Here is a 56115-nt window from a genome sequence, read left to right as displayed (position 1 = left end):
GTCGACCTGCTCGCCGCGCACCAGCACCACTCGGGTGTCGCCGAGGTGCGCCACGTGCAGCCGGTCCCCGTCGAGCAACGCGGCGGTGAGGGTCGAGCCGGCCTCGCCGTCGGCCGGGACCAGGGCTTCGGCGGCGGCCCAGGCGGTCTCGAGGGCGGCGAGCGGGGTGGCCGACAGCTCGAGTTCGAGCGCTGCTTCGAGCGTCGTCGCGAACGCGGTCAGGATCTGTGGGGCGAGGTCGTCGGCGCTGCCGAAACCGTCCGCGACGGCGAGCAGGGTGCGGCCGCCCGGCAGTGCGCGGACCGTCACGGCGTCCTGTTGGGAGCTGCGCACGAGGCCCTGATGCAGCGCCGAGGCGGTGCGAGGAGCGGTGGTGGAAGTGGTCATGATGTCCTCCGAAGGGAGTTCCCCGAGGTCATGGGCGAGGGAACGGACGGACGCGGCGCGGGAGAGGCTATCGGCCTCCTCCTGACGCCACCAGGAGCGCAGCTCTGCCGCAGCGGCATCACTGTCCAGATCGCACAGCACGCCGATCCGTGCGAGCCCCATCCCCAGGCCCCGCAGGGCGGCGATCAGCCGCGCCCGCTCGACCTGGTCGGTCCCGTAGAAGCGGTAGCCGGTGAACGGGTCGACGCGACGGGGCACCAGCAGCCCCGATTCGGCGTAGAGGCGCAGCGCCTTGGGGCTCAGCCCGCTCGCGGCGGCCAGCTCCCCGATGCTCAGCAGCTCGAGGCTCGACGCTGACTCGTCCATGCGATCCTCCGTCATTCCTCGCCCGGTCTCCCGGGCACCGGGTCTCTCCCGGTGATGACCACGTTCCGGATTGTCCCAGGGGAAGAGTCAAGCGATATCGCGGAAATTCCGTCGACCAGCACCGATCCAGTGTGGTCTGCTCTTCCTATGCAGCTGACGATCCGCCCCCTGGACACCTTCTCCGATCTCGATCTCGACCAATATCTCGCGCTCGAGAAGGCGCTCGATGAGCACACCTATGGCGGCAGCCAGGCTCCCACCCGGGAGCAGCTGCGGGCCCAGGTCAGCGAATCTCCGTACTGGACCGTGCGGCGCTGGGTGGCGATGGCCGAGGTGATCGAGGGCGGCGAGGTGCTCGTCGGTCGTGCCAATGTGTTCATGCCGCTCCAGGAGAACCTCGAGACCATCTCCGTCGGGGTCTCAGTGCATCCCGCCTTCCGAGGCCAGGGGATCGCGACCACGCTCGTCGAGGAAGCACTGCTGCCCGCGATCCGCGAGTCCGGGCGCAGCCTGGTCGAGGGGTACGGCGAAGTCCCGGCCGACGGGGATGCGGACAGCGACGAGCATCCCGTGAACCGGCTCGCCGCGCGACTGGGCATCACCCGCAAGAACCTCGCCGTCTGCCGGGCGCTGCCGTTGCCGCTCGATACCTCACTGCTGGAAGAGCTCCAGGCCGAGGCCGAGGAGAAGCTCGGCGACTACCGGATCGAGCTGTGGGACGGGGAGATCCCCGAGGAGCATCTCGCGGCCTACGGCCTGCTCATGCGGCAGCTCGAGCTCGACGACCCCGATGAGGACGTCGAGCACGAAGCTCCCGAGTACACCCCGGAGCGGATCCGCGAGAGCGAGCGCCGCATGCGCGAGGCGGGGACGCTGCGGATCACCGCGGTCGCCGTCGCGCCCGACGGCAGCTTCGCCGGGAACTCCGAGGTGCATCTCCACGATTCCGCCGCCAGCACCCTGGGCTGGCAGGAGAACACCCTGGTGATGCCCGAGCATCGCGGGCACCGGCTGGGGCTCGCGCTCAAGGTCGCCACCCATCGGCAGCTGCGGGAGAGGGCACCGCAGCTGCGGAGTCTGGTCACCTGGAACTCGCACGTGAATCCCTGGATGATCGAGATCAACGAGAAGCTCGGCTACCGGGCGCTCTACCGCGAGTTGGTGTTGCAGGGCCGCCCCGGGCTCTGAATCCCCGCCCGCTGAACCCCCGACACGCCGTGCCGCCTCCCGCCCGTCGGCGGCCGTCGGGCTAGGTTCGGCCGCATGGGCGGGGACGATCGATGAGCACGCAGGCGAAGCACCGGCGGAAGGTGCGGCGCGGGCGGCCGCATGACCAGTTCACGATCGCCATCGCGATCCTGTCGCTGGTGATGGCCGGCGGCATGGTCGCGGGGCTGGTGACCAGCGCGATGGGGCCCGACGGCGGGCAGTCCGCCGCAGGCTCCGAGCTGCCGCCCGGCGACCCGTCGAACACCACCCGCCTGACCCATCTGGACCGCATCACCGGGGATATCACCCCGAAGTCCGTGGTCGCGAGCCCCGCCGGCACGGTGATCGCGAACAACATGATGTACAGCCACTCCTCCACGCTGTACGACGCCGAGTCCCTCGAGCTCACCAGCACCGTGGCCGACACCGTGGACCTCGCCGAGTTCGGGTTCCCGGAGCGCGCCGGAGCGACGGAGGGCGCGCCTGTCGAGGCGGTGTTCTCGCCCGACGGGAAGTACGCCTACGTCTCCCAGTACCGGCTGCGCGGCCCCGGCGAAGGCGCCACCGCCACCGACGACTGCGCGAACGGCGAGGAGATCGGACGCTCCGCCGTGTTCCGCCTCGACCTCGCCGCCGGGGAGTGGGACCAGGTGATCGAGGTGGGACGGGTCCCGAAGTTCATCTCCCTCTCCGCCGACGGCAGCACCGCGCTGGTCTCGAACTGGTGCGACGAGACCGTCTCCGTGCTCGACCTCGAGGCGGGGGAGGAGGTCCGGGAGATCCCGGTGGACGCCGCCCCGCGCGGCAGCGTGATCCTGCCGGACAACCGCACCGCCTATGTCACCGCGATGTACGCCGACGAGATGTACAAGATCGACCTCGAGACAGGGCAGAGCGAACTGGTGCTCGAGACCGGTCGCAAGCCCCGCCACCTGGTGCTCTCTCCCGACGCGACCCGCATGTACCTCACCGTCTCCGGCAGCGATGAGCTGCTCGAGCTCGACGCCACGACCGGTGAGGTCCTCCGCACCGCGGAAACCGGGCGCGAGCCGCGGACCATGGCGATCTCCCCGGACGGCCTCGCGCTGTACGTCGTGAACTACTACGCGAACACCGTCTCCAAGTTCGACACCGAGACCATGGAGGAGATCCAGACCGTCGAGGTGGGCAAGAACCCGATCGGCATCACCTACGAGCCCACCCAGCGCCGGGTCTGGGTCGCGAACTACGCCGGCTCGATCGACGTCTTCGACGACACCACGGCATCCGATGGCAGGATGGAACCATGAGCCAGGACATCGAAGGCATCGTCACCGCTTCCCGGGAGATCGACGCCCCGGCCGACGCGATCTTCGCGCTGATCGCGGATCCCGCCGAGCAGCCCCGCTGGGACGGCAATGACAACCTCGCCGACGCCGCACCCGGCCAGAGAGTGCGTGCGGTGGGCGATGTGTTCGTGATGACGAACCAGAACGGCGGCGTGCGCGACAACCACATCGTCGCCTTCACCGAGGGGCGCGAGATCGCCTGGCGCCCGGCGCCCCAGGGCGAACAGCCAGCAGGACACCAGTGGGGCTGGCAGCTCGAGCCGCTCGAGGGCGGCCGCACCCGCGTCACCCACACCTACGACTTCACCGCGCTGCCTGCCGAACAGGAGAAGCGCCTGGCCAAGGCCCGCCTGATGACGGCGGACAAGCTGATGGCCTCGATCGACCGCCTCGCCCAGCTCGCCGAGGAGGGCGGGGACTCCTGAGCACGACGCCAGAGGATCCCGGCGACTCAGCGCCTGGCGACCCAGCGCCTGTCGACCCGAGGACCCTCGGGCCGATGATGGCCCCTGACGTCGCACGCGTGGAATCGGCGATTGAGCAGGCCGCGCGACGAGGGGACTTCGACAACCTCCCCGGCGCCGGGAAGCCGCTGGACCTGCCTGCCGCCCACGACCCGGACTGGTGGATCAACCAGCGCCTGGCCAGCGGCGAGATCGACAGCCAGGCTCTGCTCCCCGTCGTCGTGCTCCTGCGCAAGGAGTTCGAGCGGCGCGAGGAGACCCTCGCTGCGCTGCCGGATGAGCGGGCCGTGCGGGAGTACGCCGAGGATTTCACGCAGCGGGTCCATCAGGACCGGCGCGCGAACCCCTTCCAGCGGATGCTCGCTCCGGCCTGGGATCCGGAGGACGCCGTCGCACGGTGGCGGGAGGTGCGCGAGCCCAGGCCGGCGCCGACGGCGGCACCGACGCCGGAGCCGGTGGCGGAATCGCGCCGCCGGCGCTGGTGGCCGTTGCGCCGACGGGGCTGAGGGTCAGTCGCCCAGCACCGACCACCAGCAGCTCAGTGCTGCACCATCGCGGTGCGGAGCCACTCCTCGGGATCAGCGGCCGACGCCGACGCCCCGCTCGCCCGCAGCCAGGTGCAGACGTTCACGCAGTCGCGGCGCAGGAACTCCGTGCCGTTCGGGTTCGCGATCAGGTCGATCACCTGCGGGACGTCGATGATCACCGGGTCGGGCTCGGCCTGCCGGGAATCGGCGAGGATGTTGTAGGGAGAGAGGTCTCCGTGGACCAGGCCCAGGCGGGCGAGGTCCAGCACTGCCCCGCGCAGCAGGCGAGCCCAGCGCTCGATCGTGCGCTGATCCGGCGTGGTCTCCTGCAGGCGCGGGGCGGCCACTGCGCCGTGTTCGTCGTCGGTGCCCACGAACTCCATGCACAGCTCGGTGCCGACGAGCTGCATCGGATAAGGCACTGGCAGGCCGGCCTCCCACAGCTGGCAGAGCATGTCGAACTCGGTGCGGGCCCATTGCGCGGCCGCGACCTGCTTGCCGAAGGCGGAACCTTTGGCCATCGCCCGGGCCTCGCGGCTGTCCTTGATGCGGCGACCGTCGGTGTAGGAGCTGCCGCGGTGGAAGGTGGTGTGATCTGGGGAGCGGTAGCGCTTGGCGACCATCAACACTGCCTCGCCGGGAGCGCCGGTCAGCAACTCCTCGGGTAGGGCGCGCTCGAGCAGGAAGGCATCGGCCTCTTTGCCGGTCTTGAGGATCCCGAGCTCGGTGTCGATCGCCCCGTCGTGCTGGACTACCCAGTCGGGGAAAGGCTGCGGGCCGCGGTCGATGGTGCGGGCGGTCTCGGGCCAGGTGGACCAGCGCTGATCCTCGTCGAGCTCGGCGACGGTGGCGGTGAACATGGCGCGGGCGAAGAAGGCGTCCTGGTCGAAGGACGTAGTCATAGGGGTCTCCTGAGGGAGGACCTGCGAGATGGTCAGCAGGTCGGTGCGGAAGGGAGGACTGCAGGGGTCAGCACGGTGACAACCATCAGCTCCTCCTTCCCTCAGGGCTCCACGCGGAACCGGGGACAGCATATGACGGGGTGGCTGGTGGGCGCGAGGGATTATTGCCCAGGCCGACGCACGTGCATCTGAGCTGGGAGTTGTGGATAACTTCCGGGGGTCTTCCCAGAATGTGATCGGATGCGGACATGCCCGATGCGCGATCACTGAGCCGCCCGACCCGCCGCTCCCTGCTGCTGGCCGGAGCGGTGCTGGCGCCGCTGGGGCTGGCAGGGTGCGACCCGGAGGGAGGGGAGGGGACCGAGGAGGAACCGCCTCCCCGAGCGGCGGTCACGCTGGCTCCGATGGCCACCTCCGAGGCCCTGCTGCCCACCGCGCCCGTACGAGTCGGGACCTGGAACGTCTCACCGTCCTCGGGTCACCCGTGGCCGTGCTGGTGAGCAGAGTCCTCGGCCGGGAACGGGACCTCTGGGTGCTCACCCTCGAGAATCCGGGAGGCGTGCAGGTCCCGATCGCCTCCTCGACCACGAGCGTGACCGTGGATGGGCATGGAAAGGTGGTGCAGGTGCTCGCCGTCGAGCAGGGCGTCCCTCGGGGATACCGGATCGTCGGGGCCAGGTCAGAGGTGCTCGCAGCCGTGCAGTAGACCGAGGGACATCTGCCCGGGCGGTGGTATCAGGACCCTTCAAGCAACGAGTTCTGTGTGCTGCCGGTCGTAGGATCCGGCGTATGACCCATGCGCGGAAGACCACCGGATTCCTGGCCATCCTGCTCGGAGGAGCGGGGGCCCTGCATCTCGTCAGGCCCGAGCCGTTCGACTCGATCGTTCCGTCGGCGCTCCCGGGATCGGCGCGGAACTACACCTACGCCTCCGGCGTCGCAGAGCTCGGGGTAGCCGGGTTGCTCGCCGTGCCGCGCACCCGGCGCCTGGGCGGGATCGCGGCAGCGGTACTGTTCGTGGCGGTGTTCCCCGCGAATGTGCAGATGGCCTACGACTGGCGCCGGGCCCAGCCACGGAAGCGTGCGATTGCGTTCGGACGCCTGCCCCTGCAGGGCCTGCTCATCGCGCAGGCTCTGCACGTGGCGCGTCAGGGCTGAGCGAGCGGTCCTTCCCGGGCAGGAGCAGCCCGGAGATGAGCACCCCGAGCACACCCACCAGCAGCGCTTCCCCCACCCGATCCAGGTGGCCGGCAGCCCGACGAACAGAGCGAACAGGACTGGAACGCCGAGGAGTTCACCCGCGGCTGCTATGGCGGGCGCCGAGACCGCCTCCGTATGGAACGGCTACAAGGATGGTGCCGTGCGCTCAGGTCACCGAGCGGCAGACGAGGCCCTCGACGCACCGTCCTGACCTGCTGCGCGCTGTGCTCCGGTGACGGCGGAGGTGCCCAGGTCACTCTTGGGCAGGGACTCACCGGCGGAGACCGCCTCGGTCCAGGCAGCGGTGGTGGCGACCGCGGCGAAGTTCGAGTGCAGCAGCGCCATGATCGTCTCGTGAACCGTCCGCGCCGGAGCGAAGCCTGCGTAGTTCGCGATGTTGATCGCGCCGGTGGCATCCGAGAGCACCTCGGTGGTGAACCCGAGACCCTCACCCTCGACCGCGGAGGCGATCACGCAGTTGTTGGTCATGTACCCGACCAGGGTGACGGTGTCGACGCCCTGCTCACCGAGCCAGGCGGCGATGTCGGTGTCGGCGTAGACCGAGCCGAACCGCTTCACCGCGCTCTTCCAGCCCTCGGTACGGTGGCCCTCGATCTCAGGGTGGAGAGCGAAGCCTGGCATCGTCGGGTTGAAGACAGGAGCGTCCTCTCCCGCGGTGTGCTGGATGACGGCGATCGGAATGCCTGCCTTGGTGGCGGCGTCGATGGCACCGGTGATCTTCGGCAGGGAGTCGGCGTGAGCGGGGAACTGGATCTCCAGCGGGCCGCTGAAGTACTCGTTCTGCACATCGATGAGGAGGAGGGCGCGGCGGGGAGTGGTCATGGGGTGTCTCCTATGTTGTTCGAGGACGCATATGTTGTTCGAGGACGCAGCCGGTCGGCGGCGCCCGGTCGTGCGATTCAGAGCTGGGGGAGACCGTAGTGGTCGGCGATCAGCTCGACCGTGCGGCGCTGCACCGCGCGGGAGTGGCCCATCGTCACCAGCATGATCTCGTTCGCGCCGGTGAGCTCGTGCAGGTGGTCGAGATGCTCGGCGACCTGGGGGCCGGTGCCGGGGGCGGAGCGCTGGGTGTAGGTGTCCAGGATCTGCCGCTCCTGCAGGGTCGGGGAGTAGGCCTCGACCTCCTCGGGCGTCAGCACCTTGTAGCTCTGCCGCGTGAACATGCGCAGCATCGCCATCGCGCCGGTGCGTGCCTGACGGCGAGCTTCTTCCGCATCGTCATGGGCGACGACGCTCGTGCTGACCATGGTGTAGGGCTCCGCGAGCATCTCCGAAGGCTGGAAGTTCTCGCGGTAGATCCGCATAGCGGAGACCACGTCGGCGTCCCCGAACTGCAGAGCGAAGGCGTACGGGCGGCCGAGCTGGGCCGCCAGCTGCGCCGAGAACGGTGACGAGCCGAGGATCCAGGTGTCCGGGGTTCCCGGGCGCGGCACTCCGTTCTCCTCCGCCTGCCAAGGGCCGGGCACGGCATGCACGTTCTCGTACGGGTGGCCCTTCGGGAAGTCGTCCTCCAGGAAGCCGAGCAGCTCGAGGACCTGCTGCGGGAAGGCGTCATTGGCCTCGCGACCGCGGCGGAGGGCCGAGGCGGTGGGCAGGTCCGTGCCGGGCGCTCGGCCGAGGCCCAGGTCGATCCGGCCGGGGGCGAGGGATTCGAGCATCCCGAACTGCTCCGCGATCACCAGCGGCACGTGGTTGGGGAGCATCACTCCGCCCGCACCGAGGCGGATGCGCTCGGTCTCGCCGGTGAGGCGGGCCAGCATCAGCTGCGGCGAGGAGGTCGCGGCGCCGGGCATGGCGTGGTGCTCGGACATCCAGAACCGCTGGAAGCCGCGGCGGTCCGCGAGCTGGGCGAGCTCGATGATGGCGCTGAAGGTCTCCTGCGCACTCTGGCCGACGCCGGTGTGGGCGTTGTCCAGGACGGACAGGGCGAAGGGGGCGGTGCCGGACGGTGGGGCGGGGAGCATGGAGGACTCGTTTCTCACGGGAAAGACTGCGATTCAACGTGATCGACGATATCAGCACTCTCACGGCAAGGCGCAAGTGATACCGTGAGAAGGTGTCGATGATCCCCCTCCCTCCCGCCCCCGGTGCCGAGGCGCGCACCAGCCTCGCGCTGGTCAACAGTCACGTCTCCCTGCCCGGGGGGCGGTCAGCCGACGAGCTGGACAGTCCTGCCGCGGCGACGCAGTGGCTCATCGAGCGCGACCTGGTCCCCGCAGACGCCGCCCTGCTGGAGTACTGCCAGAGCGAGCTCGCCGGACTTCGGGAGACGCTCCGGGAGCTGTTCGCTGCTCAGGTGGCGGGGGCTGCGCCGTCGGCCGAAGTGCTGGATGGGGTCAATCGTGCGCTCACCCGGGTGCCCAGCGCGCAGCTGCTGCAGCATGACGCGGATCGGGGGCTGCACCGAGCGTCGGCGCACCCGGTGACCCGCCTCGTCGAGCACGCCATGGCGCAGATCGCCGAAGATGCGGCCGCGCTGCTGACCGGGGATGCCGCAGGGTCGATCGCGCGTTGCACCGCGCCGCCCTGCGACCGGTTCCTGCTGCGCACCCATGCCCGCCGGCACTGGTGCTCCACGCGCTGCGGCGATCGGGTGCGGGCCTCCAGGGCCTATGCCCGCAAGCAGGAGAGTGCGCGCGGGCAGGGTGAGTCGCCTGAGGGGACGTCGAGACGGGGCGATGAGGAGTCGAGCGGCGGGATCGACCGTGACTTGCCGAAGTTCCGCTGATATGATATAAACCACGGCGCTCGGAATGTGTGCCTGGATCTCCCCTCAAAGGAGAAGTGCCATGAACACCCTCAGTCTTGCCCTCTTCGCCTGCGCGGGCCTCATGGTCGTCGTGTCCCTGTCCTCCATGTACGCCACGAACGTGACGTTCTGGAAAGGGCGCACCTCACCCTGGGCGGTCTTCCTCGGCGCTGCGGCCCTCCTCGTCCTGGCCGCCGCCCTGATGATCGGGCCGTGACTGCCCCGGACGGCGGCTCCTCGGTGACCGCTCAGAGCTGAGTCTCGAGCCGCCCGGCCACGATCGTCGCGAGCACCGAGGTCTCCCGCAGGCGGTGCGCCGCCTCGCGGGCCGCGGCGTCGACCATCAGCCCGTCGGCCCCGAGCGGCACCTCGGCGAACGGGTTCGAGTCCAGCAGCACCACATCGCCGGGCCCACCCACGCGCAGCGCCGTGATCCCGTCGGTCGAGGCGGCGAGAGCCTCGCGGGGCTGCAGCTGCTGGTCGGGATGCCAGCCGGGGCGGTCGTCGGCGCTGCGGTGCACCGCGGCGGCCATCGCCAGCCATGGGTCCAGCGGCGCGACGGGCGCGTCGGAGCCGAGCGCGAGGGTGACGCCGGCATCCAGCAGGTCCCGCAGCCGGAAGGCCTGGGTGCCGTGGCCGGGCCAGATCGCCTCGGTCGCGTCGCGATCATCGAGCAGGTGCGCAGGCTGGACGGAGGCCGTGACGCCCAGCGCCGCCATCACGTCGATGTCGTCGTCAGTAAGCATCTGGGCATGCTCGATGCTCGCGGAGAGGCCGACGGCCCGGAGCGCCTCGAGCGCGACCTGCGCGGCGGCGTCCCCGATCGCGTGCACCGCGGCGGTGAGCCCCTGGGACTTCGCCCGGGTGAGCGCCTCGCGGAGAGCTTCCGGGCCGACGCTGAGGACGCCCCGGCCCGCATAGCCGTGGCCGTCGGTGTAGGCGTCGCGGGTGTACGCCGAATGGGAGCCGAGGGCGCCGTCGACGATCACCTTCAGCGGACCCATCGTCACCAGGCCCCGGTCGTCGAGCACCAGGCCCGTCGGCCCCGGCGCCGCAGCGAGCTCCTCGGGATAGACGGCGGTGCGGATCCGCATCCGGGGCGTGCGGCGAGGCCACTCCTCCCATGGCCGGCCCCACTCCATATCCGTCAGCCCCACCACCCCGCGCTGCAGGGCCTGACGCTGCAGCATCGCCGCCCCGGTCGCCACCGACTCAGCGACACCGGGCAGCTCGGGCAGGCGGGGAGCGAGGGCGAACCACTCCTCCTCCGCGACGATCCCGTCCCGCGCCGGCAGGCCCAGCGCGCGCAGCGCGGCGGAGTTCATCCAGGCATGATGTGCATCGCCGCCGATCAGCACCGTCGGTATGGAGCCGGTCGCCTCATCAAGCGCCGGCACCGTCGGCTGCACCGCGAAGTCCACCAGGCGGTGCCCGAAGCCGACCAGCGCGAGCGACGACTCGACGGCGGATTCGCGGCGCGCGGCGAGCTCGGCCCGCACCAGTTCGAGGATCACGCCCACGCTGCCCGCCCCGGAGGTGTCCAAGCGGGCATGGGCCTGCGCGAGCTGCCCGGAATGGACGTGCTGATCCCACAGCCCCGGGATCGCGAGGGCGCCGCCGCCCTCGAGGATCTCTTCTCCGGGAGCGGCGCGGAGGCCGGCCGCGAGCTCGGTGATCACGCCGTCGCGGAGTCTCAGGTCCACCGGGCGGGCCGGCGCCTCACCCGTCGCGGCGTCATACGGCCGCACCTGTCTGATCAGCACTGATCCAGACTAGCCGTCCGCAGCCATGACGGCTGTCATGGTCCGGTCGTGACCGCGGGGACTGGGGCGGGCGCGGCGGCCACGGAAGTCTGGAGCCATGACCACGACGACAGCCCCCGCCACCACAGACGCCCCGCCCGCGACGGCGGCCATCAGCCTGCGCGGGCTCACCAAGCACTACGGCACCGTCCGCGCCCTCGACGGGCTCGACCTCGAGATCCGCCCCGGCGAGATCGTCGCGCTGCTGGGCCCGAACGGTGCCGGCAAGTCCACCGCGATGGAGATGATGGTCGGGCTCGCGACGCCCGATGACGGCGCGGTGAGCATCCTCGGCGCCGACCCCGCCACCGCCACCCGCACCGGACTGATCGGCACCATGCTCCAGGCCGGGGCGCTGCTCCCGGACCAGTCCGTCCGCTCGATGCTGCGGATGCTCCACTCCCTGCAGGCCCACCCGATGCCGCTGGACGAGGTGATCGCCCAGGCGGACATCGAAGACCTGGTGAAGCGGAAGCTGGGCGCGCTCTCCGGTGGTCAGGCGCAGCGGGTCCGCTTCGCGATCGCGCTGCTCGGAGACCCGCAGGTGCTGCTGCTGGACGAACCCACCGTCGGCATGGACGTCGGCGCACGCCGCGCCTTCTGGGACCAGATGCGGGAGGTCGCCGCGACCGGACGCACCGTCGTCTTCGCCACCCATCACCTCGATGAGGCAGAGCGCGAGGCCCGCCGGGTGATCGTCATGGACCGCGGCCGCGTGGTCGCCGACGGCACCGGCCCCGAGATCAGCGCGGTCGTCGCCGGACGGGTGATCACCCTGCGGGGTGCCGTCCCGGAGCAGATCGCCGGCCTGCCCGGGGTGCAGAGCGCCGCGGCCGACGAGACCGACCCCGGCCGCGTGCGCGCCGTCTGCTCCGACTCCGATGCGGCGCTCGCCGCGCTGTTCACCGGCCCGCTGGCCGCCGCGGTCCACGAGGTCCTGGTCTCCGCACCCGGACTCGAAGAAGCATTCCTGCGCATCACCGACCACGAAGGAGAAGACCGATGAGCCGCTCCGCCATGACCGCACCGACCGACACCACCACGCTCACCTCCGCTGCGACCACCTCCGCCATTACCCCCTTCGCCGCGCCCCGCACCACCGCCGCCCCGTCGGACGCATCCCGCACCGTGCGCTATGCGCTGCACACCACCCGGATGACCGTCACCAACGTCATGTTCATGCTGTTCACCATCGCGATGCCGGTGGGGATGTATCTGCTGTTCGGGATGATGTTCGGCGACCAGACTGGCGGCGAGGCCCGCGGGATGATCATGGTCAACATGGCCGCCTACGGCGGACTCGGGGCTGCGGTCACCGCCGGCACCCAGATCCAGGAGGACCAGCGCACCGGCTTCCTGCGCCAGCTGATCGTGGCCGGCCTGTCCCCGCGCTCGTTCCTGGCCGGCTCGGTGATGGCCGCGAGCGCCGTCATCCTCCCGGCGCTGATCGCCGTGGGCCTGGTGGGGATCGCCACCGGCGTCGACGTGAGCCCGGGAAGCTTCCTGGCCACCCTCGCCGTGCTCTGGCTGGGCCTGCTGCCCACCATCCTCATCGGCATCGTGCTCGGTATGGTGCTCAAGGGCGGCACCGCGATGGCCGGCGGCGTGATCACCATGATGGCGATGGCGATCTTCGGCGGGCTGTGGATGCCGCTGGAGATGTTCCCGAGCTGGATGCAGTCCGTCGGCCACGCGATCCCCACCTTCTGGATCTCGCAGCTGGGGCAGTGGTCGATGTACGGCGGAGAGCTCCCCCTCGCCGGCCTCGCCGTGATCGGCGCCTGGACCCTGGTGCTCGGGGCGCTGTGCGCGCTCAGCCTGCGCCGCGCCGTGGGCCTGAAGCGCCGCTGACACAATGAACGTCATGACAGACCTGAGAGCACCCGGCGTCAGGGCACGGCTGCGGGACGGCGACGGATCCCTCGCCGCCGAGGCCCGGCCGCTCACCCCGCGTGGCGTCGTCCGGGCGGCGGTGGAATCCGGAGGCCTCACTTTCTCCGTCGCCCCGATCCTGTTCCTCTCGATCCCGATCATCTTCGCCTGGCTCGAAGCGCCCGGATGGCCGGCGCTCATCGCCACCGGGATCCTGCTGGTCTACGCGCTGGCCTTCGTCGCCTGCTGCGGGATCGCGCTGTATCCGCTGCCGGTGCGACTGGCCTGGTTCGCGTTGTGCACCCTGCTGCTGCTCTCGATGATCCCCATGATCGGGGCGAACGTGCTGTTCATGGTGATGTTCCAGGCCATGACGCATGTGTTGCTGCTGCCGTGGAAGTGGGCGGTGCCCACGATGGTCGTGATGAGCCTGGGGGTGGTGGTGCTCTCGGTCCTCACCGCCCAGTACGTGGCGACCGCCCTCGCCGTGATGGGGATGGTGATGGCCTGGGGGATCGGCTACGGGATCCGCCAGGAGACCCTCCAGAACCAGCTCGAGGCCGCCCAGCACCGCAACGCCGTGCTCGCCGTCGCCGCCGAGCGCGAACGCATCGGCCGCGACCTCCACGACTTGCTCGGCCACTCCCTGACCTCCCTCACCATCTCCGCGCAGCTCGCCCGCCGGCTCCTGGACACCGATCCCGAGGCCGCCCGCGCCCAGCTCGTCCACATCGAGACCACGGTGCGACAGGCCCTCGCCGACGTCCGCGCGACCGCCTCCGGAATGCAGCACGTGCGCGCCGCGACCGAGATCGCCTCCGCCCGCACCGTGCTGAGCACCGTCGGCATCCAGGCCGAGGTCCCCACCGCGCTCCCGCCCCTGCATGATGACCTCGCCGAGCTGTTCGGCTACGTGATCCGCGAAGGAGTCACCAATATCGTGCGCCACTCCCAGGCCGCCCACGCCGTGATCACCGTCGACCAAGACTCCGTGAGCATCGAGGACGACGGCATCGGCATCCCCCAGGGCGCTGGCCGCACCGGCCTGCGCGGCCTCGAAGCCCGCGTGGCGCTCGCCGGCGGGCGCCTCGAGATGGAATCGAACGAGACCGGCACCCGACTCACCGCAGCGATGGGAGCGGGCGAATGATCCGCCTCGTCGTCGCTGATGACCAGGCGATCCTGCGCTCAGGCCTGGTCGCGCTGCTGCGCCTGGAACCCGACGTCGAGGTGGTCGGAGAGGCGGCCGACGGGGCGGGAGCCCTCGCCGCGGTCGCCGAGCACCGCCCCGACGTGCTGCTGCTGGACGTGCAGATGCCCGCCGGAACCATGGCCGACGGGGCCGAGGGCCCCGCCGATGGGATCGCCGTCGCCGAAGCGCTGCAGCGGAGTGACGGAGCGCCGCGGATCATGGTGCTGACCACCTTCGGCCGCGCCGGCTACCTGCGCCGCACCATGGAGGCCGGCGCGGCCGGCTTCATGGTCAAGGACACCCCCGTCGAGCAGCTCGTCGACGCGATCCGCCGTGTCCACCAGGGGCTGCGGGTGGTGGACCCCGAGCTCGCCGCGCAGTCCCTCGCCGTCGGCGCGAGCCCGCTGACCACGAAGGAGACCGAGGTGCTGCAGGCCACCGCCGCCGGCGGCACCACCGCCACGATCGCGAAGTCCCTCTTCCTCTCCGAGGGCACCGTGCGCAACCACCTCTCCACCGTGATCGGGAAGCTCGGGGTCACCAACCGGGCCGAAGCTGTGAGGACCGCCTCCGACAACGGGTGGATCTGACCCCTCCACAGGGGGCACGCGTAGCCTGCGGAGGTGCATACGATCGAGTCCCTGTTCGGCCTGCTGATCACCATCAGCGTGCCGATCTTCGCGATCGCCTCGATGCTCTCGATGGGACTGCGGACCCCGCTCGGAGCCTTCCGCAAGCAGCTGCGCGACCGGCGCACCGTCTTCGCCGTGCTCGGCGCGAACTTCGTGGTGGTCCCGGCCGTGGGCACCCTGCTGATCTGGCTGCTCAGCGACCTGCTCCCGCACCAGACCGGGGAGGGCTTCATCATCGCCCTCTGCGCCGCGGGCGCCCCCTTCGTGCTCCAGCTCGGCGCGATGGCCCGCATCCCCTACGGCGAGACCGCCGGCCCGATGGCGGTGCTGCTGCTCGGCTCGATCCTGTTCATGCCGCTGGTGGTCCCCTTCCTGCTGCAGGACGTGTCCGTGAACGGCTGGGCCGTAGCTCGCCTGCTGCTGGGCACCATGCTCTCCCCGATGATCGCGGGCATCGTGCTCGCCGCCGTCTGGCCGGGGTGGGCCGACCGGTTCGCACGCACCGCCGGCAGCGTCGCCGCGGTCTCCGCGGTGCTGATGTTCCTCTCCGGCTTCGGAGCGAACAGCCACCTGGTGCTGGACCTGGTGCTCTCCCCGGTGCTGCTGGTCGCGGCAGGCCTGGTGGCGCTCGCCTTCGCCGCCGGCCGCATCTCCGGAGACCTCGCGGGGGACACCCTCACCGTCCGCGACGGTCCCGCGATCCTCACCAGCCAGCGCAACATCGCCGCCGCCCTGCTGGTGGCCCGCACCGGCGCCGAAGGCTCCGCCGACGATGGCTCGATCGTGGTCTCGATCCTGCTGCTCAGCGCCGTCGGCTTCGTGATGCTGGTGCCCTACGCGCTGGGCAGCGGCATCCTGCGCCGCCGCCGCGCCGGGGAGAAGACCTCGCTCGGCGTACTGCTGGGCGTGGTGGGTCCGAAGTCCGACTGAGGCCCGCCCCGCCCCACCCCCTCCCCGCGCCCCACCTCGCGGGTTACTCCTTGGTATCCCCTCTGAGCTGTCGCCTGGACCGCTCCGACGCGACAGCTCAGAGGGGATACCTGCGGGTAAGGGGAGAGGAGAAGCACGTGGTCAGCGCTCGGAACCCCGCCTAGGCTGAGCGGGTGACATCCCTGCTGCGCATCGTCCGCTTCACCCGTGCCCTGGCCCCGCTGTACACCGCGATCATCGTCTGCTCGGTGCTCACCGCGGTCGCGGGCCTCGCGGTCCCCTTCCTCATCGGCCACGCGACCGACACCGTCGCGGGCGCCGTGGGCGGGCAGGGTGAGACCAGCACCGCCGTGCGCACGGTCATCCTGATCGCCGCCGCGGTGCTGGCCGCGGAGCTGGCCGTCACCGTGATCTCCAACGTCGGCGGCTGGTTCGGCGACGTGATGAGCAACCGGATGCGCACCATCCTCTCGGTGCGCTACTACGACAAGCTGCTCCACCTGCCCCAGCGCTGGTTCGACGGCGAGATCACCGGCACCATCGTGGCGCGGTTGAACCGCTCGATCACCGAGATCACGAACTTCACCAAGATGATGTCGAACTCCTTCGCATCGATGCTGATCACCACCGCCGCAGTGCTCGCCATCAGCGCGTACTACGCCTGGCCGCTCACGGTGCTGCTGCTGATCGTCTTCCCCGTCTATGTATGGCTGACCTCGCTCACCTCGGTGAAGTGGCAGCGCCTGGAGGGGGAGAAGAACGAGCAGATCGACATCGCCTCGGGCCGCTTCGCCGAGGTGGTCGGCCAGATCCGGGTGGTGAAGTCCTTCGTGCGCGAGCGCGGCGAGCTCGCCGACTTCTCCCGCCGCTTCCGCTCCACCGACGCGACCACCCGGGCCCAGTCCTCGCACTGGCACCGGATGGACGTGATCCGTCGGGCGTTCCTGAACCTCATCTTCTTCGGCATCTACGTGATCATCTTCGTGCGCACCGTCCAGGGGCAGTTCACGATCGGCGAGATGGTGCTGCTGATCCAGCTGATGGCCATGGCCAAGGCGCCGGTGGAGTCGATGAGCTGGGTGATCGACTCCGCCCAGCGTGCGATCGCCGGCTCCAAGGACTACTTCCGGGTGATGGAGACCCCCGTGGATCCCCGCACTGCCGCGGTGATGGCCGCGCGGCCGACGGATGCGGCCGATGCCGGGCATGCGAGCGGCACCGCCGCGATCGAGGAGACCACCCCCGTCTCCTCGGTCCTCACCGTCTCCCCGGAGATCGAGGCCGTGCCGGGCGCTCCCGTGGTCGCCTTCCGCGGCGTGGACTTCGCCTATGAGAATGGCGAGGACGTGCTGCACGAGATCGACTTCGCGGTGGAGCGCGGCGAGAAGATCGCCCTGGTGGGGGAATCCGGCGGCGGCAAGTCCACCATCGTGAACCTGCTGCTGGGCCTGTACGAGCCGCGCCGGGGAAGCATCGACGTGGTGGGCCGGCCCAGTGCGGACCTGCCGCTGGACCAGCTCCGCTCCCGCATCGGAGTGGTCTTCCAGGACGCCTCCCTGTTCTCCGGCAGCATCCGCGAGAACATCGCCTACGGCCGTCCCGAGGCGAGCGAGGAGGAGGTGGTCGATGCGGCCCGCCGTGCCAACGCCGACACCTTCATCCGCCGCTTCCCGGCCGGTTACGAGCAGGTGATCGGGGAGCGCGGGCTCAAGCTCTCCGGCGGGCAGCGCCAGCGGATCGCGGTGGCCCGCGCGATGCTCAAGGACGCCCCCGTGCTGGTGCTCGACGAGGCCACCTCGGCGCTCGACACCAAGGCCGAGATCCAGGTGCAGAAGGGGCTCGAGGAGCTGATGTCGGGCCGTACCTCGCTGATCATCGCCCACCGCCTCTCCACGATCGCCGGGGTGGACCGGATCATCACCCTCAGCGACGGGCGCATCGACGAGATCGGCTCCCCGGTCGAGCTCGCGAACTCCGGCGGCATCTACGCCCAGCTGCTGGATCTGCAGAGCACCGGCAACAAGAAGAAGCTCGCGAAGTTCGACATCACCGGCTGACCCGGCTGTCGCCGACCGGTGAGAGGATCGCTTCATGGCCTCACACCCTTCCCGTCCGGACGTCACGGAGCCGCAACTCATCGGAGGCGTGGAGAAGCGCACCATCGAGATCGCCGACTACGACGAGCGCTGGCCCGAGTGGTATCGCGCCCACGAGCAGCGGATCCGCGACGCGCTCGCCGGCGCCGGTATCCAGATCGAGCACATCGGTTCGACCTCCGTCCCCGGCCTCGCCGCGAAGCCGATCCTCGACGTCCTGGTCGTGGTCGCGGATATCACCGCCGAGGAAGCCCATGTGGAGCCGCTCGTACGGGCCGGATACGAGCTGCGGGTCCGTGAGCCGGGGCATCGTCTGGTGCGCACTCCGGAACGCGATGCCCACGTCCATCTGCTCGAGCAGGGCGACCCGGGCATCGCGGCGTATCTCCTGCTGCGCGATCGGCTGCGGACCGACGCCGCAGACCGTCAGCTCTACGAGGAGACCAAGCGAGAGCTCGCCACCAGGGTCTGGGAGGACATGAACGACTACGCGGACGCCAAGACCGAGGCCATCACCGCGATCCTGAGTCGCGCACGCCGGTGCGCGGAGGATCAGCGCGAGGAGTCCTGAGCAGCCGCGGCAGCAGCCGTACCAGCACCACCATGCCGAGCAGCTCGATGAGGGTCTGGGTGACGACGGCGGCCGGGACCAGCGGGGACGGCATCGCGAGGGCGAGCGGCAGCACGACGAGGGAGTTGCGGGTGGCGCCGGAGAAGGTGACGGCGCGGGCGGAGTCGGTCTCGAGCCGCGAAAGACGCGAGGCCAGGATCCCGGCGGCGGTCGCGAGCACCAGGAAACCGACGTACACCGGCACCAGGGCCAACAGGGCACTGCCCGCGCCGAGCACGCGCGGGGTCTGGGACGCGACCACCGTGAACAGCACCAGGACCATCAGCGGCACCATCGCGGGAGAGAGGTTCCACCGCGGGGCGAAGCGCTGGAGGAGCGCCGCGGCCGCGAGAGGCAGGACGATCAGAAGCGCGAAGGCCCGCACGAACGGGCCGGGCTCGATCAGACCGAGCGCCGCCCCACCGCTCAGCAGCGGCACCAGCACCGGCAGCGCCAGCATCTGGGCGAGCATCAGCAGCGGGGTCGCGGCGAGCAGCCGTTCGTGCGCGCCGCCCGCGAGCGCGGTGAACACGATGACGTAGTCGATGCAGGGGGCCAGCAGCACCAGCAGGGCGCCGATCAGCAGCTCGGGCGAGCCGGTCAAGGAGCGCGTCAGCACCCAGACGATCAGGGGGACGGCCAGGAAGTTCGCGGCCAGCAGGGCCAGCAGGAAGCGGCCATCCCGCAGCGCGGCGCCCAGCTGCGTCAGCGGCACCCCGAGGAAGGTCACCAGCAGCAGGGCCGCGATAGCGGGCTCGACCGCGAGCTCGAGGGTCGGAGCAGCATTGGGCAGCAGCGCCCCGAGAGTCGCGCCCGCAACGATGGCCAGCAGATAGATCGCGACCTGGTGGTGCTCCGCCCACTCCCTGCGCCGCGCTCGCTCCATACACAGCGACGGTAGCGCGAGGACCCAGCGAGCATTCGGGGGGACCGCGATATCATGGCTCCGATCACACAGTCTCGGGGGAACGAAGGAGCTGACATGGGATTCATCCAGGCATTCAAGGGCGCGGTCGGCGGCATGCTCGCCGATCAGTGGAAGGACTTCCTCACCGTCCCGAACGGTCTGCCGCAGACGGCAGCACTGTTCCCGGCGGTCCCGCAGGGCACCAACGCCGGACGCGGCTCGAACACCCGCGGCAGCGAGAACATCATCTCCAACGGCTCGAAGATCCTCGTGCCCCAGGGCTACGGCCTGATCACCGTGGTCGACGGGCGCGCGACCGGCCTGATCACCGAGGCCGGCGGCTACGAGTTCACCGACTCCTCCCCGGATGCCCGCTCCGTCTTCGCCGGTGACGACATCCTTGCCTCGACCGTCGGCACCTCCTGGGAACGCTTCAAGTTCGGCGGACGCCCCTCCTCGCAGCAGCTCGCCTTCTACGTGAGCCTCAAGGAGATCCCGGACAACCGCTTCGGCACCCAGTCGGAGATCTACTGGGACGACGCCTACCTGAACTCGCAGGTCGGCGCCGTGTGCCGCGGCTCGTACACGCTGCGGATCATCGACCCGCTGCTGTTCGTGCACAACTTCGTGCCCGCCACCTTCATCTCCGCGAACGCCCCGGTGTTCGACTTCGCCGATGTCGACAACAAGGCCGGCAGCCAGCTGTTCCAGGAAGTCGTCGGCTCCCTCGCGCAGGCGTTCTCCCGCTACACGAACGATCCCGACAAGGGCAACCGCATCTCCAAGATCCAGGGCGATTCGGTGGGCTTCGCGCAGTCGCTCTCCGCCGCCGTCGAAGAGGGCTACCGCTGGTCCAGCGACCGCGGCCTCGCGATCGTGAAGACCGCGATCGTCTCGATCGAGTACGACCAGCACACCCGTGAGCTGCTCAAGGACGTGCAGAAGGCCGACGCCCTCTCCGGCGCCCGCTCGCAGTCCTTCATGAACCAGGCCGCCGCGCGCGGCGTGCAGGCCGCCGGGGAGACCGGCGGCGGTGCAGGCCTGGCGATGTTCGGGGCAGGCATGGGCGCGGCTGGCGGCATGGTCAACCCCGTCCAGCCGTGGGCTCCGCCGGGCCAGCAGGGCCAGCCCCAGCAGCAGGCCGCGCCGCAGCAAGGCCAGCCCCAGCAGCAGGCTCCGCAGCAGCAGGCGGCGCCGGTGCAGGAGGACCCGGTGGCCAAGCTCGCCCAGTACAAGCAGATGCTCGATCAGGGTCTGATCTCCGACGAGGATTACGAGGCGGCGAAGAAGGCCGCCCTCGGCCTCTGAGCCGGTTCCCCGCACCATGATGACAGTGCCGCCCGAGCGCCCGCCATGGGCGAGACCGGACCAGCCCGCCAGGCCGTCAGAGCCGGGCGGGCCGGTCCCGCCCGCCCCTACGGGACTGCCTCTGCGCCCCGGGCAGCCCGGGCAGGGGGACCCGTCCGCCGGGGACCCCCGGTTCACCCCGTCGGGCGCTCCGAGCGCTGGGCCGCAGGCGATGCCCCAGTGGCCCGGCGGCGCTCAGCAGGGTGGTGCCCAGCAGGGCGGCAGCCAGCAGCCCCCGGAGCAGATGCTCGGCGATGAGGCGGTCTCCGGCGCGGCAGAGGCGGCGCTGAAGCACTCCTCGAACCGGATCATCGACACCAGCTCGGGCAAGGACGACGGCCTGAACAAGTGTCCGCGCTGCGGCAGCTCGGAGATCCACTACTCGCTCAGCGCGAAAGCGCTGTTCTGCTCCTATTGCCGTCACACCTGGAACGAGGAGAACGCGGAGCAGGCCTTCGGGCTGAACTCCTCGATCTCGGAGCTACGCGGCCACACCCTGGCCTCCGGCACCGCGGACATCCGCGAGGACCTCACCACGGCGACCCTGAAGTGCCAGGGCTGCGGCGCGGAGGTGGTCATCAACGTCGAGCAGCAGCTGCAGGCCCGCTGCCACTGGTGCCGCCAGACCCTCTCGATCAACACCCAGATCCCCAACGGCGCGATCCCCGACGCGGTGCTGCCCTTCCAGCTCACCCGCGAGGAGGCGATCGAGCGCATCAGTGCGTTCGCGGGCAAGCGCAAGGCCTTCGCCCACGCCCGCTTCAAGTCGGAGTTCGTCCCGGACAATGTGATGGGCGTGTACATCCCGTACATGGTCGTCGACGGGAACATGCACGCCGTCCTCCAGGGCACGGGCGAGGTCACCACCCGTCAATACACGGTGCGGCGCAAGGTCGGGAAGGACAACTACGTCACCGAGACCTATTACGACGCGGACGTCTACTCCGTCCAGCGTGCCTTCGACCTGCTGGTGGACGACCTCACCGTGGAGTCCGCCGAGCGCTTCGACGTCAAGGACAACAAGCAGGCGACGAACAACATCCTCAACGCCGTGCAGCCGTACGACACCGAGAATGCCGTCACCTACAACTCGAACTACCTCAAGAACTTCACCTCCGAGCGCCGCGATCTGAACATCCGCGACGTGGACGACGAGGTCGAGAACCGATTCCTGGCGATCGCCCGCGCGAAGGCCGGCCCCACCATCGGCCGCTACGACCGCGGGGTGCGCTGGGAGGAAGAGGGGGTCGCCGTCCGCGGCACCCGCTGGGTCTCGGTGTACGTGCCGGTGTGGCTGTACAGCTATGCCGACTCCGCGAAGGGCGAGGGCTCCCTCGTGCACTACATCGCGGTCAACGCCCGCAACGGCAACACCATGGGCTCGGTCCCCGTCTCCCATCCGAAGATCTTCGCCGTGGCCTGCGCTGCAGGGTCCGTGGCGGCCGTGATCGGGGCCGTCGTCGGCTTCGGCTGGTTCCTGGCCGGATGAGACCCGCGATGACGCCCCTGATCTGTGATCCCCGCCCCCGAGGAGGATGCGATGCTCCCGCTGCTCGCTGAGCTGGCCGCCGATCCGACGACCACGATGCTGCTGGCCGATTCCGACTCCGGTGCCATCGGCATCGCCTTCCCCTTCATCGCCGGTCCGGCGGTGTTCGCGGCGGTCTACGGCGGGATCTACCGCTACTACCGCAACACCGACAAGCGCCACGAGTACGAGAAGGAGACGGAGGTCGCCGTCGGCAACCTCCGTCAGGGCGACCGGAAGGTCGGCTCCAACAACCGCCAGAAGAGCCGCTCCATGTCCGGGCGCAACAGCACCGAGCACCTCCAGCGCGTGCGCCGCATCAAAGTCCAGTGAGATGACCGCCCGCTCGAGCTCCGCCGGTGGCCAGGACGCGATCGTCATCGGCGCGGGCCTTGCGGGGCTGGTCGCCGCCACCGAGATCGCCGACGGCGGCCGACGTGTGCTCCTGCTCGAGCGCGAGGGGGAGCAGGATCTCGGCGGCCAGGCCTGGTGGAGCTTCGGCGGGCTGTTCTTCATCGACTCCCCGGAGCAGCGCCGACTGGGGATCCGCGACAGCCTGGACCTGGCCCGCCAGGACTGGTTGGGTTCCGCGGCCTTCGACAGTCCCGCCGACCACTGGCCACGCCGCTGGGCTGAGGCATACCTGCAGTTCGCCGCGGGCGAGAAGCGGGACTGGCTGCACCGGCTCGGCCACCGCAGCTTTCCGGTGGTGGGCTGGGCGGAGCGGGGTGACGGCCGCGCCGAGGGGCACGGCAACTCGGTGCCGCGCTTCCACATCACCTGGGGCACCGGTCCGGGGATCGTGGAGCCCTTCGTGAAGAAGCTCGCCGCACATCGCGCGGCCGGTCGTATCGTGCTGCGCACCCGGCACGCGGTGGAGGAGCTGCTGGTCGAAGGCGGGCGCGTCACCGGGGTGCGCGGCAGCAATCTCGCGGCTGACGCCACCCCGCGCGGCGTCGGCTCGAGCCGCGAGGTGGCCGGGGAGTTCGAGGAGCGGGCTGCCGCGGTGCTGGTCGCCACCGGTGGCATCGGCGGCAACGAGGAGCTGGTGCGTCAGCTGTGGCCCACCGAGCTGGGGACCATGCCGGAGCAGTTCGTGCACGGGGTGCCGGCGAGCGTCGACGGGACCGGGATGCTCGCCGCGACGCGGGCCGGCGGCCACTGGATCCACCAGGATCGGATGTGGCATTACACGGAGGGGATCCGCAACTGGGACCCCGTCTGGCGGGGGCACGGGATCCGGATCCTGCCCGGCCCGTCCTCGCTCTGGATCGATGCCCGCGGGAACCGGCTGCCGGCGCCCGCCTATCCCGGTTTCGACACCACCTCGACGCTGCGCCACCTGCGCACCACCGGCCATGATCACTCCTGGTTCGTGCTCACCCGGAAGATCATCGAGAAGGAGTTCGCGCTCTCCGGCAGCGAGCAGAACCCGGACCTCACCGGCAGGGACGTGCGCCAGGTGCTCTCCCGCGTCAAGCCCGGCGCGCCCGGCCCGGTGCAGGCCTTCCTCGACCACGGCGTGGACTTCCTGCAGGCCAGCGACGTTCCCTCGCTGGTCGCGCAGATGAACGCGCTGACCGGCGAGGAGCTGATCGATGCCCGCTCGCTCGAGCGCGTGATCCGTGCCCGGGATGCGGAGGTGCGGAACCCCTTCTCGAAGGACACCCAGATCACCGCCCTGCACGGAGCACGGAAGTACGTCGGGGACCGACTGATCCGCACCGCCGCCCCGCATCGACTGCTGGAGGCGAAGGCCGGTCCGCTGATCGCGGTGCGCCTGCACGTGCTGCTGCGCAAGACCCTCGGCGGGCTCGAGACGGACCTCGGCGGGCGGGTGCAGCGCGAGGCGGGGGCTGCCGCCGGCACCGAGCCGTTGCCCGGCCTGTATGCGGCCGGTGAGGCGAGCGGCTTCGGAGGCGGCGGCGTGCATGGCCACAACGCCCTCGAGGGCACCTTCCTGGGCGGCTGCCTCTTCTCCGGCCGCCAGGCCGCCCGCGGGATCCTGGCGGACCTGCGGTGACCGGACTTGCGATGAACGGGCCCGACGACGCCGCGGTGCCCCCGCGCGCTCTGCTGCTCACCGGCGCGGTCGGCGTCGGCAAGACCACCACTGCGCACGCGGTCGGTGACGAGCTCCGGACCCGCGGCATCCCCGGCGCGGTGATCGACCTCGACCAGCTGCGCCAGGCCTGGCCTGCGCCCGAGGGGGACAGGTTCCATTCCGCCCTCGAACGCCGGAACCTCGCCGCCCTCGCGACGAACTATCGCGCAGCTGGCGCCCGGGTGCTGGTCGCGGCCGGGGTGCTCGAAGAGCGTGCGGCGCGGGAGGAGTATCAGGCGGCGCTCGGCGGCAGGCTGACCGTGGTGCGGCTGACCGCCCCGCGAGACCTGGTGCGTGCCCGCCTGCACCGCCGGCACGAGCACGACCCTGCAGGACTGACCTGGCACCTGGACCGGTTCGACGAGCTCACCGTGATCCTCGACGCCGCGTCGGCCGAGGACATCACGGTCGAGGTGGCGCAGGATCCTGCGGCCACCGCGCGTGCCGTGCTCGCCGCTGCCGGGATCTGACGGCGTCGGGATCTGACAGCAGCGAGCACAGGCGGCCGAGCTCTCAGCGGGTCGTCGGCCCGGCGCCCGGCAGCAGCATCGTCGAGAAGTCGTGCTCGCCGTGACCGGCCTCGATCTCGGCATCCAACGAGGCCAGCGCGCCGTGCAGGGCGGGCAGATCGGCGCCCGGACGGGGTGTTCCTTCGACGGTGTGGATCATCAGCCGGGCATCCTTCGCGATCGCGTTCGCGGTGAAGTCCCCGCCCTCGGTGGTGCGCTCGCCGCGCACGAAGGTGCCCTTCATCGTGGCGATGAAGGCGAGCCCGGTCCCGCCGAGCATCTCGAGGGTCTCCTCGGCGGAAGTTCCGGTCGCTTCGCCGAGGGCGAGCGCCTCGCGCAGCCCCTGGGCGCTGATCGCGAGGGCGAGGTTGGCGAGCAGCTTCCCGACGGCGGCCTTGCGACCGGAGTCCACCCCGATCAGCCGTGTCGGATCGGCCCAGGGGGCCACCAGCTCCATCACCTGAGCCCGCAGGGCGGCGTCAGGGGTGCCGACGTAGACGCCGAGCGCACTGTTGCGGGCGGGGCCCAGCGAGCCGACCACCGGCACACCCACGTAGGTGGAGACTGTCGCGGCGAACTCGTCCGCATCGGCGGGGGAGACGGTGGTGGTGTCCACCCAGGGGATACCGGCCGGGATCAGCGCCGGGGCGATGACCGTCTCGCGCACCGCGTCGGGGCCGAACAGGGAAGTGATGATCAGCTCCGCTCCGTCGACGGCTGCCGCGGGGGTGGCGGCGACTGCGGCGCCTGCCTCCGCCAGTCGTGCGGTGCGGTCTGCGGTCCGATTCCAGACCGTCAGCTCATGATCCTTGATCAGGTGGAGGGCGAGCTCAGTGCCCATGCGGCCGGTGCCCAGGAATGCGATTCTCATGCTCCCAGTCTGGCATCAGTCGCTGGTCGGGGGAGGGGAACGCCAGCGGGCTGTCCACAGCGCGCTGTTCCCGGCTTCCTGGAGAGTGCACAATAGAGGAATGACTTCTCGCGTAACCCGTCGTCGAGCGCTCGTCGCGGCTGCTGCCGCGGGTCTCGGTCTGCCCGCTGCCGCCACTGTGGCGGAGGCCGCCCCGGCACCTGCCCGCCATAGTGGCCGCTTCCAGAACCTGCGGGTCGCGACCTTCAATGCGTCCCTGAACCGCAGCCGGGACGGGCAGCTGCTCGAGGACCTCGCCACCGGCGAGGACCCGCAGATCCGCGCGGTCGCCGAGGTCATCCAGATCAACAACCCCGACGTGCTGCTGCTGAACGAGTTCGATCACGATGCCGACGGCGCAGGCCTGGACCTCTTCCGCGAGAAGTACCTCCAGGTGCCGCAGAACGGCAAGAGCGCGGTCTACTACCCCTACGTCTTCACCGCTCCGGTGAACACCGGCGTGCCCAGCGGGATGGACCTGAACCGCGATGGGACCGTGGGCGGCGCGGATGACGCCTGGGGCTTCGGGGAGTTCCCCGGCCAGTACGGGATGGCGATCCTGTCCCGCTACCCGATCCTCACCGACCAGGTGCGCACCTTCCAGAACCTGCGCTGGGCAGACATGCCCAGCAACCTGCTGCCTGCCGAGTTCTACGGCCCGGAGATCTCGGCCGAGCTGCGCCTGAGCTCGAAGTCGCACTGGGACGTGCCGGTGCAGGTCGGTCCGAGCACCCTGCATATGCTGGCCGCGCATCCCACCCCGCCGAGCTTCGACGGGCCCGAGAAGCGCAACCAGCGCCGCAACAGCGATGAGATCCGGCTGTGGGCCGACTACCTCAGCCCCGGCCGCCGCTCGAGCTGGATCGTCGATGATGCCGGCGTCCAGGGCGGGCTCGCACCACAGGAGCAGTTCGTGATCCTGGGCGACTACAACTCCGATCCGCTCGACGGCGACTCCTGGCCCGGCGCGATCGATCAGCTGCTCTCCCACGCGCGGGTGCAGGACACCACGCCCCGCAGCACGGGCGCAGTGGAAGCCGCCACCACCCAGGGGGGCGCGAACAAGGACCATCTCGGCGATCCCCAGTTCGACACCGCCGACTTCGGCGACGATCCCGCCCCGGGCAACCTCCGGGTCGACTATGTGCTGCCCTCCCGGCCGCTCCAGGTGGTCTCCTCGGCCGTGTACTGGCCGGCGCAGGGGAGCCCCGGCAGCGAGCTGACCGGCGTGCACCCGTTCCCCACCTCTGATCATCGCCTGGTGCGGGTGGACCTCCAGATCAAGTCCTGAGCCCTGCGGGGTCGGGCCGCGGAGTCGTAGGCTTCCGGCATGACCTCCGCGCTGCCACCGATCCTCGACGTCACCGACCTCCAGACGCTCCGTGCGGGCGCCGCCGCGGGTGACCGCCCGCTCCAGCTGCTCGACGTGCGCTGGGCGCTCGATGGCTCCAAGGGCCATCACACCTACCTCGAGGGGCACCTGCCCGGCGCCGTCTACCTCGACCTCGACACCGAGCTGGCCGCCCCCGCCCGGGCCGAGGCAGGCCGTCATCCGCTGCCCTCAGCGGAGGACTTCGCCGCTTCGCTGCGCCGCGCCGGAGTCACGGAGGGCTCCGCCGTGGTCGCCTATGACGACAGCAACGGGGCACCGGCCGGCCGGCTCGTATGGATGCTGCGGGCGCTGGGACATGACGCTGCGGTGCTCAGCGGAGGCCTGTCCGCCTGGGACGGCCCGCTCGAGACGACGGACGAGCGCCCCGCCGCGGGTGACGTGCCGGTGCGTGACTGGCCTGCGAGTCATATCGCCACCGCCGACGAGGTCGCCGCCGGGGCCTCCCTGGTGATCGATGCCCGCGCCGCGGAGCGCTATCGCGGAGACGTCGAACCGATCGATCCCCGTGCCGGGCACATCCCCGGCGCCGTGAATCTGCCCTTCGCCGGGAACCTGGACCCGGCTGGCCGGTTCCTGTCCCCTCAGCAGCTCCGCGACCGCTTCGAGGCCGCCGGAGTGCAGGAGGATCGCGAGACCATCGTCTACTGCGGCTCGGGCGTCACCGCCGCGCATGACCTGCTGGCCCTGGAGAGCGCGGGCTACACCCGGCTGCGCCTGTTCCCGGGATCGTGGTCGCAGTGGAGCGCGGAGGCATCTCGCCCCGTCGCCGTCGGCCCCAACCCCTGAGCGACCCTCACCCCTGCGGGATGATCCCGCGGATCGCCTCGATGATCTCGCGGAACCTGCGCCGCTGCGCCTCCGAGGGCGCCCCTCCTCGGGCTGCGTCCCCGTCCTGACCCAGCACCGCGGCCCAGATCGGCACCATCTCCTCGTGATACGAGTGGCCGTGACCGCCTCTGACCTTGATCGACAGCGGCATGTCCGCAGCGATCTGCCAGAAGGTGATCCAGGGGAACCAGCGCATCGCGGGGGTGACGTCATGGCCCACCCGCTCCCGCAGCCAGGCCGGCTCCCGCCAGAGGAGGCTGAGATCCAGCCAGCCCACCGGATCGGAGGGATGCTGGGCATAGACCACCCGCGGATGCTCCCACGGCGCGTAGAGGCCGCCCCAGTAGTTGCGCACCAGATCCCGAGGCCGGGTCACCACGCGGATGTGGCGCCCGCTGTCGATGATCGGGGCGACGGCGGGGGAGCCGGGGCGGGACTGCTCGGTGAGCTGCTGCCAGAGCGGGGTGATGCTCGGGGTCCCGGTCCAGACCGCGCCGTCGATGGTGGAGAGCATCTCCGGGACGTCCCGGAACGCGGCCTGGCCGCCGTAGGAGCCCAGGGACTCCCCGGCCACGTGGAGAGCGGGCCGACGCTCGGGCGGGAGCTCGGCCAGCCGGCGCCGGACCGCTGTGAGGAGCAGCTGTCCGGCACGCTGGGGGGAGCGACGGTCCACGAGATAGGTGAGCGGGCTGGGGTAGTAGGAGTACTGGATCGAAGCGGTGGCGCAGTTCCCGGCAGTGAGGAACTCGATCGCCGAGAGCGACCATTCCTGCAGCCAGCCGGTGCCGGTCCCGGTGAACAGCACCAGGACGTCGCGGTCCCAGGCTCCGGTGCGGTCCAGCTCCGCGACCACCGCGGCGGTGGTCTCCTCGAGGGAGCGGGAGGCGGACGTCGCGGCGTAGACGCGGATCGGTTCGCGCGCCTCCTGGCCGATGGTCCGGCTGATCAGTCGGCGGTCGGCGCCGCCGGAGACGATCTTGCGGCCGGGAGCGCCGAGCGACTGCCAGCTCTCGAGCGACTCCGGGCCGCCCGAGCGCAGCGAGGAGGTGGGACGGGGGACATCCGGGGAGATCAGCAGGTTCGTGGCTTCGGCCCGTTCCAGCATGCTCTCCAGCACGCGACCGCGGATCAGCCGATCGGTGAGCACTGTGACTGTTGCCGCGGTGAGCAGGAGGGAGAGCACGCGCACGGTGCGGGGCGGCAGGTAGGGACGCAGCATCGCGCGATACAGGTGCGCGGTCGCGATCACCGAGCGGGCCAGCACCAGCGCGCCGACGGAGGCGCCGAGGCCCGCTGCGGTGCCCACCACATGGGTCGCGAGATTCTTCGGCTCCTGCTGCACCCGGTGGCTGATCTCCCGCTGACGCAGCACCCCGCGCACCCAGGAGTAGGACGAGATGCCCACCAGCGCGGCCGCCCCGGCCCAGCGGGCGCGGCGACGATGGTCCGGCGCGATCTGCACCTGCAGACCGAGCCCGGTGCCGATCCGACGCACCAGCTTTCTCACCAGCACACCGCTCGCGTAGCCGTAGACCTCGGACAGCCCGAAGTTCACCGCCCACATCCACCAGGTGCGCGGCAGCAGGCTCGGAGAGGTGGAGATCCAGGCGGCGACCGAGGCGCCGAGGAAACCGCCGGTGTCCAACGGAGTGGCGACCGCGACTCGGCGGGCCCGCGGTCCCGTCCTCCGGGTGGCCGAGCGCAGCACCGCGCGGGCACCACCCGCCAGTCTCGTCATGCTGAACAGGGATCGTGCGGGGCCGGAACGCATGAGCGCAGGCTATCGGACCGACTCCCTGACCGTCTTCCCGGATCTCGAGGGTCCGAGGAGCGATGAGGCAGCGCCGGAAGCACCCTGGATCCGTAGGCTGGGGGCATGAAGATCCTGCTGCCTGACACCGTTCCGCTGACCCCGACGCTGCCCGAGGGCTGGGAGGCGGTGACGGTCGACGCCCGTGCCGAGATCCCGGCCGCGCATCACGACGCGGAGGTCCTGGTGGTCTGGGGAGCGTCCCGCCGCCATCTCGCCTCCGCCGCGGAGCAGCTGACAGAGCTGAAGCTGGTGCAGTCGCTCTCGGCCGGGGTTGACGGGATCCTCGCCGCCGGCTTCGAGGAGGATGTGGTGATCGCCGCCGGGGCCGGACTGCACTCCCTCACGGTCAGCGAGCACGCTCTGGCGCTGCTGCTGAGCCTGGTGCGTCGCCTGCCGGAGAGCCGAGAGGCACAGCAGCGCCATGACTGGTCCTCGGAGCTCGGCGGTCTGCAGCCGCTCCACCCCGAGGACCGGATCACCACCCTGATCGGTGCACGGGTGCTGATCTGGGGCTTCGGACAGATCGGGCAGACCCTCGCCCCCACCCTGAAGGCGCTCGGCGCCGAGGTGCGAGGAGCCGCCCGCAGCGCCGGCACCCGAGCAGGGTTCGAGGTGATCGCCGAGGAGACGGTGCTCGCCGCACTGCCCGAGGTGGACGTGCTGATCAACATCCTGCCCGCGACGGAGCAGACCGCCGGGATCGTCGGCCGCGAGGTGCTGGCCGCGCTGCCCGACCATGCACTGCTGATCAATGTGGGACGTGGCGCCACCGTGGACCAGACCGCGCTGCGGGAGGCGCTCGAGGCCGGCACCCTGGGCGGCGCGGCGGTCGACGTCACAGACCCCGAGCCGCTGCCGGAGGGGGACCCGCTGTGGGACGCCCCGCGCCTGCTGATCACCCCGCACGCCGCAGGCGGTCGTCCGGTCGGGGCCGACGCTCGGATCGCCGAGAACCTCGGAGCCCTGTCGGCGGGGAGGGAGATCCTGCACGTGGCGGCCCGCTGAGCGCGCCACGTGCAGTGATGGTCAGGAACCGCGGGTGAAGGGGTTCTTCCGGCTGCGCCGACCGGGGGCGGTGCGGCTCTCGGTGGACTCGCTCGATCCCTCCTGCGGCGGGAGCTGCATCTCCCCGGTGAAGGTCTGCAGATGCTCGGCGACCTGCACTTCGACCCGTGCATCGACGCGGTCCGAGATCTCCTCGGAGTAGCGCTCGATGAACTCCCGCTGACGAAGCCGCAGCTCGAGCCGCTCGATGACCTGGACCTCCTTGCTCAAAGACTTCCAGAGCGAGATGCACATGCCGATCATCACGATCGAGAACGGGAGCGCGGACAGCAGCGCGAGCGACTGCAGCGCGGTCATCCCTGAGCCTTCGTCACCGGACAGCGAGCTGACCCAGATCAGGGAGGCGGCGATGACACCGGAGGTGGCAGCCCAGAAGATGCGGGTGATCCGCGGAGGGTTGGGGTCACCCTTGTGGGCGATCATGTCCATGACGAAGGCGCCCGAGTCGGCACTGGTGATGAAGAAGATCGAGACCAGGATGACAGCGATGCCGGAGAGCAGGGCGCCGGCCGGCAGCTGGGCGAAGGTGTCGAACAGCGCGGTGTTGGGGTCGATGTCGCCGGTGCCGCCGGTGAAGTCCACGCCGTCGATGACCGACTTGTACAGCGCGGTGCCGCCCATCACGGTGAACCACAGGAAGGTCAGCGCGGTCGGGACCAGCAGCACGCCGGTGATGAACTCGCGGACCGTGCGGCCCTTGGAGATGCGGGCGATGAAGACGCCGACGAAGGGCGACCAGGAGATCCACCAGCCCCAGTAGAACGTGGTCCAACCGCTGATCCAGGTCGCGCCCTCTTCACCGCGGAACGGCAGGGTCTGGAAGGACAGCTGCAGGAAGTTCTGCAGGTAATAGCCGATGTTCGAGACCACGTCGCGCAGCAGGAACAGGGTCGGGCCGAGGATCAGCACAGCGACCAGCAGCAGGGCGGCAAGACCCATGTTCAGGTTCGACAGGATCTTGATGCCCTTGTCGACGCCGCTCGCGGCCGAGAGCGTGGCCAGAGCCGTCACCACGAGGATGATGATGATCTGCACGGTGGTGGAGTTCGGCAGCACCCCGAGGTGATCGAGGCCAGCGGCGATCTGATTGACGCCGAAGCCGAGCGAGGTCGCGATGCCGAACAGGGTGCCCACCAGGGCGATGATGTCGATGACGTCACCGATCCAGGTATCGGTGCGCTTGCCGAGGATCGGCTCGAGCGCCCAGCGGATGGAGACGGGGCGGCCCTTGCGGTGGACGGCGTAGGCGACGGCGAGGCCGACGATCACGTAGATGCCCCAGGCGTGCAGGCCCCAGTGCAGGAACGTCTGGCCGAGGGCTCGCTCGGCCCGGTCAGGGTCCGCCAGTCCGGCGGCGTTCGGCGGGGCACCGTTCTCGCTGTAGAAGGTCAGCGGCTCGGCCGCGCCCCAGAACACGAGACCGATCCCCATCCCGGCGGCGAAGAGCATCGCGAACCAGGAGAAGACGCTGTACTCGGGCTTGTCATCATCTTTGCCGAGTTTGATGTTGCCCATGCGGCTGACGGCGACGATGATCCCGAAGGCCACGAAGGCGGTGACGATCAGGACGTAGTACCAGCCGATCGAGCTCACTACCGTCGAGTTCAGGGTCGAGATCGCCGAGTTGAAGACGTCCGGCAGCAGGAGTGCGAAGAGCACAGCCAGCAGGATGATCCCGGCGGCCCAGAAGAAGACCGGCTTCGAGAGGGAGTATCCGCCTTCGGGGGCGGACTGCTCCTCTGCGGAAGAGGGGGAGGAGGTCGGGGGAGAGTTCGGGGCCGACGATGCGGACACGGTGCCTCTTTCCGGAAGGGGACGGGGACAGGCCGACCCGCCGCACCGGACACCACGAGGGGTGATCCAGGTCACGAAATCGACGAACCGGGCCTCTGAACCTTAACGCGGACGTCCAGGGCGGGGGGCCCCAGGAGCCATTCAGGCGGCCTGCGGGTGCGCCGTCACACAGCACACCGGCCGGGGCACGGGCCGGCGTCAGCCCTGCGACAGCAGCGCCGCGAGCCCCTCCACCGCGCGCGCAGAGACCTCCGCGACCAGGTCCAGCTCGAGATGGAACTGCTGCCCGGCGGCCGGCCCGCAGAGGTCGGAGATCGCTCGCAGCGCGACGAAGGGGACCCCGAGCGCTGCGGCGGTGCGGGCGCTCGCCGTGGTCTCCATATCGGCGCTCACCGCCGCCGGGAACCGCGCACGCATCGGCTCGGCGAGGTCGGCGGTGACGAAGGCATCCCCGGAGAGCATCAGGCCGCGCCGCACCCCGCGGCCCTCGCCCGGAACCGCCTGGGCGTCGGCCCGCTGCGCCGCCTGTTCGGCCAGATCCACCCAGACCGGTGCGGCGGCGAAGCGCTCCGGGCCGCCGGGGACCTGCCCGGGGGCGTAGCCGAAGGCCGTGGCATCGGCGATCGAATAGGTGAAGGTCTCGCCCACCACCAGTGTGCCCACTGCGACGTCGGCGGCGAGCCCGCCGCAGGAGCCGGCGGCGATGACCAGGGTGGGAGCGGTGGTGAGGATGCCCCAGGTGGCGGCGGCGCTGGCGGCAGCGATCCCGATACCGGTGGTGACCACCACGGTGTCGGTACCCTGCAGGCGTCCGCGCACGGCGGCGACGCCGCCGGCGAAGGGGACGTCGAGGCGAGAGGCCCCCGTGAGCCGGGCGACCAGCGGAGACGCCTCCTCGGGCATCGCGGCGAGAACCAGCAGCGGGCCGGTGAGCGGCGGGATGGGCGAGGACGGAGACAGCGGCGAGCGGGGCATGGGGGAAGGCTACCGGGGCGCGGCGGGCCTCCGGGTCCCAGCTCGGTTCGTTAGGGTGAGTGCACACGCCAGCGAGGCGGTCCCCGAGGCCGCGAACAGGAGGCACTGATGGGACGCATCCGAGACGTCGTGGTGACAGGGGCACGTGCTGTACGGCGGATCCCGATCCCCGCGACCCTGTCCCACCAGGCGCTCAGCGAGGCCCGCCGCCCCAATCCGCCCAGCCACGTGCTGAAATCCCACGCGATCGAGCCCGAGATGATCGGCCGCACCCGCGCCGTCTGGCTCGATGAGCACCGTGCAGGCAACGGCGTCATCGTCTACCTCCACGGCGGCGCCTACGTCTCCGGCCCGTTCGCGAGCGACTGGGCCTGGCTCTCCCGCCAGGCGGAGGCCAGGGGCTGCGCGGGACTGATGATCGACTATCGCAATGCTCCTGACCACCAGCACCCGGTGGGCCGGGATGATGTGGAATCTGCACTGGCCGCCCTCGCCGCCGACGGCCGTCTCGAGGGCCGCCGGTGGGTGCTGGCGGGCCAGCATTCCGGTGGTGGCCTGGCCTTCGTCATCGCCCGGAGGCTGCGGGAGCGGAGCGACATCCCCACCCCGTCCGCGCTGATCGCGATGTCCCCCTGGCTCGATCTCGAGCTGTCCAACGCCGGGATAAAGGAGACCGATCAGTCCGATCCGGTGCACGAGCGGCGGCTGCTGCGGGATGCGGCACGCCGCTACGCGGGGCGCACCGCACTGGACGACGCGGATCTCTCCCCGATCAACGCCCGGCTCGATGACCTGCCACCCATCCACCTCAGCGTCGGGATGCGGGACCTGTTCCTCTCCGACATGCGGTTGGCGAAGCTGCAGCTCGAGGAGAACGGCGCGGAGCTGGCCTATCGCGAGGTCAGCGGCCGCCTGGGCCTGCAGCTCATCTCCCGCAAGGGTGAGGACATCGAGCGGCTCCACCGCGAGCAGGCGGAGCTGCTGGAACGGGTGCTGCGGTCCTGAAGAGCCTCAGTTCTCGACGATCACCAGGGCCGCGCTCGGCGCGCAGGAGGTCCAGCGGCGCCGAGGCAGCGCCTGGACCATCCCGGCGATGAGCAGGGCGTGACCCACGGTGTAGGTGAGCATCACCAGCTCGGTGCTGAAGGCGATCGAGGCGCCCGGCAGGAACCAGTCCATCGCCAGCAGTGAGCTGGACATCAGGAACAGGGTGCCGCCGGTCCAGGTCAGCCCGTTGCCTCCGGCGGAGAGGAAGGCCATGGTGGCCAGCGCCACCGCATAGGCCGCGACCAGCGGCAGCAGGGGGCCGGCACCATCGGCGCAGGCCACGAACAGCCCGATCACCACCCCTGCATAGGGAATGGCCAGGGCGATGCGCATCGCGTCACGGCTGCGGGCCCAGATCGGGGCCAGCGCCGCCGCGTAGAAGATCAGCGCCCCCAGGAAGCCGAACACGGTCAGCAGCTGGACCGGGCCCGGCAGCAGCTGGCCCAGCGTGTCCCCGGCCCAGGCGCACAACAGCCCGCCCAGCAGCAGGGTGGTGGTGCGGGAGCGCCGCGGTGCGGCGGTCAGCAGCACGGCCATCAGGATCGGTGCGAACAGCGGCTGGGTGAGCCGCCGCATCATCTCCGCGTCCATCATCATGGCGCCGATGTGCACGATCACCGTCAGGGCGTAGAGCGCCCACAGCGTGAGGTGAACGGAACGGATCGGCGGCACTGCTCAAGAGTAGGAAGCCCATCCCGACCGGACCAGGGAAAGTGCCGCCCGGATCGGGCACGGTTGGATAACGTCGGGCCACGTTTCGGTCACGACGGCCGACAGCTGTATGAATTGCCGCGGGTTGCCCGCCGTCTGTGAACTGGGCGTCACATCTGTTCAGGGGCGTTCACACCCAGGGCATCGAGACCCTCCACCAGCACCCGCTCGCTCAGCTGCGCGAGCGCCAGGCGGCCGGCCCGGATCTCCTCGTCGGACTCCTTGAGGATCGGGGAGGCCTCGTAGAAGGAGGTGAACGCCTGGGCGAGAGAGAACAGGTAGGCGCACAGCCGGTGCGGCTCGAACTCGGCGCCGACGGCGGTGAGCGTCGGCCCGAACTCCAGCAGGGCGAGCGCGAGCGCCCGCTCCGCGTCGTTCTCGACCCGCGGGGCGGCGCCGGCTGTGACCCCCTGGGCGGCGGCCTTGCGGCTGATCGAGCGGATCCGCGCCACCGCGTACTGCAGGTACGGGGCGGTGTTTCCGGTCAGGGCCAGCATCCGGTCCAGATCGAAGGTGTAGTCCGAGTCATGCGCGGTGGAGAGATCGGCGTACTTCACGCCGCCGATGCCGATGTCGTGGGCGATCTGCTCCCGCTCCGCCTCGGGCAGGTCCGGGCGCAGCTCCTCGATGACGGTGCTGGCCGTGCTCACGGCCTCTTCGAGCAGCGCCATCAGCCGCAGCGAGGAGCCGGAGCGGGTGCGCAGGATCTTGCCGTCCTCGCCGAGCACCGAGCCGATCTTCACGTGCTGCGCCTGGACGTCGCCCGGCAGCCAGCCGGCCTCGCGGGCCGCGCTGAAGACCATCTGGAAGTGCAGCTCCTGGGCGGCGCCCACCACATAGGCGATGCGGTCCGCCCCGAGCGTGGTGGTGCGGTGACGGATCGCGGCGAGGTCGGTGGTGGCATAGCCGTAGCCGCCGTCGGACTTGCGGATGATCAGCGGCAGCGGCTGCTCGTCACGGCCCAGGAAGCCTTCGGGGAAGACGCACAGCGCGCCGTCGGAGATCCGCGCGATCCCGGCGGCCTCCAGGTCCGTGCAGACCGCCTCGAGCAGGTCGTTGTAGCTGGACTCGCCGGCCAGGTGCTCGTCGGTGAGGGTCACGTCGAGCATGTCGTAGATGCGGTGGAAGTACTGCTTGGACAGCTCCACCAGGTTCGTCCAGATGCGCAGGGACTCGGCATCCCCGGACTGCAGGGTGGACACGCGCTTGCGGGCACGGGACGCGAAGTCGCTGCCGTCGGCCGCGGCTCCGGCGGCCTCGGCGGTGTCGAACTTGCCGCGCGCCGCCTGGTAGAAGGCGTTCGGGTCCGACTTCAGCAGATCCGCCTCGGCGCTGTCCTCGCCCACCTCGAGCAGATGCTCGATGAGCATGCCGAAGGGCGTGCCCCAGTCGCCGATGTGGTTCTGGCGGATCGCGGTGTGGCCGAGCTTCTCGAGCGTGCGCACGATCGAGTCGCCCACCACGGTGGTGCGCAGGTGCCCGACGTGCATCTCCTTGGCGACGTTCGGCGCCGAGTAGTCGACCACCACGGTGTCCGGGGATTCGGGGGAGGGGATGCCGAGGCGCGCATCGGCGGAGAGCTCGGCCGCCTGCGCGGCGATCCAGTCGGTGCGCAGGCGGATGTTCAGGAAGCCGGGGCCCGCGATCTCGGGAGTCTCGGCGATGTCGTCCAGGTCCACTGCGGCGAGGATCTCGGCGGCGATGTCGCGGGGCTTCCTCCCCAGGCGCTTCGCGAGTCCCATCGCGGCATTGCACTGGAAGTCCGCGAACTGGGAGGGGCGGATGATCGGATCCGCGTCGGCGAACTCGGGTCCGAAGGCGGCGGTGAAGGCGGACTGGAAACGCTGGGTCAGCGCGATCTCGGGAGCAGGCATGCCTCCAGGGTAATCGGCGCAGGGAGCCGTTCCCGCGCGCCAGGGCGTGATGCTGGACAGACCCGGCGGCCGCGGGCAGCGGCTTCCCGCAGGTTCGGCGTGGGGATACCCCCATGGCCACTGTCGCCGCGGGTCCTTAGGCTGGACCCATGCGCTCCCTTCTGACCCTGATCCTCAACGTCATCTGGCTGCTGACCGCCGGCTGGGCCCTGTTCCTCGGCTACCTGCTCGCCGGCATCCTCGCCTGCATCTTCATTGTCACCATCCCCTTCGGCCTCGCTTCCTTCCGGATCGCTGGCTTCGTGCTGTGGCCCTTCGGCCGCGAGGTCGTGGACACCGGCGGCGGCGGCGCGATGAGCACGCTGGGCAATGTGATCTGGTTCGTGATCGCCGGCTGGTGGCTGGCGCTGGGCCACGTGGGCACCGCGCTCGCCCAGGCTGTCACCATCATCGGCATCCCGCTGGCCTGGGCGAATCTGAAGCTGATCCCGGTGACCTGCTTCCCCTTCGGCAAAGAGGTCATGGACTCGAGCTCGGCCCGGGCCCGCATGTTCCCGACCGCCCGTTGAACCACGTGTCGAACTCCGTCGGCCAGGATCCCGTCGACCAGGACGAGTACCGCCGCCTCAGCGACCTGCTCGTGGTGGGGCTCGCGGTGGTCAGCACCCGGCAGGGCTCCCACGATCTCGCCGTGACCGTCGATTCCTATCTCGACGTCTCCTATGACCCGCCCACCATGCTGATCGCGCTGTACGGCATGTCGCGGGCGGCGGAGGCGGTCGAGGAGGCGGGGCATTTCTGTCTGCACCTGCTCGCCGAGGACCAGCACGAGCTCGCGGACCGCTTCGGCACCCCGGGTGCCCCGCTGCAGGGGATGCTCACCGGACTCGAGGTCACCCGCACCGGTGACGGCGACGCGATCCTGCCCGGTGTGCTCGCCCACTTCGCGATCCGCGTCGAGCAGGCCGTCGATGCCGCCACCCACCGCCTGCTGATCGGTCCGGTGGTGGAGATGGGGGAGGGGCGGCTCGAGGCCGGCCCCGCAGTGCGTTTCGCGGCGGAGAGGGCAGCTCTGCGCTGAGGCGGCAGGCACTGAGCGGAGGCACCCTCGGCGCTGACTATCCTTACGGCATGGACCCGCTCCCCGCACTCACGGACCACCGGCCGTGAACCCGCTGCTGAGGCTCGCGCTGCGCCTCGTCGCTCTCGGCCGCGTCGACGTGCGGGAGGATTACGAGCGGGTTCGACACCTGCAGCGACAGTTGGCCGCATTGCCGCCAGCCCGCTATCGCACCCCCACCTGGGACACCTTCTCCGACAGCGGGTCCGGCCGGCGCGTGCCGGTGCGCGTGTTCACCCCGCGCGAGCAGCGTCGCGACGAGCTGCTGCTGTTCTTCCACGGCGGCGGCTGGGTCACCGGCGATATTGAGAGTTACACCCCCGCCTGCGCCACCATGGCCGACCTCACCGGCTGCCGGGTGGCGTCGGTCGACTACCGGCTGGCCCCCGAGCACCCGTTCCCGGCGGCGCTCGAGGACTGCTACGGCACCACCCGCCGGCTGCTCGAGGATCCCCGACGGGCCGGGCTCGAGGATGCGGACCAGATCGTGCTGATGGGCGACTCCGCCGGCGGGAACCTCGCCGCGGCGGTCTCCCTGCTGCTGCGCGAGCGCGGACATCGCCCGCCCTCCCGGCAGATCCTGCTGTACCCGGTCACGCACTGGGACCACGACCCGGAGACCTCGCCCTTCGCCTCCGTGCGTCATCACGGCGAGGACTATCGGCTGACCAACACCGAGATCCAGGACTACTTTGACATGTACGTCCCCGATCCTGAGCAGCGGAAGAACCGTCTGGTCTCCCCGCTGATGGCCACTGATCTCTCCGGGCAGCCGGACACCCTCATGATCACCGCCGAGCTGGACCTGCTGTGCGACGAGGGCGAGGCCTACGCCCGAGCGCTCGAGGAGGCCGGCAACCGAGTGCGCCTCCACCGGGTCGCACGGGCGTTGCACGGCTTCATCACCCTCCCGCGATTCACCCGCCCGCTGCGGGAGGCCTACGAGGTGATCGACCAGTTCCTCGACCAGGACGCCCCCGGGCAGGAAAGCTCATGAGCAGGCCCGTGCGCCGACGGCACTGGGTCCGCCTGGACAACGCCTCGAACATCTTTCCTGCGACCCGCAGTGATCGGGACCCCAAGGTGTTCCGGATGAGCGCCGAGCTGGATCACGAGGTCGATCCGGCACTCCTGCAGGAGGCCCTCGAAGAGACCTTCGAGCGCTTCCCGCTGTACCACGCAGTGCTGCGCCGAGGGGTGTTCTGGTACTACCTCCAGGACAGCGACCTGCATCCCGTGGTGGAGGAGGAGACCCTCCCCAGCTGCGCCGCGATCTACCAGCCGGACCGGCGCACCCTGCTGTTCCGGGTGGTCCATCACCGCCGGCGCATCAGCCTCGAGATCTTCCATGCGCTCTCCGACGGCACCGGGGCGCTGTGGTTCCTCACCGACCTGCTGGCGGGCTACTCCCGTCGGCGGTTCCCCGAGGAGGTCCCGCCCCGCCCCGCGGCGGAGGTCGAGGCGCGTCCGGGAGCGGCGGAGCGGCCGGACCCGCCGCTCGCGGCCGTCGGCACGCATCCCGGAGCGCAGGCTGCCGAAGAGGTCCATGAGCTGACCACCGACTCGTTCGCGCACTACTTCCGACGTCGGCGTCGCCCGCTCGACCCCGAGCAGGACGCCCATCAGGAGGAGTTCAGCCGGGAGGCCGCCCCCGCGGTGCTCACGGTCCAAGAAGCCGACGAACCGCTCCCGGAGGAGGAACCCGTCGCGCCCGCCGACCCTGCCGCCCCGGGCCCGGCCCGGCGGCGGATCCACCGGGTGCGCGGCACCCGCACCCCCGACCATCGCACGCGCATCATCGAGCTGACGATGCCGGCGCGGCCCGTGCTGGGCCTGGCGAAAGCGGAGGGGGTGGCGCTGACGATGTATCTCACCGCACTGTTCTTCGAAGCGATCCGCCGCAGCGAGGCCGGGGAGCCGGATGCTCGCCGCGCACACGGGGCACCGACGATGGCGGCATCGGTGCCGGTGAACCTGCGCCAGTTCTTCCCCTCGACCTCCGCCCGGAACTTCTTCGCGACCATCCGGGTCGAGCACACCTACGGCCACGGCGACGACTCACCCGGGGCCGTGGCCCGCGGGCTCCAGGAGCACTTCTCCGCCGAGGCCACCCCGGAGGCTCTCGAGCAGAAACTGCAGAAGCTGATCCGGGTGGAGCGCATGGCGCTGGCCCGGATCGTGCCGCGGCCGGTCAAGGATCGACTGCTGAGCGTGATCAACTACGCGAACAACCGCAGATTGACCGTCGCGATCTCCAACCTGGGCCGGGTCACGCTGCCCGAGCCCGCCGAGTCCCACGTGGGACGGATGCTGTTCCACGTCTCCGCGGTGCGCCCGCAGTTCTGCGCCATCTCGCATGACGGTCAGCTCACCCTCAGCTTCACCGCCCCCTTCGTGCAGACCGCCCACGTGCGGGAGTACGCCGCGCTGCTCACCGAGGCAGGCATCGAGGTCACCGTCTCCGCGGCCCGGGTCTCCGAGGACGAGCTGCTGGAGTTCGGGACATGAGACGCTGCCCCGACTGCACGGTCCAGGTCGAGGGCGACTGGATCCGCTGCCCGCTGTGCGGGGCCACTCTGGTGGGCGAGCCCGTCCCCGGCCCCTACCCGGCGGTGCCGCTGCGCTTCTCCCGGCGGCGGGTGCTGAGGGTCCTGGCTCTCTCCTCGCTGGGCGTGATCGTGCTGTCCTACGTCGCCCAGCTGCTGTTCGGCACCGACGACGACGGCATCGGAGCGCTGCGCAGCGTCTGGCTCGGGATCGCGACGACCTGGCTGGTGGTGGTGATGGCGGTGAGCAAGCGCCGCAACCTCGCCAAGTTCATCGTCTACCTGGTGGTGGCCGCGGGTGGCGTCTGCGTCTACTGGGACTACCTCTCCGGCTGGGACGGCTGGTCCCTGACCTTCGTGGTGCCGATCGTCTGCGCCGCCTCGATCGTGGGGCTGCTGATCACCGCCCGCGTGGTCCGGATGGAGCTGGGCGACTACGTCGTCTACAGCGGGCTCACCGTGCTGCTGGGCCTCACTCCGATCGTGTTCCTGGCCCTGGGCTGGGTGGACACCGTGATCCCGTCGGCGATCTGCGGCGGTCTCAGCGTGATCGTGGTGGTGCTGCTGCTGACTGTGCGCGGCGGGGCTGTGCGCCACGAGCTCGCCACCCGGCTGCATCTCTGAGACGCACTGCGCACCGGCCTCACGGCGCGCCGACGGGGACTGTGCCCGTCCCCTCCCTAGGATGCAAGCGCACACCCGCGCATGGAGCGCAGTCACGGACGGCCCCAGGGCGTCGCACGGCAGGAGAGAAGGTCGATGGACAGGGAGCCACGGGACGGTCAGCACCGGGACCAGGACGACGACTGGATCTTCGCGATCGACGACCCGCACAGCCTGCCCACCGACCGGCTGCCGGATCGTGCCGCGTTCGACCGCTACGCCACCCCGCTGCTCGCCCGTCGGGGCGTCGCCCCGACGCTGCCGGCCGGCGAGAACGAGACGGTCGACCTGAGCCACCTGGACCTCAGCAGCTCGGGCGTCAGCGGCCTGGACAGCACCGCAGAACCGGAACCGGTCACCGGGGCGATCCCGGTGCTGGAAGCGGAGGACGACGAAGCCGCCGCCGCAGCAGCAGATGCTGCCGCGGAGCGGGGACTGGTCTCGCCGCTGTCGCGTCCGGGCACCGTCTCCTATGCGCGCTCCGGCACCACCCCGAACGCGGAGGACGATGAGATCCCGCTGAACGGCTTCGTGCTCCCGGACCGCTTCAAGGAGCTGGGCGTGTTCGATGCCCTGCGGGACGTGTTCGCCCTGGTCTGCCTGGCCACGGCGCTGACCACCACCTTCACCCTCGCCGAGAGCCCGCTGCTGGAGCTGCTCGGGAAGATCGCGATCGGCACCGGCCTCGCGACCCTGCTGATCGTGCACCTGCTGCGCTGGGTCCCCGAGAAGCCGCCGCTGGCCGCTGTGCGGATCCTGCGCGTGGTCGGGCTGCTGCCCGCGCTGCTCGTCCCGGTCGCCGTGATCGTCGCGGACCTGGTGCTGTCCCTGCCGAAGCTCTTCGCCTCCCTCCCCGAGGGACCACCGGTCGGCATCGGCATCGGCGTCTCCCTGCTCCTGCTCGGTGCGATCCTCGGCATCGAGCCGCGTGCCCACGAGGGCTACCTGCCCCAGGCGCGGGCCCGGCGCGCGGCCCGGATCGCGCTGCAGGGCGTGGCCGTGGCCACGGCGCTCTCCCTGCTGATCGCCACCGTGATGATCGTGGGCCGCGTGTTCACCACGGGCTGGGCGTTCTCGCTGATGACCTTCGCCAACGCGCTGGTCTCCGCCCTGCTGCTGGGGATCGTGCTGGCCTCCGCGCTGCGCCGGGAGCGGTCCTGGTACGTCACCTCCACGGCGGTGGTGGGTGCGCTGGTGATCGCCGCGCTCGCCGACAACAGCCTCGGGCTCCAGTTCGCCGCACCCTTGAGCTTCGCCTCCGGCTTCGTCTACCTGCCGTTCCTGGTCGCCGCGTTCGGGCTGATGATCTCCCGCTCCTTCGTGCGGACCATGCCGGTCTCGTTCCGCCGCACCGACTGGCTGGTCTACACCGTGCGAGCCTTCGAGCTCAGCACGGTGATGCACGCCGCCGCCGTGCTCTGGCATCTGCTGGCCGCGATCGTCGCGACCACGGGGCAGGCTCCCGGCAGCCCGGTGCTGCACCTGATCGATGCGGTGGTCTGCGGCTGCTTCGTGGTGGTCTCGTTGTTCGGGCGCACCTCGCTGCTCTCGCGCCCCGCCGTGACCGCCCGGGCCAGCGGCGTGGTCGCCGCGCTGGTGCTGACGGTCGTCGGCTTCCTCGACGTGATCGTGAACTCGCTCGCGATGGCCGCTGGGGCAGGCTTGGCCACGGGTGGGGTCGCGCTGTTCATCGGCCTCGCCGCAGCGCTGATGCTCACGGTGCCGGCCCCGGTGCGCGACGAGTTCGGCGCCCCGGACCTCACCCGGATGTTCGCCGACTTCCGGGCCCGCGACGGGGGGCGCGTCTCCCTGCTGGACCGGGTCCCGGACGTCACCGAGGAGACGGCCCGTCGGAAGAACTTCCCCGGGGCCTGACCCGGCCCACGCCTGCACGCCCTCACCCCTGCACCCTCCCCACCTCTCGCCCTCCTCACCCCCTGGAGAACCATGTTCCGCTGGAGCCTGCACGGAAACGGCCGCACCATCGCCCCGGACGCGATCGTCCTGCCCGAGGAGCGGCTGGCCTGGCCGTTGACCATCGGCATCGGCGCCCAGCACGTGGTCGCGATGTTCGGCGCGACCTTCCTGGTGCCGCTGCTGACGGGCTTCCCGCCCTCGACCACCCTGCTGTTCTCCGGCATCGGCACCCTGCTGTTCCTGATCATCACCCAGAACAAGGTGCCCAGCTATCTCGGCTCCTCCTTCGCCTTCATCGCCCCGATCACCGCCTCCACCCAGGCGGATTCGATGGGTGCGGCGCTCGGCGGCGTGATGGTCACCGGGGTGCTGCTGGCGCTGCTGGGGCTGCTGGTCCAGAAGATCGGCACCCGCTGGATCGGGCTGCTCATGCCTCCGGTGGTGATGGGCTCGATCGTGGCGCTGATCGGTTTCAACCTCGCACCCAACGCCTACGACAACTTCGATGACTCGCCCGTCACCGCGACCATCACCCTGTTCGCGGTGGTGCTGTGCACCGCCCTGTTCAAGGGCCTGCTGGGTCGGGTCTCGGTGCTGCTGGGCGTGCTGGTCGGCTACGTCGTGGCCGTGTCGCGCGGCGAGGTCGACTTCTCGCCGGTGGCCGATGCCGCCTGGCTGGGCCTGCCCGAGTTCCATCACCCGGAGTTCAACCTGGGCCTGCTGCCGATGTTCCTGCCTGTGGTGGTCGTGCTGCTGGCCGAGAACGTGGGCCACGTGACCAGCGTGGGCCTGATGACGAACCGGAACCTGGACCACATGGTGGGCCGCACGCTCACCTCCGACGGTCTGGCCACCGCTCTCTCCGCCGGCTTCGGCGGCTCGCCGACGACCACCTACGGCGAGAACATCGGCGTCATGAGCGCCACCCGCGTCTACTCCACCGCCGCCTACTGGGTGGCCGGCATCGTCGCGATCCTGCTCTCGCTCTCCCCGAAGGTGGGGGCGGCGATCTTCACCATCCCCTCGGGCGTGCTCGGTGGGGTGACCTTCGTGCTGTACGGCCTGATCGGCATCGTCGGCGTGCGCATGTGGCTGGACGGCAAGGTCGACTTCTCCCGCCCGAAGAACCAGTTCACCGCCGGGGTCGCCCTGGTCGTGGGCATCGCGAACGTGACCTGGACCTTCGGCGGCATCACCCTGACCGGCATCGCGCTCGGCACCGCGGCGGCGCTGATCATCTACCACCTGATGAACGGGCTCGGCCGGATCACCGGCACCGAGCCCGCCGCGCCGCGTGCCGAGCAGGCCGAGCCCGCCGCGCCGAGCTCTGAGCGCTGAGCTCCTCTCAGCGGACGGGGTCGGTCACCAGCGAGAACAGATCCTTCGGGTCATCCGGATCGGCGATCATGTCGATCCACTGCAGCAGGTCGGTGCCCTCGGTCGCCTGCTGCGCATAGCGCAGCGCTGAGAAGTCCGCGAGGGCGAAGCCGACCGAGTCGAAGAGCGTGATCTCCTCGTCATCGGTGCGGCCGGGGGCCTCCCCGGTGATGACCTGCCACAGCTCGGTCACCTCGAACTCGGGCGGCAGCTGCTGGATCTCGCCTTCGAGTCGGGTCTGTGGCTCGAACTCGACGACCACGCGGGCCGCCTCGAGCAGCGCCGGATCGAGCTCGGTCTTCCCGGGGCAGTCGCCGCCGATCGCGTTGATGTGCGTGCCGGGCCGCACCTGGTCCCGGTGCAGCACCGCGGCGCGGGCCTTGTCGGCGGTGCAGGTGGTGATCACGTCCGCGCCCTCGACCGCCTCCTCGACGCTCTCGCACAGCGCGACCGTGAATCCGAGCGGCTCGAGGTTGCGGCGCACCTTCTCCACGGCCGCGGCATCCAGGTCCACCACGCGCAGCTGATCGATCCCGAGCGCCGCGCGGAAGGCGAGGGCCTGGAACTCGGCCTGGGAACCTGCTCCGATGAGGGCATGGACCTGCGCTCCGGCCCGTGCCATCTCGCGTGCGGCCAGGGCTGACTGCGCCGCGGTGCGCAGCGCGGTCAGCAGCGTCATCTCCGCGAAGAAGATCGGATAGCCGTTGTCCACGTCGGCCAGCACGCCGAAGGCGGTGACCGTCTGCAGGCCGCGGGCCGGGTTCATCGGGTGGCCGTTGACGTACTTGAACGAGTACAGCTCCCCGTCGGTGATCGGCATCAGCTCGATCACGCCGAAGGGGGTGTGGCTGGCCAGGCGGGGGGTCTTCTCGAAGGAGTCCCAGCGGCGCAGGTCCTCGGCGAGGCACTGCATGAGGCCGGTGAGGAGGTGCTCCGGGCCGTCGCGCTGGATCCAGCGGCTCATGCCGGGCACATCGAGCAGGTGGGGCATCGTTCTCATCTCCCGTCGGTGGGCGCGTCATCGCGCAGGGGTCGAGGAGTGCTCTGAACTCCAGCATAGGCCGACGGGCGGGCCGTCCGATGCGAGATCGGTCGACCCGCCCGTCGGCGGTCATGCAGTGGTGGCTCAGGACTGTGCCGGGCCGGCTCAGAAGAAGCCGAGCTTGTTCTCCGAGTAGGAGACCAGCAGGTTCTTCGTCTGCTGGTAGTGGTCGAGCATCATCAGGTGATTCTCGCGGCCGATGCCGGAGGACTTGTACCCGCCGAACGCGGAGTGCGCCGGGTAGGAGTGGTAGTTGTTCACCCAGACGCGACCGGCCTGGATCGCGCGACCGGCCCGGTAGATGGTGTTCTGCTGCCGGCTCCACACGCCCGAGCCGAGCCCGTACAGGGTGTCGTTCGCGATCGAGATCGCCTGGTCGTAGTCGCTGAAGCGGGTCAGCGCGAGCACCGGGCCGAAGATCTCCTCCTGGAAGATCCGCATCGAGTTGTCGCCCTCGAAGATCGTGGGCTCCACGTAGTAGCCGCCGGAGAGCTCCCCGCCGAGATCTGCGCGCTTGCCGCCGAGGAGCAGCTTCGCGCCCTCCTGCTTCCCGATGTCGATATAGGAGAGGATCTTCTCGAGCTGATCGTTGCTGGCCTGGGCACCCATCATGGTGTCGGTGTCCAGCGGGTCGCCCTGTTTGATGGCCTTGACCCGCTCGATCCCGTCGGCCACGAAGCTGTCGTAGATCGACTCCTGCACCAGGGCGCGCGAGGGGCACGTGCACACCTCGCCCTGGTTCAGGGCGAACATCGCGAAGCCCTCGAGGGCCTTGTCGTAGAAGTTGTCCTGCTGCGAGGCGATGTCCTCAAAGAAGAGGTTCGGGCTCTTGCCGCCCAGCTCCAGGGTCACCGGGATCAGGTTCTGCGAGGCGTACTGCATGATCAGGCGGCCGGTGGTGGTCTCGCCGGTGAACGCGATCTTCGCGATCCGCTTGTTCGAGGCGAGCGGCTTGCCGGCCTCGACGCCGAAGCCGTTGACGATGTTCAGCACGCCGTCCGGCAGCAGGTCGCCGATCAGCTCGGCGAGGACCAGGATCGAGACCGGGGTCTGCTCGGCGGGCTTGAGCACCACGCAGTTGCCGGCCGCGAGCGCGGGAGCCAGCTTCCACACCGCCATCAGGATCGGGAAGTTCCAGGGGATGATCTGCCCGACCACGCCGAGCGGCTCATGGAAGTGATAGGCGACGGTGTCGTCATCGAGCTGGGAGAGCGCGCCCTCCTGGGCCCGGATCGCGCCGGCGAAATAGCGGAAGTGATCCACCGCGAGCGGCAGGTCCGCGTTCAGGCATTCGCGGATCGCCTTGCCGTTGTCCCAGGTCTCGGCCACGGCGAGCATCTCGAGGTTGTCCTCGATGCGATCGGCGATCTTGTTGAGGATCACCGCGCGCTCGGCCACGGAGGTCTTCCCCCAGGCCGGGGCCGCGGCGTGGGCGGCGTCGAGCGCCTTCTCGATGTCCTCGGAGGTGGAGCGGGCCACCTCGGTGAAGACCTTGCCGGTGACCGGGGTGGGGTTCTCGAAGTACTCGCCCTTCGTGGGCGGGACCCACTGGCCGCCGATGTAGTTCTCGTAGCGGGGCTTGAAGGTGACCTTCGCGCCCTCGGTGCCGGGGTGTGCATAGACAGTCATGGCATTCCTTTCGCAGCGGTGCGCAGCCGACGACAGCGTCGGGTGTGCCGACACCGTAACCCAGGTCACGTTGCATCAACGTTGCGCGGGTGCGCCCCGCCAGCGTGACGAAGTGGGGCGATAGATCGCGGCATCCCCCCACTATGTAACGCTCGCTGGTCGGTGCGAGGGGTGCGAGGGGTGCGAGGGGTGCGAGGCGGCGTGGGCGGGGCTAGCGAGGGCACTTGCGCGCGGGCGCGATCGCGCGGCGCTCAGGCGGTCTCGCCGCGCAGCACCCGGGCGCGGGCCACGGCGGCGGAGCGTTCGGGGGCATCCGCCGGGGCGAGCGAGAGGATCGCCATCAGCACCTCGAGGTCGTCCTGGGTCTCGGGGCGCTGGGCGTACTGCCACAGCTGAGCCGAAGTCCCGATCTCGAGCACGAGCTCACGAAGGTGCGCGTTCGTGAGGCGGCGCAGCCGACGGAGCGCCGGGGCCTCGGAGGCGGGCAGGAGCTCTCCCATGGCCTGGGTGAGCGCGCCGTCGAGGTCCCCTCGATCCAACGCGGCCCGGGCGCGCAGCAGATCGCTGTCCACGGGACCGAGCAGGCGATACGGGCGCGAGGCGATCTCCAGCTCGGGGACGCCGGCGAGCACCTTGCGCAGCCGCACCACCTCCGCGCGCACGGTGCCTTCACCTGCCACGCTGCCGTGCAGCTGCTCGGCGAGCTCGCCGCCGCTGATGCCGTCGGGGCTGAGGTGCAGGAGGGTGAGCAGCTCGGCATGGCGGCCGCTGAGCTCGATGCTCCTTGCGCCCTGGCGCAGCAGCGGGGTGTGGCGTCCGGTGAGCAGCAGCTCGACCCTGACCGGGAGGGCGGGGGAGCGGGGGAGGATCCGCGGACGGCGGCCGTGCGGCGCATCCGCGGCAGGGCGGAGCGGAAGCATCGCGCGCAGCTCGTCCTGGACCGCGCGGGCAGTGGCCTCGAGCAGCGGCAGCACGAGCGGGGAGACCGCCTCGGCGGTGCCGGTGACGTCCAGGACACCGAGGGTCGCGCCGGTATGGGGATGCAGCACCGGCACGGCGCTGCAGCTCCAGGGATGGACGGCCTCATGAAAGTGCTCAGCGCCGACCACCTGCATCGAGGAGCTGGTGGTCAGGGCGAGGGCCGGGGCGGAGGTGCCCATCGCGCTCTCGGACCAGTCGGCGCCGACGGCGAAGCCCATGTCGTCTGCGCGGGAGATCAGGTGCGGCCGCCCCTCGACCCACAGCAGCCTGCCTCGGGCATCACCCAGCGCGACCATCAGCCCGGCCTCGACCGCGGGTTCGATCAGCCGCGAGCGCAGCAGCGGCAGCACTGCCGAGAAGAGATGCTCCTGGCGCGCCGCGGCCAGCTCATCGCCCTCGAGCACGGCGCCGGCGGGAAGTGTGTCCGCAGGCAGGGCGGCGAGCGAGCGTCGCCAGGAGGCGAGCACGGGCTCACGGATCAGGTCCCTGCCGCCGCGCAGCTCCGCATGCGAGCGCAGGTCCTCATGGGCGCGCAGAAGCCGCGCCTGGTAGGCAGAATCCGTCGGTGACCAGCGGGTCGCGGTCATCCGAGCTCGTTCCGGAAGGTCGGAACGGAAGGCCATGCGTTGATCACGATCCACCTCGTCGTCGCTCGTGTCGCCACTGCGCTGACCGTACCCCGCGCGCGCGGGCGGGGCAACGGGGGAGGGGACCGCGCACGGAGCGTCTGATTCGGACCAACCCGGACGGAATGCTTGCCGTTATGCGCATAACCTGGTGTGCTTCGGCTCACGACGATGACGTCATGATCCTGGGAGGGCCGATGGGGCGACAGACGATGACCGAGAGGACGAGGCCCACGCAGGCCGACGTCGCTCGCGCAGCAGGCGTGAGCCAGGCGACCGTGTCGATGGCGCTCAATGACGGTCCCGAAGCGCGTGGGCGGCTCACCGAGGAGACCCGGCTGCGCATCCTGGCAGCGGTCGAGGAGACCGGGTACTGGGGCAATCTCGCCGCGAAGCATCTCGCCGGTGGGCGCACCTCCGTCTTCGGCGTCTTCACCTACGAGCCGGTCTTCCCGCATGATTCCAGCGACTTCTACTACCCGTTCCTGCGCGGCATCGAGGCCGAGGCCCTTCAGCAGGACGTCGACCTGCTGCTGTTCACCTCGAGTCACGGCGGCGATCCCGCGCGGGGTCGCGAGGGATTGCGCGACTGGGCACGGCGGGGCCGGCTGCACCTGGCCGACGGCTGCCTGCTCTTCGGCCGCCACAGCCACCGCCGCGACCTGTCCGAACTGCTCGCCCACGACTACCCCTTCGTCTTCATCGGTCGTCGGGAGGCCGACGGCGCCGAGGTGCCCTACGTCGGGGCCGACTACGGCACGGCGACTGAGCAGGTCGTCGAGCACCTCGCCGCGCTCGGGCACCGCCGGATCGCGCTGGCCCTCGAGTTCCCCGAGCACGAGTCCGGCATCGACCGGCGCCAGGGATTCGACCGGGCGGTGCAGCGACTCGATGTGAGCGCACTCCGCCTTGACGGAGAAGCCTCCGAGGTAGCCCCGCTGCTCGAGGACGTGCTCGGCACCGGGACCACGGCGATCGCCGCCACCCCGGACCTGGCGGCGAAGCTCCGCATGCTCGCGCTCTCCCGCGGGCTCGAGCTGCCCGCAGATCTCTCCATCGCCCGCCTCGGCGACCCGGAGCACCTCTACCCCTCCACCGTCGAATGGAGCGGGTTCACGATCCCGCGCCACGAGATGGGCGCCGGGTCCGTGCAGATGCTCCTGCGCCTGCTGCAGAACCCGTCCCGACCCGGCGAGACCCAGATCCTTCTGCCCTGCACCGTCACAGCAGGCAGCACCACCGGACCCGCCCCCTCACCCACTCAGGAGACCCACCGATGACCCCTCATGATCCCCGCGTCGACGTCCTCGTGGTCGGCGGTGGCCTCGGCGGCGTCGCCGCTGCCCTCGCCGCCGCGCGCCACGGCCTGCGCGTCCACCTCACCGAGGAGTTCGACTGGCTCGGCGGTCAGCTGACCAGCCAGGGCGTGCCCCCGGATGAGCATCCGTGGATCGAGGAATTCGGCTGCACCGCCTCCTACCGGGAGCTTCGCGACGGCATCCGGGACCACTACCGGCGCCACTATCCGCTCACCGACGCCGCTCGCGCCCGCCCGGACCTCAACCCCGGTGCGGGCTGGGTCTCGAAGCTCTGCCATGAGCCGCGGGCAGGGCTGGCCGTGATCGAAGCGATGATCGCGCCGCACACCGCGAGTCGGCGCCTCACCGTCGACCTGCGAGCGCGCCCGGTCGCCGCAGGAACCGACGGGGACGCCGTCACCTCCGTGACGCTGCGCTCGCTGGAGACGGGGGAGGAGTACACCGTCGAGGCCTCCTACGTCATCGATGCCACCGAGACCGGCGAGCTGCTGCCTCTGACGGGCACCGAATACGTCACTGGCTTTGAGTCCCGGGCCGAGACCGGGGAGCCCAGTGCCCCCGAGAACGCCCAGCCCGAGAACGTCCAGGCATTGACCTACTGCTTCGCGGTCGATCACCTGGAGGGCGAGGACCATACGATCCCCCGGCCTGAACGCTATGAGCACTGGACCGCGGTCCAGCCCGAATACTGGGGAGCACCGATCATCTCCTGGACTGCGCCGAACCCGCGCACCCTGGAGACCAGCCACCGCCACTTCTCCCCGAACCCGGGAGATGATGCGCTCGCCGTCACCGCCGACCAGTCGAAGGACCCCGGGGACGGGAATCTGTGGAGCTTCCGCCGGATCATCGCCCGGGACCTCTTCGAGCCCGGTGCCTTCGCGAGCGATATCTGCCTGATCAACTGGCCGAGCATCGACTACTTCGAGCGCACCACGCTGGACGTGTCCGAGCAGGAGTACGAGGAGAGCCTGGACGATGCCAAGCAGCTCTCCCTGTCGATGCTGCATTGGATGCAGACGGAAGCGCCCCGACCCGATGGCGGCCGTGGCTGGCCCGGACTGCGGCTGCGGGCCGACGTGATGGGCACTGAGGACGGTCTCGCCATGGCGCCCTATCACCGCGAGTCCCGCCGCATCCGCGGGCTGGACACCGTGCGGGAGCAGGACGTCTCCGGGGAGATCCGCGGTGACCAGGGGGCCCGGAGCTATGCGGATTCCGTCGGCATCGGCATGTACCGGATCGACCTGCATCCCTCCACCGGCGGGGACAACTACATCGACGTGCCCGCCGAGCCCTTCGAGATCCCCCTGGGGATGATCATCCCGCAACGCACCACGAACCTGCTCGCGGCCTGCAAGAACGTCGCCACCACCCATATCACCAACGGGTGCTACCGACTGCACCCGGTCGAATGGAACCTCGGGGAGGCAGCCGGCCTGCTGGCCGTGCACTGCCTCGGGGCGGGCACCACCCCGCATGCCACGCATGCGTCACCGCAGCAGGTCTCCGACCTGCAGGCGCTGCTCGAGGCCGATGGCGTCGAGCTGCGCTGGCCAGACACTGTCCACGGCTACTGACCCACACCGCTCACCGCATCACCGATCCTTCAAAGGAGAAGATCATGATCACCCGCCGCCGTTTCACCACCGGTACCGCCCTCGCCGCCGCCCTCGGGATGACCGCCACCGCCTGCGGAGGCGGAGGGGGAGGCACCCCGGACGGACCCGTCGAACTCCGCATGACCGTCTGGACCGCAGACGAAGGTCAGCTCGCACTGTTCCAGGAGATCGCCGACGAGTACGTCGCGGCGCATGCGGAGACCGTCTCCGGCGTCACCTTCGAGACCATCCCCTTCGAGGACTACACCACCGCGCTCACCACCCAGCTCTCCGGTGGCAACGCCCCGGACCTGGCATGGATCTTCGAGAGCAATGCGCCCGAGTTCGTGCAATCCGGTGCACTGGTCGAAGTGGGGGAGACCCTGCAAGGTGCCGACGGGTACGAGTACGACGACATCGACCCGGCCGCGCTCACGCTCTGGCAGGGGGAGGACGGGCTGTATGCCTATCCGTTCTCCAACTCGCCCTTCTGCATGTTCTTGAACACCACCCGGCTGCAGGAGGCGGGACAGGACGATCTCGTCGCCGCTTTCGAGGCCGGGAACTGGACCTACGAGCAGGCCATGGAGGTCAGTGCGGCCACGGTCGAGCAGCTCGGGGGCGCAGGTCTCATCGTGCGCGACTTCAACTACGCGACCTGGGAGAACCTCGCCACCGTGTACGCCGGCTTCGGTGCCGAAGCATGGAGCAAGGACGGCACCACCTGCGGCTTCACCGAGGAGTCGATGACCGACGCGATGACCTTCCTGCATGAGGCCGCCTTCACCACGAAGGCGATGCCCGGACCGGGCGATGAGATCGACTTCTTCGCCGGCCAGGCGACCATGACGATCACCCAGATCTCCCGGGCCTCGAACCTCGACGACTCCTTCGAGTGGGACGTGCTTCCCCTGCCCGCGGGCCCCGCCACCCAGCAGAACGTGGTGGGACAGGCCGGCATCGGGGTGCTCGCAGACGGGCAGGCGCCGGAGATCGCCGCCGACTTCCTGGCCCACTTCACCAGCCCCGCCGCAGCCGAGAAGCTCGCACAGTACTTCCCGCCGCCCAGGGTCTCGCTGCTCACCGCGGAGACCCTGGGCGCCGCGAACCCGCTGTTCAGCGAGGATCAGCTGCAGAGGGCGGTGATCGACGGGATCACCGATGCGATCACCAAGCCCGCCCACGCGAACTTCGCCGAGCTGCAGACCACGATCCGCAGCGCGTTGGATCCGCTGTGGACCGAGGAGGCAGACATCGCCGGTGTGCTGGGCGAGGTGTGCACCGCCGCTCAGCCGCTGCTGGACTCATGACCGCAGCCGTCGAGGCCTCGGCGCGACGGCGCAGCACCTGGCAGCGGAGGGACTCGATGCTGGGATACCTCTTCGTCGCGCCGAGCGTGCTCGGAGCCGTGCTGCTGGTGATCCTCCCGCTGGGGGCGGTGGCCTGGTACTCGTTGCATGACTGGAATGCGCTGTCGGGACAGTTCCGCTTCACCGGTGCGGAGAACTACACCGCCCTGCTCGAGGACAGGACACTGCGTGCTTCGCTCGGCGCCTCTGTCCTGTTCTCGGCCGGGGTGGTGGTTCTGAACATCTCCCTCGCCCTGCTGCTGGCGGTGCTGCTGAATCAGAAGGTGCGCGGCTCGACCTTCTTCCGGGTCGTGTTCTTCTCCCCGGTCGTGGTCTCGCTGGTGGCCTGGTCGATCGTGTGGGGCTTCCTGCTGCAGAACAGCGGCGGGATCAACTCCCTCCTCGGTGTTCTGGGCATCGAGGGTCCGAACTGGTTGCGCGAGGGCTGGTCGGCGATGCTCGCCGTCGTCGTCGTGCAGGTGTTCAAGAACGTGGGTCTGAACATGGTGCTCTTCCTCGCGGCCCTCCAGGGCGTTCCCGAGGAGATGCTCGAGGCGGCACGCATCGACGGGGCGGGCGCCGCGCGCCGTCTCTTCTCGATCACCCTCCCGATGATCAGCCCCACCGTGCTGCTGGTCTCGATCATCACCGTGGTCGGCTCGCTGGAGACCTTCGCCCTGATCGACGTGCTCACCGGCGGTGGTCCCGGGAACTCCACCAACGTGCTCGTCTACTACTTCTACCAGCGGGCGTTCCGCTTCAACGACTTCGGCTACGCGAGCGCGATTGCCATGCTGCTGTTCGCGATCGTGTTGGGCTTGACCCTGCTGCAGTGGCAGACCCGACGGAGGTGGGTCCATCATGAGCGCTGAGCCGACACTGAAGCTGACGCCGAGCCGGACCGCTGGCGGGAGCGCGAAGACGGCTACGAGGCCGGGTGCGAGGGTGAAGCCGCGACGGATGCGCGGTCGGCGCCGCACCACGCTCCTGGTGGTGGCCGTGATGGTGGTGCTGGCGATCCCCTTCGCCTTTCCCACGTGGTGGATGATCACTTCGAGCCTGAAGACCACCAGTGAGATCCTGCAGGTCCCGCCGAGCCTCTGGCCGAAGAGCCCTGACTTCTCGAGCTACCGCCAGGTGTTCGAGCTGCAGCCCTTCGCCCGGCAGTACTGGAACAGCGTCTACATCGCCGTGGTCGTCACCGTGGGCACGATGGTGGTGTCCTCGCTCGCCGGGTACGGCTTCGCGCGCATCCGTTTCCGCGGGCAGAACCTGCTGTTCCTCGTGGTGCTGGTGGGGCTGCTGGTCCCGATCGAGGTGACGATCGTGCCGATGTTCCGGGCGGTCACCGCGATGGGACTGATCGACACCCACTGGCCCCTCATCGTCATCCCGATCTTCGGGGCGCCCAGTGTGCTAGCGACCTTCATCATGCGGCAGTTCTTCGTGACCCTTCCCGATGAGCTCGAGGAGGCGGGGCGCATCGACGGCTTGAGCCGGTGGGGGCTCTTCTGGAAGGTCGCCCTGCCCCTGGCGGGCCCTGCCCTTGCCGCGGTCGGGATCATCACCTTCTTGAAGTCCTGGAACATGTATCTCGAACCCGTGGTGTTCCTCTCCAGCCGGGAGAACTACACGCTGCCGAGGGCGCTGACGCAGTACGTCGACGCCTACGGCGGTCAGATGTGGAACATCCAGCTCGCCGCGACCACCCTCACTGCGGTGCCTGTGCTGCTCGTGTTCATCGTCGCGCAGCGCCACTTCATCCAGGGCCTCGCCCAGAGCGGGCTGAAGGGCTGAGGGGCCTGCTCAATTCTTCAGGTCTGCTGGCGTGCACCTCGCAACCGAGCGCGATCAGGCCTCGGCGTACACGCCCAGCCGATTCCCACTCGGATCCGTGAACTCGAACCGTCGCCCATCCGGGAATTCGTAGGGCGCTGCCGTGATGCTTCCGCCTGCAGCCCGCACGGACTCGACGGTCGCGTCCAGGTCTTCGGAGAAGAGCAGTATCAGAGGGCCGTCGCCGGTGGGCGCCGAGGCAGAGGTCAGTCCACCGACCTCCCCCGTTCCGTCGGGTGACCTGATTCCGCTGTACGACGGGCCGTAGTCATTGAACTCCCACCCGAAAGCCGACTCATAGAAGGCACGAGCAACGGTCAGATCCGTGACACCGAACTCGATATAGCTGATGGCGTGATGCGGGGGTACAGACATCTTGGCACCTCTGATAGCAGGGTCGCGATCACCGGAGTATGACAGTTGGTCACGACGATCGGAGCCCTCCGCCCGGGCCCCGGGGACCTGCGGAGCACTGGCGCCATGACGACCCGAACTGACCGTGACGCGCAACCCCAGGGCGTTCGCTGGCCGATCAACCTCTCGCTGCACCGCTGAGCCCCTGCACCTGGAGACGGCTGCGACGAAGGTGAAGCTTTCGCGCGGAGTCGAAGTCGATGCTCGACGGATCGGCCCCGCCGTGCGGCGGGTCACTCGCTGGGGTCGCCGGATGCGTTCGGAGGTTTCTCGGCGATCCAGGAGATTGCATCGTCGACCTCGCGTGAGTTGTCATCAACGGCGGAGGCGGCGTCGTTGGAGAGCGACTCGAGATCGAGAGCCACTGCGCTGCAGGACAGGTTGACGCACACCGAATCCGACGGCCACCTCTCCTTGCCGCGAGACCGCGCAGACCCGCCGAGTTCTGCCTACTCGACGGCGAGGGAAACGGTCGTCTCGTTGGGGTATACCCCAGCAGCACACCTCGATCACACGTGACCCGCGGTTGCGAATAGTGTGACTTCGTTCGTTAAACGGCGGGGTTCTTCAGACGCTATATGGCAGGTCAGGTGACTCCGATGA

52 protein-coding genes (1 of these 52 only partly in view) are annotated in these 56115 nt (G+C 70.1%); 36 read left to right on the top strand and 16 right to left on the bottom strand.

The features are described from left to right. Positions 1-753: the 5' portion of a MerR family transcriptional regulator gene (locus ABD893_RS13135; protein WP_345080968.1), read on the bottom strand. The gene continues 336 nt to the left of window position 1, outside the view; 753 of the gene's 1089 nt are visible here — the first part of the coding sequence; it begins with the start codon at positions 751-753; its stop codon lies beyond the left edge, outside the window. A 147-nt stretch (positions 754-900) separates the two neighbouring features. On the opposite strand from ABD893_RS13135, the gene ABD893_RS13130 reads away from it, so the two are divergent. From ABD893_RS13130 to ABD893_RS13115, 4 genes are all read left to right on the top strand, one after another. Continuing rightward, complete coding sequence (locus ABD893_RS13130; protein ID WP_345080965.1) at positions 901-1941, top strand: GNAT family N-acetyltransferase; 1041 nt, start codon at positions 901-903, stop codon at positions 1939-1941. Between the two features lie 92 nt (positions 1942-2033). Further along, positions 2034-3251, top strand: a complete 1218-nt coding sequence (locus ABD893_RS13125) for a beta-propeller fold lactonase family protein (RefSeq protein WP_345080963.1) — start codon at positions 2034-2036, stop codon at positions 3249-3251. Continuing rightward, complete coding sequence (locus tag ABD893_RS13120) at positions 3248-3715, top strand: SRPBCC family protein (RefSeq protein WP_345080961.1); 468 nt, start codon at positions 3248-3250, stop codon at positions 3713-3715. Before ABD893_RS13125 ends, ABD893_RS13120 begins: the two co-directional genes overlap by 4 nt. Positions 3716-3789: 74 nt before the next feature. Further along, on the top strand, positions 3790-4260 hold the full coding sequence (locus ABD893_RS13115) for a DnaJ family domain-containing protein (protein ID WP_345080959.1): 471 nt from the start codon (positions 3790-3792) through the stop codon (positions 4258-4260). A 32-nt stretch (positions 4261-4292) separates the two neighbouring features. Here ABD893_RS13115 and ABD893_RS13110 read toward each other — a convergent pair whose 3' ends face one another. Continuing rightward, on the bottom strand, positions 4293-5183 hold the full coding sequence (locus ABD893_RS13110; protein WP_345080957.1) for a serine protein kinase RIO: 891 nt from the start codon (positions 5181-5183) through the stop codon (positions 4293-4295). A 496-nt stretch (positions 5184-5679) separates the two neighbouring features. On the opposite strand from ABD893_RS13110, the gene ABD893_RS13105 reads away from it, so the two are divergent. Further along, complete coding sequence (locus tag ABD893_RS13105) at positions 5680-5889, top strand: hypothetical protein (RefSeq protein ID WP_345080954.1); 210 nt, start codon at positions 5680-5682, stop codon at positions 5887-5889. 83 nt (positions 5890-5972) lie between these two features. Then, positions 5973-6341 (top strand): DoxX family protein, encoded by a 369-nt coding sequence (locus ABD893_RS13100; protein ID WP_345080951.1) that lies wholly within the window; start codon positions 5973-5975, stop codon positions 6339-6341. A 213-nt stretch (positions 6342-6554) separates the two neighbouring features. Here the strand turns inward: ABD893_RS13100 and ABD893_RS13095 are convergent, their stop codons facing one another. Together ABD893_RS13095 and ABD893_RS13090 are read right to left on the bottom strand one after the other, a co-directional pair. Continuing rightward, positions 6555-7226, bottom strand: a complete 672-nt coding sequence (locus ABD893_RS13095; RefSeq protein WP_345080948.1) for an isochorismatase family protein — start codon at positions 7224-7226, stop codon at positions 6555-6557. A gap of 77 nt (positions 7227-7303) precedes the next feature. Then, positions 7304-8368 (bottom strand): LLM class flavin-dependent oxidoreductase, encoded by a 1065-nt coding sequence (locus ABD893_RS13090; protein ID WP_345080944.1) that lies wholly within the window; start codon positions 8366-8368, stop codon positions 7304-7306. Positions 8369-8466: 98 nt separating this feature from the next. On the opposite strand from ABD893_RS13090, the gene ABD893_RS13085 reads away from it, so the two are divergent. Both ABD893_RS13085 and ABD893_RS13080 read left to right on the top strand, forming a co-directional pair. Continuing rightward, complete coding sequence (locus tag ABD893_RS13085; RefSeq protein WP_345081316.1) at positions 8467-9132, top strand: CGNR zinc finger domain-containing protein; 666 nt, start codon at positions 8467-8469, stop codon at positions 9130-9132. A gap of 61 nt (positions 9133-9193) precedes the next feature. Beyond that, positions 9194-9370, top strand: a complete 177-nt coding sequence (locus ABD893_RS13080) for a hypothetical protein (RefSeq protein ID WP_345080941.1) — start codon at positions 9194-9196, stop codon at positions 9368-9370. 31 nt (positions 9371-9401) lie between these two features. Here the strand turns inward: ABD893_RS13080 and ABD893_RS13075 are convergent, their stop codons facing one another. Beyond that, entirely contained in the window at positions 9402-10916 is a 1515-nt protein-coding gene (locus ABD893_RS13075; protein WP_345080938.1) for an amidohydrolase, read from the bottom strand. 97 nt (positions 10917-11013) lie between these two features. On the opposite strand from ABD893_RS13075, the gene ABD893_RS13070 reads away from it, so the two are divergent. From ABD893_RS13070 to ABD893_RS13040, 7 genes are all read left to right on the top strand, one after another. Further along, positions 11014-11961: an ABC transporter ATP-binding protein gene (locus ABD893_RS13070; RefSeq protein WP_345080935.1), complete on the top strand. Its 948-nt coding sequence runs from the start codon at positions 11014-11016 to the stop codon at positions 11959-11961. After that, entirely contained in the window at positions 11958-12806 is an 849-nt protein-coding gene (locus ABD893_RS13065; RefSeq protein WP_345080932.1) for an ABC transporter permease, read from the top strand. The genes ABD893_RS13070 and ABD893_RS13065 overlap by 4 nt, the downstream gene beginning before the upstream one ends. A gap of 13 nt (positions 12807-12819) precedes the next feature. Further along, the gene (locus ABD893_RS13060; RefSeq protein WP_345080929.1) at positions 12820-13977 is read left to right on the top strand and encodes a sensor histidine kinase; all 1158 of its coding nucleotides are present in this window, start codon (positions 12820-12822) and stop codon (positions 13975-13977) included. Continuing rightward, a complete protein-coding gene (locus ABD893_RS13055; RefSeq protein ID WP_345080926.1) occupies positions 13974-14609 on the top strand; it encodes a response regulator in 636 nt (211 codons plus the stop codon). Before ABD893_RS13060 ends, ABD893_RS13055 begins: the two co-directional genes overlap by 4 nt. A 33-nt stretch (positions 14610-14642) precedes the next feature. Further along, positions 14643-15581 (top strand): bile acid:sodium symporter family protein, encoded by a 939-nt coding sequence (locus ABD893_RS13050; protein ID WP_345080923.1) that lies wholly within the window; start codon positions 14643-14645, stop codon positions 15579-15581. Positions 15582-15754: 173 nt separating this feature from the next. After that, the gene (locus ABD893_RS13045) at positions 15755-17638 is read left to right on the top strand and encodes an ABC transporter ATP-binding protein (RefSeq protein WP_345080920.1); all 1884 of its coding nucleotides are present in this window, start codon (positions 15755-15757) and stop codon (positions 17636-17638) included. Between the two features lie 34 nt (positions 17639-17672). Further along, positions 17673-18248, top strand: coding sequence for a GrpB family protein (locus ABD893_RS13040; RefSeq protein ID WP_345080917.1), 576 nt, complete (start codon positions 17673-17675; stop codon positions 18246-18248). Here the strand turns inward: ABD893_RS13040 and ABD893_RS13035 are convergent. Beyond that, positions 18190-19173 carry an arsenic resistance protein gene (locus ABD893_RS13035; protein WP_345080912.1) on the bottom strand — a complete coding sequence of 328 codons (984 nt, stop codon included), beginning with the start codon at positions 19171-19173 and terminating at the stop codon, positions 18190-18192. The genes ABD893_RS13040 and ABD893_RS13035 overlap by 59 nt on opposite strands. 96 nt (positions 19174-19269) lie before the next feature. Here ABD893_RS13035 and ABD893_RS13030 point away from each other — a divergent pair, with 96 nt between their 5' ends. The 5 genes from ABD893_RS13030 to ABD893_RS13010 all read left to right on the top strand — a co-directional run bounded on the left by ABD893_RS13030 (position 19270) and on the right by ABD893_RS13010 (position 24643). Beyond that, positions 19270-20502, top strand: coding sequence for an SPFH domain-containing protein (locus tag ABD893_RS13030; protein WP_345080909.1), 1233 nt, complete (start codon positions 19270-19272; stop codon positions 20500-20502). Between the two features lie 211 nt (positions 20503-20713). Next, positions 20714-22030 carry a TFIIB-type zinc ribbon-containing protein gene (locus tag ABD893_RS13025; protein ID WP_345080907.1) on the top strand — a complete coding sequence of 439 codons (1317 nt, stop codon included), beginning with the start codon at positions 20714-20716 and terminating at the stop codon, positions 22028-22030. Between the two features lie 51 nt (positions 22031-22081). Continuing rightward, entirely contained in the window at positions 22082-22402 is a 321-nt protein-coding gene (locus ABD893_RS13020) for a hypothetical protein (RefSeq protein WP_345080905.1), read from the top strand. Between the two features lies 1 nt (position 22403). Beyond that, positions 22404-24092: an FAD-binding dehydrogenase gene (locus tag ABD893_RS13015; RefSeq protein WP_345080902.1), complete on the top strand. Its 1689-nt coding sequence runs from the start codon at positions 22404-22406 to the stop codon at positions 24090-24092. Positions 24093-24103: 11 nt separating this feature from the next. Next, the gene (locus ABD893_RS13010) at positions 24104-24643 is read left to right on the top strand and encodes an AAA family ATPase (RefSeq protein WP_345080899.1); all 540 of its coding nucleotides are present in this window, start codon (positions 24104-24106) and stop codon (positions 24641-24643) included. Positions 24644-24686: 43 nt separating this feature from the next. On the opposite strand, the gene ABD893_RS13005 is transcribed toward ABD893_RS13010, so the two are convergent. Then, positions 24687-25553 (bottom strand): NAD(P)-dependent oxidoreductase, encoded by an 867-nt coding sequence (locus tag ABD893_RS13005; protein ID WP_345080896.1) that lies wholly within the window; start codon positions 25551-25553, stop codon positions 24687-24689. Positions 25554-25653: 100 nt separating this feature from the next. Between ABD893_RS13005 and ABD893_RS13000 the strand changes: the two genes are divergently transcribed. Together ABD893_RS13000 and ABD893_RS12995 are read left to right on the top strand one after the other, a co-directional pair. Then, on the top strand, positions 25654-26883 hold the full coding sequence (locus tag ABD893_RS13000) for an endonuclease/exonuclease/phosphatase family protein (RefSeq protein ID WP_345080893.1): 1230 nt from the start codon (positions 25654-25656) through the stop codon (positions 26881-26883). Between the two features lie 39 nt (positions 26884-26922). Further along, positions 26923-27771, top strand: coding sequence for a sulfurtransferase (locus ABD893_RS12995; RefSeq protein ID WP_345080890.1), 849 nt, complete (start codon positions 26923-26925; stop codon positions 27769-27771). A 7-nt stretch (positions 27772-27778) separates the two neighbouring features. On the opposite strand, the gene ABD893_RS12990 is transcribed toward ABD893_RS12995, so the two are convergent. Continuing rightward, on the bottom strand, positions 27779-29584 hold the full coding sequence (locus tag ABD893_RS12990; protein ID WP_345080887.1) for an alpha/beta hydrolase: 1806 nt from the start codon (positions 29582-29584) through the stop codon (positions 27779-27781). A gap of 105 nt (positions 29585-29689) precedes the next feature. On the opposite strand from ABD893_RS12990, the gene ABD893_RS12985 reads away from it, so the two are divergent. Further along, a complete protein-coding gene (locus tag ABD893_RS12985; protein WP_345080884.1) occupies positions 29690-30631 on the top strand; it encodes a phosphoglycerate dehydrogenase in 942 nt (313 codons plus the stop codon). Positions 30632-30652: 21 nt separating this feature from the next. Here the strand turns inward: ABD893_RS12985 and ABD893_RS12980 are convergent, their stop codons facing one another. Together ABD893_RS12980 and mtnN are read right to left on the bottom strand one after the other, a co-directional pair. After that, positions 30653-32485 carry a BCCT family transporter gene (locus ABD893_RS12980; protein WP_345080881.1) on the bottom strand — a complete coding sequence of 611 codons (1833 nt, stop codon included), beginning with the start codon at positions 32483-32485 and terminating at the stop codon, positions 30653-30655. A gap of 198 nt (positions 32486-32683) precedes the next feature. Further along, positions 32684-33460: a 5'-methylthioadenosine/S-adenosylhomocysteine nucleosidase gene (gene mtnN, locus ABD893_RS12975; protein WP_345080878.1), complete on the bottom strand. Its 777-nt coding sequence runs from the start codon at positions 33458-33460 to the stop codon at positions 32684-32686. A 108-nt stretch (positions 33461-33568) separates the two neighbouring features. On the opposite strand from mtnN, the gene ABD893_RS12970 reads away from it, so the two are divergent. Next, positions 33569-34465, top strand: a complete 897-nt coding sequence (locus tag ABD893_RS12970; RefSeq protein ID WP_345080875.1) for an alpha/beta hydrolase fold domain-containing protein — start codon at positions 33569-33571, stop codon at positions 34463-34465. A gap of 6 nt (positions 34466-34471) precedes the next feature. Here the strand turns inward: ABD893_RS12970 and ABD893_RS12965 are convergent, their stop codons facing one another. Both ABD893_RS12965 and argS read right to left on the bottom strand, forming a co-directional pair. Then, a complete protein-coding gene (locus tag ABD893_RS12965; protein ID WP_345080872.1) occupies positions 34472-35179 on the bottom strand; it encodes a lysoplasmalogenase family protein in 708 nt (235 codons plus the stop codon). Between the two features lie 149 nt (positions 35180-35328). Beyond that, on the bottom strand, positions 35329-37092 hold the full coding sequence (gene argS / locus ABD893_RS12960; protein ID WP_345080869.1) for an arginine--tRNA ligase: 1764 nt from the start codon (positions 37090-37092) through the stop codon (positions 35329-35331). A 149-nt stretch (positions 37093-37241) separates the two neighbouring features. On the opposite strand from argS, the gene ABD893_RS12955 reads away from it, so the two are divergent. The 7 genes from ABD893_RS12955 to ABD893_RS12925 all read left to right on the top strand — a co-directional run bounded on the left by ABD893_RS12955 (position 37242) and on the right by ABD893_RS12925 (position 44676). Continuing rightward, on the top strand, positions 37242-37661 hold the full coding sequence (locus tag ABD893_RS12955) for a YccF domain-containing protein (RefSeq protein WP_345080866.1): 420 nt from the start codon (positions 37242-37244) through the stop codon (positions 37659-37661). A 5-nt stretch (positions 37662-37666) separates the two neighbouring features. Continuing rightward, entirely contained in the window at positions 37667-38173 is a 507-nt protein-coding gene (locus tag ABD893_RS12950) for a flavin reductase family protein (protein WP_345080863.1), read from the top strand. Positions 38174-38258: 85 nt separating this feature from the next. Next, a complete protein-coding gene (locus ABD893_RS12945) occupies positions 38259-39209 on the top strand; it encodes an alpha/beta hydrolase (RefSeq protein ID WP_345080860.1) in 951 nt (316 codons plus the stop codon). Then, entirely contained in the window at positions 39206-40720 is a 1515-nt protein-coding gene (locus tag ABD893_RS12940; protein WP_345080857.1) for an alcohol acetyltransferase, read from the top strand. The genes ABD893_RS12945 and ABD893_RS12940 overlap by 4 nt, the downstream gene beginning before the upstream one ends. Next, the gene (locus tag ABD893_RS12935) at positions 40717-41382 is read left to right on the top strand and encodes a DUF6320 domain-containing protein (RefSeq protein WP_345080854.1); all 666 of its coding nucleotides are present in this window, start codon (positions 40717-40719) and stop codon (positions 41380-41382) included. Before ABD893_RS12940 ends, ABD893_RS12935 begins: the two co-directional genes overlap by 4 nt. Before the next feature lie 135 nt (positions 41383-41517). Continuing rightward, the gene (locus ABD893_RS12930) at positions 41518-43296 is read left to right on the top strand and encodes a DUF7937 domain-containing protein (protein ID WP_345080851.1); all 1779 of its coding nucleotides are present in this window, start codon (positions 41518-41520) and stop codon (positions 43294-43296) included. A gap of 72 nt (positions 43297-43368) precedes the next feature. Further along, positions 43369-44676: a uracil-xanthine permease family protein gene (locus ABD893_RS12925; RefSeq protein WP_345080849.1), complete on the top strand. Its 1308-nt coding sequence runs from the start codon at positions 43369-43371 to the stop codon at positions 44674-44676. A 7-nt stretch (positions 44677-44683) separates the two neighbouring features. On the opposite strand, the gene ABD893_RS12920 is transcribed toward ABD893_RS12925, so the two are convergent. From ABD893_RS12920 to ABD893_RS12910, 3 genes are all read right to left on the bottom strand, one after another. Further along, positions 44684-45706 (bottom strand): ornithine cyclodeaminase, encoded by a 1023-nt coding sequence (locus tag ABD893_RS12920; protein ID WP_345081313.1) that lies wholly within the window; start codon positions 45704-45706, stop codon positions 44684-44686. 156 nt (positions 45707-45862) lie between these two features. Continuing rightward, positions 45863-47386, bottom strand: coding sequence for an acetaldehyde dehydrogenase ExaC (exaC, locus tag ABD893_RS12915; RefSeq protein ID WP_345080846.1), 1524 nt, complete (start codon positions 47384-47386; stop codon positions 45863-45865). A gap of 251 nt (positions 47387-47637) precedes the next feature. Beyond that, on the bottom strand, positions 47638-48954 hold the full coding sequence (locus tag ABD893_RS12910) for a sigma-54-dependent transcriptional regulator family protein (protein ID WP_345080843.1): 1317 nt from the start codon (positions 48952-48954) through the stop codon (positions 47638-47640). Positions 48955-49205: 251 nt separating this feature from the next. On the opposite strand from ABD893_RS12910, the gene ABD893_RS12905 reads away from it, so the two are divergent. The 5 genes from ABD893_RS12905 to ABD893_RS12885 all read left to right on the top strand — a co-directional run bounded on the left by ABD893_RS12905 (position 49206) and on the right by ABD893_RS12885 (position 55059). Next, complete coding sequence (locus ABD893_RS12905) at positions 49206-50273, top strand: LacI family DNA-binding transcriptional regulator (protein WP_345080840.1); 1068 nt, start codon at positions 49206-49208, stop codon at positions 50271-50273. Continuing rightward, entirely contained in the window at positions 50270-51892 is a 1623-nt protein-coding gene (locus ABD893_RS12900) for an FAD-dependent oxidoreductase (protein ID WP_345080837.1), read from the top strand. The genes ABD893_RS12905 and ABD893_RS12900 overlap by 4 nt, the downstream gene beginning before the upstream one ends. Positions 51893-51936: 44 nt before the next feature. Further along, positions 51937-53223 carry an ABC transporter substrate-binding protein gene (locus ABD893_RS12895; protein ID WP_345080834.1) on the top strand — a complete coding sequence of 429 codons (1287 nt, stop codon included), beginning with the start codon at positions 51937-51939 and terminating at the stop codon, positions 53221-53223. Continuing rightward, positions 53220-54134: a carbohydrate ABC transporter permease gene (locus ABD893_RS12890; RefSeq protein ID WP_345080829.1), complete on the top strand. Its 915-nt coding sequence runs from the start codon at positions 53220-53222 to the stop codon at positions 54132-54134. Before ABD893_RS12895 ends, ABD893_RS12890 begins: the two co-directional genes overlap by 4 nt. A gap of 73 nt (positions 54135-54207) precedes the next feature. Further along, on the top strand, positions 54208-55059 hold the full coding sequence (locus tag ABD893_RS12885) for a carbohydrate ABC transporter permease (RefSeq protein WP_345080826.1): 852 nt from the start codon (positions 54208-54210) through the stop codon (positions 55057-55059). Positions 55060-55113: 54 nt separating this feature from the next. Here ABD893_RS12885 and ABD893_RS12880 read toward each other — a convergent pair whose 3' ends face one another. After that, positions 55114-55473: a VOC family protein gene (locus tag ABD893_RS12880; protein ID WP_345080823.1), complete on the bottom strand. Its 360-nt coding sequence runs from the start codon at positions 55471-55473 to the stop codon at positions 55114-55116. Positions 55474-56115 lie beyond the last annotated feature (642 nt).

Source organism: Brachybacterium paraconglomeratum (assembly GCF_039541415.1).
Classification (GTDB): Bacteria; Actinomycetota; Actinomycetes; order Actinomycetales; family Dermabacteraceae; genus Brachybacterium; species Brachybacterium paraconglomeratum_A.
The sequence above is the reverse complement of the archived record's forward strand: the minus strand, read 5'-3'. Positions and strand labels throughout refer to the sequence as shown.

What these genes read in the sequence shown, in the direction of transcription:
- ABD893_RS13040 (WP_345080917.1), top strand. Translation starts at nt 17,673, where the DNA reads ATGGCCTCACACCCTTCCCGTCCGGACGTCACGGAGCCGCAACTCATC.
- ABD893_RS12955 (WP_345080866.1), top strand. Translation starts at nt 37,242, where the DNA reads ATGCGCTCCCTTCTGACCCTGATCCTCAACGTCATCTGGCTGCTGACC.
- ABD893_RS12900 (WP_345080837.1), top strand. Translation starts at nt 50,270, where the DNA reads ATGACCCCTCATGATCCCCGCGTCGACGTCCTCGTGGTCGGCGGTGGC.
- ABD893_RS13110 (WP_345080957.1), bottom strand. Translation starts at nt 5,183, where the DNA reads ATGACTACGTCCTTCGACCAGGACGCCTTCTTCGCCCGCGCCATGTTC.
- ABD893_RS13125 (WP_345080963.1), top strand. Translation starts at nt 2,034, where the DNA reads ATGAGCACGCAGGCGAAGCACCGGCGGAAGGTGCGGCGCGGGCGGCCG.
- ABD893_RS12940 (WP_345080857.1), top strand. Translation starts at nt 39,206, where the DNA reads ATGAGCAGGCCCGTGCGCCGACGGCACTGGGTCCGCCTGGACAACGCC.
- ABD893_RS12990 (WP_345080887.1), bottom strand. Translation starts at nt 29,584, where the DNA reads ATGCGTTCCGGCCCCGCACGATCCCTGTTCAGCATGACGAGACTGGCG.
- ABD893_RS13090 (WP_345080944.1), bottom strand. Translation starts at nt 8,368, where the DNA reads ATGCTCCCCGCCCCACCGTCCGGCACCGCCCCCTTCGCCCTGTCCGTC.
- ABD893_RS13005 (WP_345080896.1), bottom strand. Translation starts at nt 25,553, where the DNA reads ATGAGAATCGCATTCCTGGGCACCGGCCGCATGGGCACTGAGCTCGCC.
- ABD893_RS13065 (WP_345080932.1), top strand. Translation starts at nt 11,958, where the DNA reads ATGAGCCGCTCCGCCATGACCGCACCGACCGACACCACCACGCTCACC.
- ABD893_RS12890 (WP_345080829.1), top strand. Translation starts at nt 53,220, where the DNA reads ATGACCGCAGCCGTCGAGGCCTCGGCGCGACGGCGCAGCACCTGGCAG.
- ABD893_RS13100 (WP_345080951.1), top strand. Translation starts at nt 5,973, where the DNA reads ATGACCCATGCGCGGAAGACCACCGGATTCCTGGCCATCCTGCTCGGA.
- ABD893_RS12895 (WP_345080834.1), top strand. Translation starts at nt 51,937, where the DNA reads ATGATCACCCGCCGCCGTTTCACCACCGGTACCGCCCTCGCCGCCGCC.
- ABD893_RS12935 (WP_345080854.1), top strand. Translation starts at nt 40,717, where the DNA reads ATGAGACGCTGCCCCGACTGCACGGTCCAGGTCGAGGGCGACTGGATC.
- ABD893_RS13130 (WP_345080965.1), top strand. Translation starts at nt 901, where the DNA reads ATGCAGCTGACGATCCGCCCCCTGGACACCTTCTCCGATCTCGATCTC.
- ABD893_RS12995 (WP_345080890.1), top strand. Translation starts at nt 26,923, where the DNA reads ATGACCTCCGCGCTGCCACCGATCCTCGACGTCACCGACCTCCAGACG.
- ABD893_RS13010 (WP_345080899.1), top strand. Translation starts at nt 24,104, where the DNA reads ATGAACGGGCCCGACGACGCCGCGGTGCCCCCGCGCGCTCTGCTGCTC.
- ABD893_RS13085 (WP_345081316.1), top strand. Translation starts at nt 8,467, where the DNA reads ATGATCCCCCTCCCTCCCGCCCCCGGTGCCGAGGCGCGCACCAGCCTC.
- ABD893_RS12880 (WP_345080823.1), bottom strand. Translation starts at nt 55,473, where the DNA reads ATGTCTGTACCCCCGCATCACGCCATCAGCTATATCGAGTTCGGTGTC.
- ABD893_RS13120 (WP_345080961.1), top strand. Translation starts at nt 3,248, where the DNA reads ATGAGCCAGGACATCGAAGGCATCGTCACCGCTTCCCGGGAGATCGAC.
- exaC (WP_345080846.1), bottom strand. Translation starts at nt 47,386, where the DNA reads ATGACTGTCTATGCACACCCCGGCACCGAGGGCGCGAAGGTCACCTTC.
- ABD893_RS12920 (WP_345081313.1), bottom strand. Translation starts at nt 45,706, where the DNA reads ATGCCCCACCTGCTCGATGTGCCCGGCATGAGCCGCTGGATCCAGCGC.
- ABD893_RS13095 (WP_345080948.1), bottom strand. Translation starts at nt 7,226, where the DNA reads ATGACCACTCCCCGCCGCGCCCTCCTCCTCATCGATGTGCAGAACGAG.
- ABD893_RS13115 (WP_345080959.1), top strand. Translation starts at nt 3,790, where the DNA reads ATGATGGCCCCTGACGTCGCACGCGTGGAATCGGCGATTGAGCAGGCC.
- ABD893_RS13055 (WP_345080926.1), top strand. Translation starts at nt 13,974, where the DNA reads ATGATCCGCCTCGTCGTCGCTGATGACCAGGCGATCCTGCGCTCAGGC.
- ABD893_RS13025 (WP_345080907.1), top strand. Translation starts at nt 20,714, where the DNA reads ATGCCCCAGTGGCCCGGCGGCGCTCAGCAGGGTGGTGCCCAGCAGGGC.
- ABD893_RS13000 (WP_345080893.1), top strand. Translation starts at nt 25,654, where the DNA reads ATGACTTCTCGCGTAACCCGTCGTCGAGCGCTCGTCGCGGCTGCTGCC.
- ABD893_RS12970 (WP_345080875.1), top strand. Translation starts at nt 33,569, where the DNA reads ATGGGACGCATCCGAGACGTCGTGGTGACAGGGGCACGTGCTGTACGG.
- argS (WP_345080869.1), bottom strand. Translation starts at nt 37,092, where the DNA reads ATGCCTGCTCCCGAGATCGCGCTGACCCAGCGTTTCCAGTCCGCCTTC.
- ABD893_RS12905 (WP_345080840.1), top strand. Translation starts at nt 49,206, where the DNA reads ATGACCGAGAGGACGAGGCCCACGCAGGCCGACGTCGCTCGCGCAGCA.
- ABD893_RS13035 (WP_345080912.1), bottom strand. Translation starts at nt 19,173, where the DNA reads ATGGAGCGAGCGCGGCGCAGGGAGTGGGCGGAGCACCACCAGGTCGCG.
- mtnN (WP_345080878.1), bottom strand. Translation starts at nt 33,460, where the DNA reads ATGCCCCGCTCGCCGCTGTCTCCGTCCTCGCCCATCCCGCCGCTCACC.
- ABD893_RS12985 (WP_345080884.1), top strand. Translation starts at nt 29,690, where the DNA reads ATGAAGATCCTGCTGCCTGACACCGTTCCGCTGACCCCGACGCTGCCC.
- ABD893_RS13020 (WP_345080905.1), top strand. Translation starts at nt 22,082, where the DNA reads ATGCTCCCGCTGCTCGCTGAGCTGGCCGCCGATCCGACGACCACGATG.
- ABD893_RS13030 (WP_345080909.1), top strand. Translation starts at nt 19,270, where the DNA reads ATGGGATTCATCCAGGCATTCAAGGGCGCGGTCGGCGGCATGCTCGCC.
- ABD893_RS13015 (WP_345080902.1), top strand. Translation starts at nt 22,404, where the DNA reads ATGACCGCCCGCTCGAGCTCCGCCGGTGGCCAGGACGCGATCGTCATC.
- ABD893_RS12925 (WP_345080849.1), top strand. Translation starts at nt 43,369, where the DNA reads ATGTTCCGCTGGAGCCTGCACGGAAACGGCCGCACCATCGCCCCGGAC.
- ABD893_RS13080 (WP_345080941.1), top strand. Translation starts at nt 9,194, where the DNA reads ATGAACACCCTCAGTCTTGCCCTCTTCGCCTGCGCGGGCCTCATGGTC.
- ABD893_RS13070 (WP_345080935.1), top strand. Translation starts at nt 11,014, where the DNA reads ATGACCACGACGACAGCCCCCGCCACCACAGACGCCCCGCCCGCGACG.
- ABD893_RS13060 (WP_345080929.1), top strand. Translation starts at nt 12,820, where the DNA reads ATGACAGACCTGAGAGCACCCGGCGTCAGGGCACGGCTGCGGGACGGC.
- ABD893_RS12910 (WP_345080843.1), bottom strand. Translation starts at nt 48,954, where the DNA reads ATGACCGCGACCCGCTGGTCACCGACGGATTCTGCCTACCAGGCGCGG.
- ABD893_RS12930 (WP_345080851.1), top strand. Translation starts at nt 41,518, where the DNA reads ATGGACAGGGAGCCACGGGACGGTCAGCACCGGGACCAGGACGACGAC.